Origin of the sequence: Streptomyces parvulus (assembly GCF_014648855.1) — a bacterium.
GTDB lineage: Bacteria > Actinomycetota > Actinomycetes > Streptomycetales > Streptomycetaceae > Streptomyces > Streptomyces parvulus.
In genome coordinates this window covers 399,666-455,871 of record NZ_BMRX01000002.1, presented here as the reverse complement: position 1 = coordinate 455,871, position 56,206 = coordinate 399,666, and the positions used below count along the sequence as shown (strand labels likewise).

Annotated in this window: 54 protein-coding genes and 2 pseudogenes (1 of these 56 running past the window's edge); 38 read left to right on the top strand and 18 right to left on the bottom strand. The window is 71.3% G+C overall.

Features of this window, described 5'->3' with window-relative positions; all coding sequences use genetic code 11:
* Positions 1-369: the final stretch of a mycothiol conjugate amidase Mca gene (gene mca, locus IE108_RS05020; protein ID WP_064729556.1), read on the top strand. It extends 513 nt beyond the left edge of the window; only the last 369 of its 882 coding nucleotides appear in the window; its start codon lies beyond the left edge, outside the window; it ends in the stop codon at positions 367-369.
* On the top strand, positions 362-604 hold the full coding sequence (locus IE108_RS05015; protein ID WP_079163648.1) for a hypothetical protein: 243 nt from the start codon (positions 362-364) through the stop codon (positions 602-604). Before mca ends, IE108_RS05015 begins: the two co-directional genes overlap by 8 nt.
* 25 nt (positions 605-629) lie before the next feature.
* On the opposite strand, the gene IE108_RS05010 is transcribed toward IE108_RS05015, so the two are convergent.
* Both IE108_RS05010 and IE108_RS05005 read right to left on the bottom strand, forming a co-directional pair.
* Entirely contained in the window at positions 630-3,839 is a 3,210-nt protein-coding gene (locus IE108_RS05010) for a tetratricopeptide repeat protein (RefSeq protein ID WP_064729558.1), read from the bottom strand.
* 203 nt (positions 3,840-4,042) lie between these two features.
* A complete protein-coding gene (locus IE108_RS05005) occupies positions 4,043-4,528 on the bottom strand; it encodes a hypothetical protein (RefSeq protein WP_064729559.1) in 486 nt (161 codons plus the stop codon).
* 375 nt (positions 4,529-4,903) lie between these two features.
* On the opposite strand from IE108_RS05005, the gene IE108_RS05000 reads away from it, so the two are divergent.
* Together IE108_RS05000 and IE108_RS04995 are read left to right on the top strand one after the other, a co-directional pair.
* Positions 4,904-5,467, top strand: coding sequence for a hypothetical protein (locus IE108_RS05000; protein WP_064729560.1), 564 nt, complete (start codon positions 4,904-4,906; stop codon positions 5,465-5,467).
* Positions 5,468-5,551: 84 nt separating this feature from the next.
* Positions 5,552-5,701 (top strand): annotated as a pseudogene (locus IE108_RS04995) (DUF255 domain-containing protein); the annotation flags it as partial.
* A gap of 52 nt (positions 5,702-5,753) precedes the next feature.
* Here IE108_RS04995 and IE108_RS04990 read toward each other — a convergent pair.
* Positions 5,754-6,065: pseudogene (locus IE108_RS04990) on the bottom strand (DNA-binding protein); the annotation flags it as partial.
* A 344-nt stretch (positions 6,066-6,409) separates the two neighbouring features.
* On the opposite strand from IE108_RS04990, the gene IE108_RS04985 reads away from it, so the two are divergent.
* The 3 genes from IE108_RS04985 to IE108_RS04975 all read left to right on the top strand — a co-directional run bounded on the left by IE108_RS04985 (position 6,410) and on the right by IE108_RS04975 (position 9,376).
* Positions 6,410-8,458 (top strand): N-6 DNA methylase, encoded by a 2,049-nt coding sequence (locus IE108_RS04985; protein WP_064729561.1) that lies wholly within the window; start codon positions 6,410-6,412, stop codon positions 8,456-8,458.
* Positions 8,459-8,600: 142 nt separating this feature from the next.
* On the top strand, positions 8,601-9,002 hold the full coding sequence (locus IE108_RS04980) for a DUF4357 domain-containing protein (protein ID WP_064729562.1): 402 nt from the start codon (positions 8,601-8,603) through the stop codon (positions 9,000-9,002).
* Positions 9,003-9,124: 122 nt separating this feature from the next.
* Positions 9,125-9,376: a hypothetical protein gene (locus IE108_RS04975; protein ID WP_159394624.1), complete on the top strand. Its 252-nt coding sequence runs from the start codon at positions 9,125-9,127 to the stop codon at positions 9,374-9,376.
* A gap of 103 nt (positions 9,377-9,479) precedes the next feature.
* Here the strand turns inward: IE108_RS04975 and IE108_RS04970 are convergent, their stop codons facing one another.
* Positions 9,480-10,046 (bottom strand): Uma2 family endonuclease, encoded by a 567-nt coding sequence (locus tag IE108_RS04970; RefSeq protein ID WP_064729564.1) that lies wholly within the window; start codon positions 10,044-10,046, stop codon positions 9,480-9,482.
* A gap of 196 nt (positions 10,047-10,242) precedes the next feature.
* Here IE108_RS04970 and IE108_RS04965 point away from each other — a divergent pair, with 196 nt between their 5' ends.
* The gene (locus IE108_RS04965) at positions 10,243-12,270 is read left to right on the top strand and encodes a thioredoxin domain-containing protein (RefSeq protein ID WP_064729565.1); all 2,028 of its coding nucleotides are present in this window, start codon (positions 10,243-10,245) and stop codon (positions 12,268-12,270) included.
* Positions 12,271-12,295: 25 nt separating this feature from the next.
* Here IE108_RS04965 and IE108_RS04960 read toward each other — a convergent pair whose 3' ends face one another.
* Both IE108_RS04960 and trhA read right to left on the bottom strand, forming a co-directional pair.
* Complete coding sequence (locus IE108_RS04960; RefSeq protein WP_064729566.1) at positions 12,296-13,030, bottom strand: Mut7-C RNAse domain-containing protein; 735 nt, start codon at positions 13,028-13,030, stop codon at positions 12,296-12,298.
* A gap of 217 nt (positions 13,031-13,247) precedes the next feature.
* Positions 13,248-13,952: a PAQR family membrane homeostasis protein TrhA gene (gene trhA, locus IE108_RS04955; protein ID WP_064729567.1), complete on the bottom strand. Its 705-nt coding sequence runs from the start codon at positions 13,950-13,952 to the stop codon at positions 13,248-13,250.
* Between the two features lie 288 nt (positions 13,953-14,240).
* On the opposite strand from trhA, the gene IE108_RS04950 reads away from it, so the two are divergent.
* Entirely contained in the window at positions 14,241-16,061 is a 1,821-nt protein-coding gene (locus tag IE108_RS04950; RefSeq protein WP_064729568.1) for a phosphoenolpyruvate carboxykinase (GTP), read from the top strand.
* Between the two features lie 243 nt (positions 16,062-16,304).
* On the opposite strand, the gene IE108_RS04945 is transcribed toward IE108_RS04950, so the two are convergent.
* The 8 genes from IE108_RS04945 to IE108_RS04910 form a co-directional block, all read right to left on the bottom strand.
* Positions 16,305-16,922, bottom strand: coding sequence for a hypothetical protein (locus IE108_RS04945; protein ID WP_064729569.1), 618 nt, complete (start codon positions 16,920-16,922; stop codon positions 16,305-16,307).
* Positions 16,909-18,468: a vWA domain-containing protein gene (locus tag IE108_RS04940; protein WP_064729570.1), complete on the bottom strand. Its 1,560-nt coding sequence runs from the start codon at positions 18,466-18,468 to the stop codon at positions 16,909-16,911. Before IE108_RS04940 ends, IE108_RS04945 begins: the two co-directional genes overlap by 14 nt.
* The gene (locus IE108_RS04935) at positions 18,465-19,685 is read right to left on the bottom strand and encodes a toxic anion resistance protein (RefSeq protein WP_064729571.1); all 1,221 of its coding nucleotides are present in this window, start codon (positions 19,683-19,685) and stop codon (positions 18,465-18,467) included. The genes IE108_RS04940 and IE108_RS04935 overlap by 4 nt, the downstream gene beginning before the upstream one ends.
* Positions 19,682-20,761, bottom strand: coding sequence for a substrate-binding domain-containing protein (locus IE108_RS04930; RefSeq protein ID WP_064729572.1), 1,080 nt, complete (start codon positions 20,759-20,761; stop codon positions 19,682-19,684). Before IE108_RS04930 ends, IE108_RS04935 begins: the two co-directional genes overlap by 4 nt.
* A gap of 181 nt (positions 20,762-20,942) precedes the next feature.
* Complete coding sequence (locus IE108_RS04925; RefSeq protein ID WP_064729573.1) at positions 20,943-21,365, bottom strand: SCO4983 family protein; 423 nt, start codon at positions 21,363-21,365, stop codon at positions 20,943-20,945.
* A gap of 82 nt (positions 21,366-21,447) precedes the next feature.
* Complete coding sequence (locus IE108_RS04920) at positions 21,448-22,659, bottom strand: pyridoxal phosphate-dependent aminotransferase (RefSeq protein WP_064729574.1); 1,212 nt, start codon at positions 22,657-22,659, stop codon at positions 21,448-21,450.
* An 83-nt stretch (positions 22,660-22,742) separates the two neighbouring features.
* A complete protein-coding gene (locus tag IE108_RS04915; RefSeq protein WP_064729575.1) occupies positions 22,743-24,353 on the bottom strand; it encodes an N-acyl-D-amino-acid deacylase family protein in 1,611 nt (536 codons plus the stop codon).
* A 44-nt stretch (positions 24,354-24,397) separates the two neighbouring features.
* Entirely contained in the window at positions 24,398-25,693 is a 1,296-nt protein-coding gene (locus tag IE108_RS04910) for an amino acid deaminase (protein WP_064729576.1), read from the bottom strand.
* 152 nt (positions 25,694-25,845) lie between these two features.
* Here IE108_RS04910 and IE108_RS04905 point away from each other — a divergent pair, with 152 nt between their 5' ends.
* From IE108_RS04905 to IE108_RS04880, 6 genes are all read left to right on the top strand, one after another.
* A complete protein-coding gene (locus IE108_RS04905) occupies positions 25,846-26,895 on the top strand; it encodes a sugar kinase (RefSeq protein WP_064729577.1) in 1,050 nt (349 codons plus the stop codon).
* Positions 26,892-27,656 (top strand): IclR family transcriptional regulator, encoded by a 765-nt coding sequence (locus IE108_RS04900; protein ID WP_064729578.1) that lies wholly within the window; start codon positions 26,892-26,894, stop codon positions 27,654-27,656. The genes IE108_RS04905 and IE108_RS04900 overlap by 4 nt, the downstream gene beginning before the upstream one ends.
* A complete protein-coding gene (locus IE108_RS04895; protein ID WP_064729579.1) occupies positions 27,653-28,063 on the top strand; it encodes a RidA family protein in 411 nt (136 codons plus the stop codon). The genes IE108_RS04900 and IE108_RS04895 overlap by 4 nt, the downstream gene beginning before the upstream one ends.
* A gap of 131 nt (positions 28,064-28,194) precedes the next feature.
* The gene (locus IE108_RS04890; protein ID WP_064729580.1) at positions 28,195-29,673 is read left to right on the top strand and encodes a GntP family permease; all 1,479 of its coding nucleotides are present in this window, start codon (positions 28,195-28,197) and stop codon (positions 29,671-29,673) included.
* 76 nt (positions 29,674-29,749) lie between these two features.
* On the top strand, positions 29,750-30,418 hold the full coding sequence (locus IE108_RS04885) for a hypothetical protein (RefSeq protein WP_064729581.1): 669 nt from the start codon (positions 29,750-29,752) through the stop codon (positions 30,416-30,418).
* A gap of 67 nt (positions 30,419-30,485) precedes the next feature.
* The gene (locus tag IE108_RS04880; protein WP_064729582.1) at positions 30,486-31,808 is read left to right on the top strand and encodes an Nramp family divalent metal transporter; all 1,323 of its coding nucleotides are present in this window, start codon (positions 30,486-30,488) and stop codon (positions 31,806-31,808) included.
* A 13-nt stretch (positions 31,809-31,821) separates the two neighbouring features.
* Here the strand turns inward: IE108_RS04880 and IE108_RS34735 are convergent, their stop codons facing one another.
* Complete coding sequence (locus IE108_RS34735; RefSeq protein ID WP_372462839.1) at positions 31,822-33,060, bottom strand: hypothetical protein; 1,239 nt, start codon at positions 33,058-33,060, stop codon at positions 31,822-31,824.
* 206 nt (positions 33,061-33,266) lie between these two features.
* Entirely contained in the window at positions 33,267-34,970 is a 1,704-nt protein-coding gene (locus IE108_RS04870; protein WP_064729584.1) for a chitinase, read from the bottom strand.
* A 263-nt stretch (positions 34,971-35,233) separates the two neighbouring features.
* Between IE108_RS04870 and IE108_RS04865 the strand changes: the two genes are divergently transcribed.
* From IE108_RS04865 to IE108_RS04810, 12 genes are all read left to right on the top strand, one after another.
* A complete protein-coding gene (locus IE108_RS04865; protein ID WP_064731944.1) occupies positions 35,234-36,181 on the top strand; it encodes a hypothetical protein in 948 nt (315 codons plus the stop codon).
* A gap of 68 nt (positions 36,182-36,249) precedes the next feature.
* The gene (gene cpaB, locus IE108_RS04860) at positions 36,250-36,957 is read left to right on the top strand and encodes a Flp pilus assembly protein CpaB (RefSeq protein WP_064729585.1); all 708 of its coding nucleotides are present in this window, start codon (positions 36,250-36,252) and stop codon (positions 36,955-36,957) included.
* Between the two features lie 8 nt (positions 36,958-36,965).
* A complete protein-coding gene (locus tag IE108_RS04855; protein ID WP_064729586.1) occupies positions 36,966-38,222 on the top strand; it encodes a CpaE/TadZ family protein in 1,257 nt (418 codons plus the stop codon).
* A gap of 8 nt (positions 38,223-38,230) precedes the next feature.
* Positions 38,231-38,653: a TadE/TadG family type IV pilus assembly protein gene (locus IE108_RS04850; RefSeq protein WP_064729587.1), complete on the top strand. Its 423-nt coding sequence runs from the start codon at positions 38,231-38,233 to the stop codon at positions 38,651-38,653.
* A gap of 1 nt (position 38,654) precedes the next feature.
* Entirely contained in the window at positions 38,655-39,041 is a 387-nt protein-coding gene (locus tag IE108_RS04845; RefSeq protein ID WP_064729588.1) for a TadE/TadG family type IV pilus assembly protein, read from the top strand.
* Positions 39,042-39,059: 18 nt separating this feature from the next.
* The gene (locus IE108_RS04840; RefSeq protein ID WP_064729589.1) at positions 39,060-40,397 is read left to right on the top strand and encodes a TadA family conjugal transfer-associated ATPase; all 1,338 of its coding nucleotides are present in this window, start codon (positions 39,060-39,062) and stop codon (positions 40,395-40,397) included.
* A gap of 9 nt (positions 40,398-40,406) precedes the next feature.
* Positions 40,407-41,351: a type II secretion system F family protein gene (locus IE108_RS04835; protein ID WP_064729590.1), complete on the top strand. Its 945-nt coding sequence runs from the start codon at positions 40,407-40,409 to the stop codon at positions 41,349-41,351.
* An 11-nt stretch (positions 41,352-41,362) separates the two neighbouring features.
* Entirely contained in the window at positions 41,363-42,262 is a 900-nt protein-coding gene (locus IE108_RS04830) for a DUF5936 domain-containing protein (RefSeq protein ID WP_064729591.1), read from the top strand.
* 327 nt (positions 42,263-42,589) lie between these two features.
* Complete coding sequence (locus tag IE108_RS04825) at positions 42,590-42,793, top strand: Flp family type IVb pilin (protein ID WP_064729592.1); 204 nt, start codon at positions 42,590-42,592, stop codon at positions 42,791-42,793.
* Positions 42,793-43,389: a pilus assembly protein TadG-related protein gene (locus IE108_RS04820; RefSeq protein WP_064729593.1), complete on the top strand. Its 597-nt coding sequence runs from the start codon at positions 42,793-42,795 to the stop codon at positions 43,387-43,389. Before IE108_RS04825 ends, IE108_RS04820 begins: the two co-directional genes overlap by 1 nt.
* A gap of 32 nt (positions 43,390-43,421) precedes the next feature.
* On the top strand, positions 43,422-44,000 hold the full coding sequence (locus IE108_RS04815) for a hypothetical protein (RefSeq protein WP_064729594.1): 579 nt from the start codon (positions 43,422-43,424) through the stop codon (positions 43,998-44,000).
* 7 nt (positions 44,001-44,007) lie between these two features.
* Positions 44,008-44,637 (top strand): OmpA family protein, encoded by a 630-nt coding sequence (locus IE108_RS04810; RefSeq protein ID WP_064729595.1) that lies wholly within the window; start codon positions 44,008-44,010, stop codon positions 44,635-44,637.
* 79 nt (positions 44,638-44,716) lie between these two features.
* Here the strand turns inward: IE108_RS04810 and IE108_RS04805 are convergent, their stop codons facing one another.
* Entirely contained in the window at positions 44,717-45,106 is a 390-nt protein-coding gene (locus tag IE108_RS04805; protein WP_064731945.1) for a DUF192 domain-containing protein, read from the bottom strand.
* Positions 45,107-45,363: 257 nt separating this feature from the next.
* Here IE108_RS04805 and IE108_RS04800 point away from each other — a divergent pair, with 257 nt between their 5' ends.
* From IE108_RS04800 to IE108_RS04750, 11 genes are all read left to right on the top strand, one after another.
* Entirely contained in the window at positions 45,364-46,029 is a 666-nt protein-coding gene (locus IE108_RS04800; RefSeq protein ID WP_064729596.1) for a hypothetical protein, read from the top strand.
* A complete protein-coding gene (locus IE108_RS04795; protein ID WP_064729597.1) occupies positions 46,017-47,054 on the top strand; it encodes a hypothetical protein in 1,038 nt (345 codons plus the stop codon). The genes IE108_RS04800 and IE108_RS04795 overlap by 13 nt, the downstream gene beginning before the upstream one ends.
* Positions 47,055-47,090: 36 nt before the next feature.
* Positions 47,091-47,747, top strand: coding sequence for a hypothetical protein (locus IE108_RS04790; RefSeq protein ID WP_308433743.1), 657 nt, complete (start codon positions 47,091-47,093; stop codon positions 47,745-47,747).
* Between the two features lie 66 nt (positions 47,748-47,813).
* The gene (locus IE108_RS04785) at positions 47,814-48,482 is read left to right on the top strand and encodes a hypothetical protein (RefSeq protein ID WP_107420261.1); all 669 of its coding nucleotides are present in this window, start codon (positions 47,814-47,816) and stop codon (positions 48,480-48,482) included.
* Between the two features lie 85 nt (positions 48,483-48,567).
* Entirely contained in the window at positions 48,568-49,224 is a 657-nt protein-coding gene (locus IE108_RS04780; RefSeq protein WP_189397577.1) for a hypothetical protein, read from the top strand.
* Between the two features lie 158 nt (positions 49,225-49,382).
* Positions 49,383-49,709: a hypothetical protein gene (locus IE108_RS04775; protein WP_229851604.1), complete on the top strand. Its 327-nt coding sequence runs from the start codon at positions 49,383-49,385 to the stop codon at positions 49,707-49,709.
* Positions 49,706-51,070: a hypothetical protein gene (locus IE108_RS04770; RefSeq protein WP_064729600.1), complete on the top strand. Its 1,365-nt coding sequence runs from the start codon at positions 49,706-49,708 to the stop codon at positions 51,068-51,070. Before IE108_RS04775 ends, IE108_RS04770 begins: the two co-directional genes overlap by 4 nt.
* Before the next feature lie 85 nt (positions 51,071-51,155).
* Positions 51,156-51,749, top strand: coding sequence for a hypothetical protein (locus IE108_RS04765; protein WP_064729601.1), 594 nt, complete (start codon positions 51,156-51,158; stop codon positions 51,747-51,749).
* Positions 51,750-51,766: 17 nt separating this feature from the next.
* On the top strand, positions 51,767-52,429 hold the full coding sequence (locus IE108_RS04760; RefSeq protein ID WP_064729602.1) for a hypothetical protein: 663 nt from the start codon (positions 51,767-51,769) through the stop codon (positions 52,427-52,429).
* Positions 52,430-52,470: 41 nt separating this feature from the next.
* A complete protein-coding gene (locus IE108_RS04755; protein WP_064729603.1) occupies positions 52,471-53,343 on the top strand; it encodes an LLM class flavin-dependent oxidoreductase in 873 nt (290 codons plus the stop codon).
* 96 nt (positions 53,344-53,439) lie between these two features.
* On the top strand, positions 53,440-54,237 hold the full coding sequence (locus tag IE108_RS04750) for a class I SAM-dependent methyltransferase (RefSeq protein WP_064729604.1): 798 nt from the start codon (positions 53,440-53,442) through the stop codon (positions 54,235-54,237).
* Between the two features lie 79 nt (positions 54,238-54,316).
* On the opposite strand, the gene IE108_RS04745 is transcribed toward IE108_RS04750, so the two are convergent.
* On the bottom strand, positions 54,317-55,642 hold the full coding sequence (locus IE108_RS04745) for a winged helix DNA-binding domain-containing protein (RefSeq protein WP_064729605.1): 1,326 nt from the start codon (positions 55,640-55,642) through the stop codon (positions 54,317-54,319).
* Between the last annotated feature and the right edge of the window lie 564 nt (positions 55,643-56,206).

Sequence of the window (56,206 nt, the reverse complement as noted above, 5' to 3'; positions counted from 1 at the left end):
GCGTACCAGCCGGTGAAGGTGTACTACAACCAGGGCTTCAACCGCCCCCGCACCGAGGCGCTGCACCACGCCCTGCTGGACCGCGGACTGGAGTCGCCCTACGCGGACTGGCTCAAGCGCTGGTCGGAGTTCGAGCGCAAGGAGCGCACGCTCACCACGCACGTGCCCTGCGCCGACTTCTTCGAGATCCGCGACAAGGCGCTGATCGCCCACGCCACGCAGATCGACCCCGACGGGGGCTGGTTCCGGGTCCCGATGGAGATCCAGAAGGAGGTCTGGCCCACCGAGGAGTACGAGCTGGCGAAGTCCCTCGTGGACACCTCCATCCCCGAGGACGACCTCTTCACCGGCGTCCGGGACAATGCCTGACATGAGTGCAAGCGCAAGCCTGGCAATGACGCACCTCGTCACCCTCGCCGAACTCGACGAGGACAAGGTCACCCCCGGTGTCCTCGGCTTCATCGTTTTCGCGGTGATGGCCCTGGCGGTGTGGGCCCTGATGAAGTCCATGACCCGCCACATGGGCAAGGTCGACTTCAAGGAGGCCCCCGACCCCGAGACCCGGGCCGCCGGCGGCGAGCAGGCGAAGCCCGGCCAGGGCTAGCGGCGGCCGGGGGCGGCGCCCCCGGTCACGAGCGCGCCGTCACCGCCACCCCCATGACCTCGCGGGCGTGGCGGTTCGGGACCATGCCCAGACGCCAGGCCTGCCAGCCGGACTCCAGCTGGACGCCGCGTTCCAGCAGTAGCTGGTAGGCGTCGACGTACTCGTCGAGCTTCCCGTCCCGCGCCGGGTGACCGGCCCGGGCCAGCTGGGCCAGCTCCTCCTGCGCCACCGCCGTACCGACCTCCACGCCGCCCGGAGCCGCGTACGGCAGCAGCGTGCAGCGCAGGAAGCGGGCCCAGTCCTCGCCCCGCCGGTCGCCGTACGCGGCGAACAGGGCCGCGGCCTCGTCGCACAGGCCCAGCGCCTGGGGCGTACGGGCGTTGCCCGCGTCCACCACCGCCAGCTCCAGGCAGGTCCACGCCTCGCCGTGCCCGACGCCGATGCGCTGGAAGTCGGCGCGCGCGTCCACCAGGAGCTGCCGGGCGAAGCCGGAGTTGCGCAGCGAGCCGGTCTGGGCGGCCCGCTGGTCACGGGTCACCCGCGCCGAATGGTGCCGCGCGCAGGCCAGGCCGTACACGTCCCGCATCCGGGAGAACATCGTGCGGGAGCGCTCCAGCTCGCGCACCGACTGGTCCAGGTCGCCGGTCTCCTCCAGCGCCTGGCCCACGTAGTAGACGGTCCACGCCTCGCCGCGGGCGTCCTCGTTCTCCCGGTGCCGGGCCGCCGCGCGCCGCAGCTCGTCCACCGCCTCGGCGGCCTCGCCGTCCACCAGCCGGGCCCGCGCCAGCTGGGTCAGCGCCCAGGCCTCGCCGCGGGCGTCCCGGGTCCTGCCGTACAGCTCCAGGGCCGCCCGCAGGTCCGACTCCGCGTGCGGCACGTCGCCCATGCGCAGGTGAAGCTGGCCGAGCTGGAAGTGGGCCCACGCCTGGCCGTGCAGCGACTCGCCGGCGCGGTGCAGCACCAGGGACTCGGTGAGCAGGTCCAGGGCCTCGGCCAGCCGGGCCCGGTCGCGCTGCACCGCCGCCAGCGCGTGCAGCGTCCACGCCCGGTCCGTGTCCAGCTCGGGCGGGGCCTGGAGGTCGAGAGCCTCCCGCAGCTTCGCGGCCGCGTCGGTCAGGTTGCCCTGGTGGTGCAGCGTGATGCCCAGCGAGCACAGGGCACGCGCGGCGCCCGCGTCGTGGTGGGCCTCCCGGTACAGGTCGACCACGGAGGTCAGGGTGGTGCGGGCCTTGTCCAGTTCGCCGAGCTGCCGGGCCGCGATGCCGGTGCGCCACTGCACCGAACGCACCAGCAGCCCCTGGTCCACGGACTGCGCCAGCTCGCTGATCTCACCCAGCCGGTAGAGGTCGCCGCGCAGCAGGCAGTAGTCGCACAGCGCGCCCAGCAGGTTCAGGACCGCGCCCTGGTCGACGCCCTCCGCGTGCCTGAGCGCCGCCGTGATGAAGCTGGACTCGTCGTCGAGCCAGCGCAGCGCCTCGTCCAGGGACGTGAAGCCGTACTGCCCGAACTGGTTGGAGCGGGTGGACATGTTGCCGTCGACCAGGCGTAGCACCGAGTCGGCCAGCTCGCCGTAGTTGGCGATCAGCCGCTCCTGCGCCGCCGTGCGCTCGCCGGGCTCCTCCTCGTCGGCGAGCCGGGCGCGGGCGAAGGCGCGGACGACGTCGTGCAGCCGGTAGCGGCTGCCCCGGACGTGGTCGAGCAGACCGGCCCGGGACAGCGCCGTCAGCTGCTTGGTCGCCTCGGTCTCGTCGGTGGCCAGCAGCGCGGCGGCGGCCGCCGCGCCCAGCGAGGTGCGCCCCGCCAGCGCCAGCCGGCGCAGCAGCCGCCGGGCGGGCTCCGGCTGGTCGGTGTAGCGCAGCCACAGGGCGCGCTCGGCCGGGTCCACGGGACCGTACGCGCCCAGGTCGGCCGCCAGGGCGCGCGGTGAGCGCGGGCCGAGCGACGAACCGGCCACGCGCAGCGCCAGCGGCAGGCCGCCGCACAGCTGCCGGATGCGGTCGCCGGACTCGGCGTCGTACGGGTTCGAGGCGTCCTGGGCGACGGCGCCGAGCAACTCCTCGGCGCCCGCCGCGTCCAGCGCCTTCACGGGGAGCGTGTACACGTGGGCGGGCAGGTCGGCCGGCAGCTCCAGCGCCTCCCGCGCGGTGACCAGCACCAGGCTGTCGGAGCGCTCCGGCACCAGGGTGCGCACCTGCTCGGGGTCGGCGGCGTCGTCCAGGACCACGGTGACCGGTACGCCCGTCAGGTGCTGGTGGTACAGCTCGCTCAGCCGCTTGACCTGCTGGTCCGCCGACGACCTTTCCCGGAAGAGCAGTTGCTCGCGCGGCGCTCCGAGCCGGTTGAGCAGGTGCAGCAGGGCGTCCCGGGTGCTCAGCGGCGCCTCGCCGCCCGCCGCGGTGCCGTCGCCGCGCAGGTCGACCAGGCAGGCTCCGCGGAAGTAGTCCCGCAGGTCGTGGACGGCGCGCACCGCGAGGGTCGTGCGGCCGCTGCCGGGCGCGCCGTGCAGCACCACCACCGTCGGCTTGGTCTCCGTGCTCGCCCGCGCCGCCTGCACCCACTGCCGCAGCTGCGCCATCTCCCGGCGGCGGCCGGCGAACGCCCGGTCCGCTTCGGGAAGTTGATTGAAGGACTGCTCCAGCGCGCTGCGTCCGCGGGCCGCCGCGCTCTTGTCGGCGCCGCGGAGCTTCGGCCCCTTCTTGGCCGGACCGGTGGACGCGGCGAGCATCCGCTGCTGGTCCAGGAAGGGCCGGATACCGCGTACCTCCAGCGCGGTGAGCCACTGGAGCCGCAGCTGCTCGGGCCCGCCGGGCTGGCTGACGGCGCCGGCGCGGTGGTGGGCGGCCGGCAGATGGGAGCCGACCACCTTCACCACGGTCGCCGCGGCGCCGACGACCCCTACGGCCACCCCCGCGCCCACCGCGGTACCCGTGCCGGTGCCGAGCGCGACGTCGGCCACCACCGCGGCGACCGCCGCGACGGCGGCGACCAGCAGGGGAGTGCCGGCGCCCTCACGGGCGTACCGCTGCCGGAACGTGAGCTGCCCGGCCGCCGCCTCGTCGAGGGCGCGGGTGTAGGCGTCGTACTCCTCGGCGGCGGTGCCCGCCATCGTGTCCAGTGCCGCGCGGGCCCGGGAGAGCAGCACGTTCCCGTCCGTGCGTCCGCCGGAGCGCCGCACCTCCTCCTCCACGGCCCGCCGCAGCAGTGCCTCGGCCTCTGCACGATGACTGTCCCGCATGTCGCGCCCCCTCCGGCGGCATCAGCGTCCTCCCGTGTGCCCCGGCGGCCCCGGGAACCCCAGGGGCCTCCCGGACCCATCCCCGGGTCCTTCCCCGGTTGGGCGTGGGTCAAGTGTCCTGCGGGGGGCGGATCGTGGGGAGGGGGCGGTACGGCCGGGAGGGTGCCGCCGCCCGGTACGGGCGGCGGCAGGCCGGGCAGGGGTCAGTTCCCGGTCACGTTGTAGAGGAACAGCCGCTCGCCGTACTCGTGGTGGAGCCAGATCCGGCGGTTCTCCTCGGAGGTGCGCAGGCGGAGGTTGTCGAACTCGAACTCCTGGCCCGTGCCCGACCGGACGCTGATCTTGGCGCGCTCCAGGCACCAGTACTGGACGCCGCCCGAGCCGGCGAAGCGGATGTACGCGGGTGCCAGGTCGAGGTCCTCGGTGTCCAGCTGCGGCTTGCGCGGGTCGTTGTACTCCGCGTTGCGGACGGTGACGTCGGTGAAGCCCGCCTCGCCGCCGTCGTTCGCGGAGCCGCCCTCCTCGCCGAGGATGAAGCAGGTCTTGGCGCCGACGGCGTAGTCGTCGCCGCTGCCGGAGTCGAGGCAGAACTCGCGCCCGGCGATGCCGAGATAGATCCAGCTGCTGGTCTCCGCGCCGCCGACGTCGGCGGTCTCGATGCGGGCGCGGATCTGGGTGATGTCGCTCATGTGGACTGCTCTTCCTGTTCGGGGACGGGGTGCCGCCCCGGTGGGTGAGGACGGGGTGTGTCCTCGCGGACGCCCGGTTGTGGAGGGCGCTCCTTACGGTCGGTATCGCCGCAATCGCGATGAGCAATCGGACGGGTGCGGGGGGTGATGGTGTGCGGTGCCGGTGAGGTCGTACGACCGTCGTGCGCGTGCCGAGCCGTACGCGGGCGCGCGAGCGGTGTTCTCGCGGCGGGTCCCTGAACGCGCGGTCGGCGCGCTTCCCCGTTCGGGTGAGCGGGCCCGGGGGGCCGCTTCACGGCCGCCCGGGAGGGCAACGGGACCGGATGAGGACGCGGTCACGCCGTGGCCGTGGGCACAACCGCGCGAGGGGCAGTGATGGCGAACGGTCGAACGGTCAACGCGTTTCTCAGCCTCCGTCTCCCCCCGCCCCTGGTGGAGGCGCTCGTCGCCCTCCAGCGGGAGCAGCGGGAACGCGTCGATCCGCAGGATCCGGACCGGATGCACGTCACCCTGGGCTTCCTGCACGACGCCGACGCCGCCCGGCTGGCCGACGCGGCGGCACTCCTGAGCGCGGGGGACTGGACCGCCCCGCGCGTCCGGCTGACCGGCGAGGTGCGGCACGGAAGCTGGCGCCTGCAGAAGGACCCCGCCTACCGCCACGACGCCCGCACCGTCCAGCGTCAGGAGCAGGTGCGGCTGGGGATCGAGCACACGCCGGAGCTGGCCGCGCTCTACGACGGCCTCGTGCGGCGCCTCGGTGTCGCGGAGGGCGACTTCTGGCCGCATCTGACCCTCGGCCTGGCGAAGTACGACTTCCCGGCGGCGGAGGCCGAGGCCGTGGACCTGCCCTCGATGGCGGAACCGGCCCCCGTCGTCGAGCTGCAACAGGAGCTGTCCGTCACGGATTTCAGGGTCCTCGTCCACAAGCCGCTGACCTGAGCAGAGGCGCGGGCCTGATGGCGTTCGGGCGCCGTCCTTGTGGCGTACGGACGGGTCGGCGCCGGGTGCGCGAGTATGGGGGGGATGCCCAACCGACTTGCGCAGGCCACGTCCCCGTACCTACTCCAGCACGCGGACAACCCCGTCGACTGGCGGCCGTGGGAGACCGACGCGTTCGAGGAAGCCCGGCGGCGCGATGTCCCCGTGCTGCTGAGCGTCGCCTACTCCGCGTGCCAACTGGTGCCAGTGAACTCGCGAACCCAGTAGCTGGGGTGTGCTCACACTTCTTGATGATCACCCGCTTCCCGCAGAGCTTCGTGGTCGGAAGTCAGAACGATCACGAGGGCCGGGACACGGAGCGCGAGCGCGGCGACGCGGGCGTCGATTGCGTACTCGTGCCCGTGCTGCCCACCTGTGTCCTGAAGCAGCTCCACCGCGGTCAGGGAGTCCTGCTGGCTGACCGGTTCCGCCCGCAGCCGGGACAACACCCACTTCGAGCGCGCCAGATCAGTCTTCCCGTGTACTGCTTCGATCATGGTCAGCGCGGACATGGGGACGGAACTCCGGCCTGCCGACATGCCTCGATGCGCGCCGCCATCCTGTGGTCGTTGAGCAGGGGCAGGGGCAGGGGCACAGCTTCGAGCCCCCACCCTCTGGAGTGACCTGCGTCACGTGTGACCCTTTCATCGCCGCCTTGTCGCCGCAGTCCCGCCGAGCCGGTCGGCGTCCGGAGCTGCAACTTGTTTTGAGGGCGGTTGCGCAGCGCGGCTGCGCACCAGCTGACGCCAGGCCCACTGGACGAGTTCCTGGCGCTACGTTCACGACAGTCCGCGGCTACTCTAAGGATCAAGCCGAACCCCGGGGCGTCGGGGCTTGCTGGCGAGCGGCGGGGCAAGTGCGCAGTATTACTGCGCATTTGCTCGAGTGAGGAGAGAGGTATTCGTGAGCGAAGAAGGTGCAGACCCGGCGGCGGAGGTTGCCGACCGGTTGTGGCGGGCGTACACGCCGTACCGACGCGGCCGGGGTACGGCCGGCGACCTCGACGCGATGCTGGCGATCCTGATGCTCGCCGCCTTCGCGGAGGAGAAGGGCCAAGCCGAGGACGATTTCGTGAAGCGGTGGAAACGAGCCTCGGCGGAGGCCGTCGTCGGCTTCTCCCCGGCGACCGACCTGCGGGGAGCCCTGCGGGAGGCGGCCCGGCGTCCGGGTTTTCCGCTGCTCTGGTCGGCCGACCTCGACATCGACTTCGAGGGCGGGCCGGACGATGCCGCCTGGATGACGGCTTTCGTCGCGGCACTGGGCCGGACCCCAGGCCTCGGAGAGGTTGCGGTGGCCGACGTCTGTGAGCTGTTGCTTCAACGGCACGCAGAAGAAGGGGCTTTGCCGGGAGGGGAGTTCTACACCCCGCGCGGCGTCGCTGATCTGCTCGTGGATCTGGCCGCCCCCCGTCCGGGAGACCGGATCATGGACCCGGCCTGTGGTGCCGGAAGCGTGCTCGCGGCTGCCGCTCGGCATCTGGCCGAGCGTGGGCCGGTCGGTGACAACTCGTTCGAGGCGTACGCGGTGGATCGGGGCAATGTGCGCCCGGCGATGCTGAACCTGGCCCTGCACGGGGTGAGCGTGCCGCAAGTGGAACCGGCCGATCCCGCGAAGCTGTTGCGGGACCGGAACCTAGGGCGTGTCGACCGGGTGCTGAGCAATCCGCCGTTCAGCCAGCGCATCGACGGGTGGGAGCAGCGGCAGTTCATCGCGCCACAGGAGTCGAATGCCGCCTTCGCATGGCTGCAGCTTGCCTGGTCCCAACTGAAGGAAGGCGGGATCGCTGCGGTCGTGATGCCCGCGCGGGCGGCATGGGCGGGAGGCGCGGAGGCGATGATCCGCCGGGAGATGGTGGCCCGGGGTGCGGTTCTCGCGGTGATCGCCCTGCCGGCGTACCTCTTCGCGGGAACCAACATCGCCGTGCACATCTGGGTACTCGGTCGAGGACACCGGTCCCGTCCGGTGCACCGAAGCGACTCCGTGATCCTCGTCGATGCGCGCGGTGTGGTACGCGGGTTCTCGGAGCGGCCCCGCGTGCTGTCGAGCGAGGATGTCGGTCACATCGCGGAACGCTTCCGGCTCTGGTCCGAAACCTCGGAGGAGGTGGACGAGCCGGGTTTCTCCCGATCGATCACCTACGCCGAACTCATCGAGAACGCAGGCAACCTGGATCCGCGGTTCTACCTCAGAACGGAGAGTGGGCCAGGTGGAGCCATGGACCTGAGCGCCGCGCTGGCCGATTTCGAGAGGCGCAACCGCGAGACATCGGAGCTCGGGGCGGAACTGGCGCAGATCGCCGGCGCGCAGGACCAGCTGGCGCAGGACGGCGTCCGTTGCCAGCACCTGCCGCTGAAGGACGTGGTGAGCGGAGAGGCGACGGTCGCCGGTCGTCCTGTACGCCTGCTCGCGGGGCCTTCGGGAAGCCTGATCCGTGCCCAGGACTATGTGGAGGCCGACGGCGTTCCTGTGGTGATGCCGAAGGACATCGCGGACATCGGCTTCACCGTGGACGGCATCAAGCACATCTCCGAGCAGCATGCCGAACGGCTTGACCGCTTCCGGCTGCACCGGGGTGACGTCGTGGTCGCCCGACGGGGTGACCTAGGGCGATGTGCCGTGGTCGGAGAAGAACAGCAGGGCTGGGTCTGCGGAACCGGCTGCTTCGTGATCAGCCCTCCCCGCACCGTCGACTCCCGCTATTTGGCGGCGTTCCTGCGCAGCCCCGAAGCTCGGGAGTGGCTCGACACGCATGCGACGGGGAGCCTGGCGCTCCGGACCATCTCGCTCGATGTGCTCGGGGCGCTGCCCGTCGCCCTTCCCGATCTCGACACCCAGCGGTCCATCGGCGAAGCCATGGCGAGCTTCGACGCGCATGAGCGGCGGCTGCTGGACCAGTTGGCGACGATGCGGGACATCCGCAGCAGGGCGCTGAACAGCTTCCTGGTGAGATGAGGCGCCCGGCCTTCGTCCGACACCTCCAAGACTTCTCCTTAATCGCTCGCAATCGAAGTTGAATCGAGTCGCTCGTGCTGCTTAACATCGAAGCGAAGCCGAGGCGTCCCGCCGGGGGAGGCCGTCTACGTCAGGAGTGCACATGGCCACGCTGAGTATCCACTTCGACCCCGCCGTCATCGCCCGACTCGTGAGCGCGAGCGGTGACGACACCGTTCACGTCACCCTGTCCCTCGGTGAAGGAGCTGCCTCTGCGCAGGCCGCTCCGGTGATTCCCCAGGGACCCCTGGCCGGGCTGATGCGCGCCGGCCTGCTCGAACCGGGGACGGTGCTCACGTTCCGTCAGCGTCGAGCCAACAGGTTGGGCCGTGCCGTCGTCACTGCCGAAGGTCAGCTCGTCGTCGACGGGCACTCCTCCCCGTTTCCCTCGCCGTCGAAGGCTGCGGAGGCCGTGACCGGCAACGTCATCAACGGCTGGACTCTGTGGCGTACGCCCGAAGGTTCCACGCTGGATCAGCTGCGACAGGAGCTGGATGCCGAGTAACCGTCCACATGGCCCCGGCTGCGGGTCGTCGAACTCGTTCCTGAACCATGCCGTTTGCTTGCACCCGCCGCCGAGGCATATCGCTCCGGCAGCGGGCTTCGAACCCGGGGGGCTCCTTGTACGTGACCTTTGACCTGATCACCGCTCTCGTCGTTGCCGGGGCCTTCACGGCCGGGGTGCTCGTCTACCAGCGGACCGCGCCGCCGGAGGGCGCGGCGACCGCTCTGTCGAGAGGCGAACGGCTGGCGGTCGCGCTTGGTGCGGCGGCGACCGTCATCGTGATCGGCGGCTACCTCGGGAGCGGGTTCCGAGGCATCGAGCACGCCGCGGACGCACAGTCGGAGGGAGTCGTGAAGTCCGGGGCCGGCCGGTAGGCGACGCCGACGGCCGGAGGCGCCCCGGGTGGAAAGCTTGCCCGGGCCCCCTCTGGCCGTCGTTTCGTCGCTTTTCCCGCTGCATGCCGTGGGCAGAGTGACGTCACATGACCCCGAGATCGACCGTGACGGAGAAGGGCGCGGTGGCCTTCACCGTGCCGGTGAACATCTCGCCGTCCCGGTAAGCCTTGGTGGCGGGGTCGAGGACGTAGGTGTAGATGATCGGGACCCCGGTGGCGGCCTGCTCGACCCGCCAGTAGAAGGGGATGCCCGCCTTGGCGTACTGGTCCACCTTCACGATCCGGTCGGTGGTCTCCGAGCCGGGCGACACGACCTCGACGACCAGGAGTACGTGCTCGGGGCGGGTGGGCGTGAGGTCGATGGTTTCCGCCCGGTAGACGATGACGTCCGGGCGGCGGTTGGTGAGGGGGACGTCCTGCAGGCGGACGTCGAAGTCGGTGTCGGCGTTCCAGTCCGGGCCTGCGGCGGAGTCCAGGGCGTTGGCCAAGATGCGGGCCAGCCGGTTGTGGCGCTTGGAGGCGCTCGGGCTCACGACGACCATCCCGTCCACGACCTCGATGCCGGCGCACTGCTCCTCGGACCAGGAGTCGTACTGTTCCGCGCTGATCTGGGTATGCATCCACGCGGGCGCCACCATCTCGGCGGTCATGGCGTACCTCCTTCGAGAGGCCTCGGCAGGTCCGGCGGTGCTGCGCCCAGCCTACTGTTTCGAGGTGCTGGGCTGCCCGACTCGGAAGGGAAGAAGCCGCCCACCACGTAATGGCGCATAAGTGCAATTCGGCCAAGTGCGGCGGGCTCGTCAGGGTTTCACCGGTCGCAGTAGACGCTGTGAGAGGCTGGGCCGTATGAACCGGCTAGCTGGTGTGACCTCGCCTTATCTGCTTCAGCACGCTGACAATCCGGTCGACTGGTGGCCGTGGGGACCCGAGGCGTTCGAGGAAGCGAAACGGCGCGATGTCCCCGTGCTGCTGAGCGTCGGCTACTCCGCGTGCCACTGGTGCCACGTGATGGCCCACGAGTCCTTCGAGGACGAGGCCACCGCCGCGTACCTGAACTCGCACTTCGTCAGCGTCAAGGTCGACCGCGAGGAGCGGCCCGACGTGGACGCCGTCTACATGGAGGCCGTGCAGGCGGCGACCGGGCAGGGCGGCTGGCCCATGACGGTGTTCCTCACGCCGGACGCCGAGCCCTTCTACTTCGGCACCTACTTCCCGCCCGAGCCCCGGCACGGCATGCCGTCCTTCCGGCAGGTGCTCCAGGGCGTCCAGCAGGCCTGGGCGGAGCGGCGGGACGAGGTCACCGAGGTCGCCGGGAAGATCGTGCGGGACCTCGCGGGGCGGGAGATCTCCTACGGCGACGCGCAGGCGCCCGGCGAGGAGCAGCTCGGGCAGGCGCTGCTCGGGCTGACCCGGGAGTACGACGAGCAGCGCGGCGGGTTCGGCGGGGCACCGAAGTTCCCGCCCTCCATGGTCGTCGAGTTCCTGCTGCGCCACCACGCCCGCACCGGCGCCGAGGGCGCGCTCCAGATGGCGCGGGACACCTGCGAGCGGATGGCCCGCGGCGGCATCTACGACCAGCTGGGCGGCGGCTTCGCCCGCTACTCCGTGGACCGCGAGTGGGTCGTGCCGCACTTCGAGAAGATGCTCTACGACAACGCGCTGCTGTGCCGGGTGTACGCCCACCTCTGGCGCGCCACCGGCTCCGACCTCGCCCGCCGGGTCGCCCTGGAGACCGCGGACTTCATGGTGCGGGAACTGCGCACCGCGGAGGGCGGGTTCGCCTCGGCGCTGGACGCCGACAGCGACGACGGCACCGGCCGGCACGTCGAGGGCGCGTACTACGTGTGGACGCCCGCGCAGCTCACCGAGGTGCTCGGCGCCGAGGACGCCGAACTCGCCGCCCAGTACTTCGGCGTGACCGCGGAGGGCACCTTCGAGCACGGCGCCTCCGTGCTGCGACTGCCGCAGCAGGAGGGCGTCTTCGACGCGGCGCGGATCGCCTCGGTGCGGGAGCGGATGCTGGCCGCGCGCGACGCACGGCCCGCCCCCGCCCGGGACGACAAGGTGGTCGCCGCCTGGAACGGCCTCGCGATCGCCGCGCTCGCCGAGACGGGCGCCTACTTCGAGCGTCCCGACCTGGTGGAGGCCGCCGTGGCCGCCGCCGACCTGCTGGTCCGGCTGCACCTGGACGAGCAGGTCCGGCTCACCCGCACCAGCAGGGACGGCCGCGCCGGTGCGAACGCCGGGGTGCTGGAGGACTACGCCGACGTCGCCGAGGGCTTCCTCGCGCTGGCGTCGGTCACCGGCGAGGGCGTCTGGCTGGACTTCGCCGGGTTCCTGCTCGACCACGTCCTCACCCGCTTCACGGACGCCACCGGCTCCCTGTACGACACCGCCTCCGACGCGGAGCACCTGATCCGCCGCCCGCAGGACCCCACCGACAACGCGACGCCGTCCGGCTGGAGCGCCGCCGCGAACGCCCTGCTCTCCTACGCCGCCCACACCGGCTCCGAACCGCACCGCACCTCCGCCGAGCACGCCCTCGGCGTGGTCAAGGCGCTCGGCCCGCGGGTCCCGCGCTTCGTCGGCTGGGGGCTGGCCGCCGCCGAGGCGCTGCTCGACGGGCCGCGCGAGGTCGCCGTGGTGGCACCGGACGCCGCCGACGCGGCCGCCCGCGGACTGCACCGCACGGCGCTGCTCGGCGCGGCGCCCGGGGCGGTGACCGCGTTCGGCGTGGCGGGGAGCGACGAGTTCCCGCTGCTGGCCGACCGGCCACTGGTGGGCGGGGCGGCCGCGGCGTACGTCTGCCGGAACTTCACCTGCGACGCGCCGACCACCGACCCGGAGCGGCTGCGGGCCGCGCTGGGCGGCTGACCGGCGGGGCGCGGCGGGGCGGTGCCTAGGCGCCGTCCCGTACGGACTGGGCGAGGGCGCGTTCCACGATGGCCTCCAGCTGCTCGTGGTGGGCGCCCTTCCAGTACGCGCGCCCGCAGTCCCGGCAGCGCGCGAAGACGTCGTAGGACCGCTCGGTGCCGCCCTTGAGCTGGTCCGCCACCTCGTCCTTGGTGGCGGGCGCCAGCGTGCCGTTGCACGCGGTGCACCGGGTCCAGGGGCGCAGCTCGGGCCGGAAACGGGACAGGACCTCCCCGAGCTGTTCCTCGGGGCGGGTGCTGTAGACGTAGGCGCCGGCCCACAGCTCGCGGCGGCGCAGCAGACCCCGGTCGCGACTGAGCATGACCCGCCGCTCGGCGGCCGAGAGCGCGGCGAGCGCCGGGTCGCCGGGGTCCGGCGACCGGTACGCGGTGTCCACGCCGAGCAGGCGCAGCCGGCGGGCGAGGGTGCCGAGGTGGACGTCGAGCAGGAAGCGCAGGGGAGCGCCGGGCACCCGCTGCGGGTGCGTGACGGCTCCGACGCGCACCGACTCGCCGCCCGCGGGCACGTGGCCGCGGGGGACCTCGCGGCCGTCGACGAGGAGGGTGCCGACCTCGGTGAGCGGGACGCCGAGGGACTCGACGAGGTGGCCGAGGGTGGAGACCCCGTCGGCGGTGGCGCCGGTGGTGCCGGTGGGGCGGGCGCGCGGCACGAACAGCCGCAGTTCGGGCGCGAACTCGACGCGTATCTCGGGACCGTTCACCCCGGTGGCCTTCCTCGTGCCGCCGGCCGCCTTAGGGCCTGTCGTTTGGATCATGCCGGCGTCGCGGGGCGTGGCACGCGCATCTGCGGCGTTGTCGTCGGTTGCCAACGCTCCGCGTTGTCGCCCTCCTCCGCCTTGCAGCTGCACGCACCACGCCCCGCTCGGGTAGGCCGGCAAGGACCCTCCCTCTCAGCCGGCCTGATCCAAACGACAGGCCCTAGTAGGCGACCAGCGAGATCCCCACGTAGTGGGCGATGAACGCGGCCAGCGTGAACGAGTGGAAGACCTCGTGGAAGCCGAACCAGCGGGGCGAGGGGTTGGGGCGCTTGAGGCCGTAGATCACGCCGCCCGCGCTGTAGAGCAGACCGCCCACGATGACCAGGACGAGGACGGCGATGCCGCCGGCCCGCATGAACTCGGGCAGGTAGAAGACGGCCGCCCAGCCCATGGCGAGGTAGCAGGGGGTGTAGAGCCAGCGCGGGGCGCCGACCCAGAAGACCCGGAAGATGATGCCGGCGGCCGCGGCCGCCCAGATGCCCCAGAGCAGCCACTCGCCCTTCGCGCCGGGCAGCAGCAGCATCGTGAGCGGCGTGTAGGTGCCCGCGATGATCAGGAAGATGTTGGCGTGGTCCAGGCGGCGCAGGACGCCGTCCATGCGCGGGCTCCAGTTGCCCCGGTGGTAGAGCGCGCTGACGCCGAACAGGAGGCAGGCGGTCAGGACGTAGACCCCGCAGGCGACGCGGGCCTGGGTCGACTCGGCGAGCGCGGTGAGCACCAGCCCCGCGATCAGCACGGCCGGGAACATGCCGAGGTGCAGCCAGCCGCGCAGCTTGGGCTTGACCGGATGCGGCAGGGAGATCGCCACGGGGCCGCGGCCGTTGGCCGGCGTGTCCCTGGGCTCGTCGGGGACGGACGCAGTCATGGACGCATCGTACCTACGGTTCCGTAAGTTACGCATCAGTACGGACGTATGACGAACGACGAGTGGCCATCGTCTCACGCGCTCCCGGCCCCCGCATGTGCGCCGCGGGGACGTGGCGATCCTCACTCCGCTCAAGTGTGACGCCCTCTGGACAGATGGGCGCGCACGTCGGATGATCAAATGAGTGCGGTCGACACCGGATGAGCGCCCACAAGGTCAACGTCACGCGTCCGGGTCGCAGCCCCCAAGGGGCCTACCAACCCAAAAACCCCTCAACTAGGAGCAATCGTGGCGCGCGACATCGCTGCTCCCCCCGTCCCCACCAACCACCAGGAACTGATCTCGTGGGTCAACGAGATCGCCGAACTGACCCAGCCGGACGCAGTGGTCTGGTGCGACGGATCCGAGGCCGAGTACGAGCGCCTGTGCGGGGAGCTCGTCTCGAAGGGCACCTTCCGCAAGCTCGACCCGATCAAGCGGCCCAACTCGTACTACGCGGCCTCCGACCCCTCCGACGTCGCGCGCGTCGAGGACCGGACCTTCATCTGCTCCGCCAAGGAGGAGGACGCCGGCCCGACCAACCACTGGAAGGACCCCGCCGAGATGCGGGAGATCTTCAGCGGCGAAAAGGGCCTGTTCCGCGGCTCGATGCGCGGCCGGACCATGTACGTCGTGCCCTTCTGCATGGGCCCGCTCGGCTCCCCGCTCTCCGCGCTCGGCGTCGAGATCACCGACTCCGCGTACGTCGCCGTCTCGATGCGCACCATGACCCGCATGGGCCGGCCGGTCCTGGAGGAGCTGGGCGACGAGGGCTTCTTCGTCAAGGCCGTGCACACCCTCGGCGCCCCGCTGGCCGAGGGCCAGGAGGACGTGCCCTGGCCGTGCAACAGCACCAAGTACATCTCGCACTTCCCCGAGGACCGCGAGATCTGGTCCTACGGCTCCGGCTACGGCGGCAACGCCCTGCTCGGCAAGAAGTGCTACGCCCTGCGCATCGCCTCCGTCATGGCCCGCGACGAGGGCTGGCTGGCCGAGCACATGCTGGTGCTGAAGCTGACCCCGCCCACCGGCGAACCCAAGTACGTCGCCGCCGCCTTCCCTTCCGCCTGCGGCAAGACCAACCTCGCCATGCTGGAGCCCACGATCTCCGGCTGGACGGTCGAGACGATCGGCGACGACATCGCCTGGATGCGCTTCGGCGAGGACGGCCGCCTCTACGCCATCAACCCCGAGGCCGGCTTCTTCGGCGTCGCGCCCGGCACCGGTGAGCACACCAACGCCAACGCGATGAAGACCCTGTGGGGCAACTCCGTCTTCACCAACGTCGCCCTGACCGACGACGGCGACGTCTGGTGGGAGGGCATGACCGAGGAGGCGCCCGCCCACCTCACGGACTGGAAGGGCAACGACTGGACGCCGGAGTCCGGCACCCCGGCCGCCCACCCCAACGCCCGCTTCACCACGCCCGCCGCGCAGTGCCCGATCATCGCGCCGGAGTGGGAGGACCCGAAGGGCGTGCCGATCTCGGCGATCCTCTTCGGCGGGCGCCGCGCCACCGCCGTGCCGCTGGTGACCGAGTCCTTCGACTGGAACCACGGCGTCTTCCTCGGCGCCAACGTGGCCTCCGAGAAGACCGCCGCCGCCGAGGGCAAGGTCGGCGAGCTGCGCCGCGACCCCTTCGCCATGCTGCCGTTCTGCGGCTACAACATGGGCGACTACATGGGGCACTGGATCGACGTGGCCAAGGACAAGGACCAGGCCAAGCTGCCGAAGATCTACTACGTCAACTGGTTCCGCAAGGACGACGAGGGCCGCTTCGTGTGGCCCGGCTTCGGTGAGAACGGCCGCGTCCTGAAGTGGATCGTGGAGCGCCTGGAGGGCCGCGCGGAGGGCGTCGAGACGCCGATCGGCGTGCTGCCGGCCAAGGGCTCGCTCGACACCGACGGCCTCGACCTCCCCGAAGCCGACCTGGAGTTCCTGCTCAGCGTCGACAAGGAGGTGTGGCGCGAGGAGGCGGCGCTCGTCCCCGAGCACCTGAACACCTTCGGCGACCACACCCCCACCGAACTGTGGGACCAGTACCGGGCGCTGGTGCAGCGCCTGGGCTGACCTCCCGCCCCCTGCCTCGCGGCCGGTTCGACTAGCCCTGACCAGTGATGTCGTCACGAAAGCCGGCCGCGATGGGGTCCCGCCCGCTCCCGTAGCTCGATGTCCCGGAGCCGGGCGGACACCCCGCACGGGCCGGGTCCCCGCACAACGGCGTGCGACGGACCCGGCCCTTTGACGTCCCCCCCGGGACCTCGCCCTTTGGTGCCCCCCGGGGACCCCGCCCTTTGGTGTCCCCCGGGCCGGTCATCGCTCCGAGCGGTCCTCCAGATACCGGGTGTGCGCCTCCTGCCGCCTGGCCTCGGCCTCCCGCAGCCGGTCCGTCAGCCCCGCCGCCTCGTCCCGGAGCAGCGCCAGCTGCCGCTCCAGATGCGCCTCCGGCGGCTCCTGCCCCGGCCCGATCCGCGTCCACCACCGGGCGCGCACGTAGGCGTCGACGGCCTCCGGCACGTCCTGCCGCACCGTCCGGGACACCGCGTGCACCCCGTCCGGGTCGGCGGCCAGCACCTCGGCGACCCAGCCGGGCTCCAGCAGCGCGTCCAGCAGCCCGGTCAGCCCGGCCAGCCGCTCCCGCACGCGCGGCGGCAGTTCCACGTCCGACAGGTAGCGGCGCAGCCGCTCGAAGTCGCCGCGCACCTCGGCCAGTTGGTCCGACGGGCCCGGGAAGGCGGGCGGCGCGGGCCGCTCGGGCGGGGCGAGCAGCGCGCCGGCGCCGTACAGCCCCGCGACGACCACCGGCCAGTACGGTCCCGCCACGCCGGTGAAGGTCAGCACCACGCCGGCGAGTCCGCAGGCGCTGCCGGTCAGGTTCTTGCGGGACTCCAGGTAGCTCCAGAGCCCGCCGCCGCTCCTACTGGTAGCCACGGATCTCCTCGAAGGCGCCGTCCAGCGAGCCCTCGCCCGCGTCGAAGAGCCGGCCGCCGGTGAGTTCGGCGATGTGGGTCAGCTCCGCCCGGTCGGAGTCGCCGAAGAGGACCGGGAAGACCGGGATCTCGCGGCGGTGGCCGGTCAGCGAGGCGTAGAAGCGGTCGAAGTCGGCGGCGTCCGCGCCGGTGGTGTTCTCGCCGTCGGTCATCAGCACGATCGAGGTGAACGCGTCCCGCCGGTCGCCGAGGCGGTCGTACGCCTTCTCCAGCGAGGTGTACACGGCGGTGTCGCCCTCGGCGCCGAGCCGGCCGGCCTCCCGGCGGATGCCGTCCAGTCCGGGGCGCGGGTCGGCGGGGTCGACCACGTGGGTCGTCACCCGCTTGACCTCGGAGCCGAACGGCATCAGCGTCACCTCCTCGCGGTCGCGGAAGTCGCCGGTGAGGGCGGTGAGCGCGCTCTTCAGGCGGCGCAGCCGGTCGCCCTCCATCGAACCGGAGGTGTCGAGCACGTACACCGTCCGCGACGGGCGGCGCAGCTCGTTCTCGTAGGCGTCAAGCAGTCCGTCGGCGACCGACTTCGAGCCGGGGAAGGGCAGTTCGCGCCTCCGTCCGGTGTCCAGGCCGGGCGCCGGCGGCACCGAGGCGAGGACCGGGCGGCGGTGCGTGGTGGCGGTGATCTCCTTCTGGACCGCGGGTCCGCGCAGCGCCTCGGCGACGCGGCGGACGTCCTCGCGGGTGCCGGCGGCGGTCGAGGCGAGCGTGGAGAGGGGGTAGTCGGCGGTGACCACGCCGTCGGTGGGGCGGATCACGGTGAGGCCCGGGATGCCCATGAGGACGGACTCGTAGTTGAGCAGCGCGTCCACGTTCCCGCGCCGTTCGTACGCCGCCGCCAGCCAGCCCGACGAGCCGGAGGTGAGCTTCTGCCCGGTGAAGAACCGCTTCAGCCGCGGCGTCGCCCTCGCCACGTCGGCGTCCGTCAGCGCGGACTGCGCGCCGGAGAGCGCGGAGGCGACCGAGACGAGCGTGGCGAAGCCGGAGTTGGAGCGGGCGGGGTCGGTCATGCCGTACGTCAGCCGGCCCTCGGCGACGGCCCGCTCCACCTGGGACCAGGTGACCCGGCCGGGCCGGCCGCCCAGGGCCGCGAGGGCCTCGTCCCGGACGCCGATGGCGACGGGGCTGGTCATCACCGGCGTCTCGGAGACGACCCGCTTCGCCGCCTCGGGGCGCAGCCGCAGGGCGTCGTTGGACGACAGCCACACCGCGTCGTACTTCCCGTCCGTGCCGCCCTCGGCCAGCAGGTCGACGGCGTCGAGGGTGCCGATCGGGGTGAGCCGGACGGTGACGCCGGTCTCCTCGCGGACGCGGTCCAGGACCGGCCCCATGTCGCCGAGTTCACTGGAGGCGAGGACCCGCAGCGTGCCCGGTTCGGCGCTGCCCGGCACGCCGGGGGTGGGCACCGCGTCCGTGCCGTCCCGGCCGCCGCCGTCCGTGCAGGCGGTGAGGAGGGCGAGCGCGGCGAGGCAGCCGGCGAGGGCGCGTCTCATGCGAGGCCCCCCGTCCGGGTGTCCGGCGCGTTCCGGGAGCGGCTGCGTTCCAGGCGGGCGCCCGCGTCGCGCAGTTCCCCCGTCAGGGACTCCACCGTCGCCTCCATCGCCTCGGTCGCGCGGACCTTGTAGGTGTCGATGGCGTCGAGGGTGCGGTAGATCTGCTGGAAGGCGGTGCGCAGGGTCTCCGCCCCGACCGCCGGGTCGGCGGCGATGCGCTGGATCTCCCCGCTCTGCGTGGCGAGCATCTCCGCGTTGCCCCGGATCAGTTCCTCGGTGGTGCCGCGCAACGCGTCGACCTGCTCGACGACCTTCTTCTGGTGGTCGAGCGCGGAGGCCAGCATCACGGAGATCCGCAGCGCGGACACCGTCGTCGTGGCGGCCCGGTCCACGCCCTTGACCAGCTCCTCGTTGTTGCGGCGCACGACGTCCATGGCGAGGTAGCCCTGCGCGCACACCGCGAGCTGGGTGAGCAGGTCCTGGTGCTTCTGGCGGACCGGGAAGAGGACGTCGGCGCGCAGGGCGTCGGCGGCCCCGGGGTCGGCGCTCTCCACGGCGGCGACGTGGCGCTGGACGGCGGTGTCCAGGGCCTCGGTCAGCACGACGTACTCCTGGAGCCTGCCCATGGTCTCCCACAGGCGGACCCGCTCGGTCTGCAACGCCGCGTTGTCCCGCAGCAGTTCGTCCTGCCCACCGCGCAGCGCGCCCACTACGGCGTTCAGGGTGCCCTGCGCGGAGGCGTACTTGGCGACGTGGTCGCGCAGCCGGTTGCCGCCGGGCAGCCGGGACAGGAGCCGGCGCCCCCTTGAGGCGGGCAGGTCGCGCGGGTCCAGGTCCTCGACCACGCGCCGCAGCTCCACCAGCGACCCGGCCACCCGGGCCTGGGCGTCGCCGCCCTTGCCGGGCAGGCTGCGCACGGTGCGCTCCAGCATGCGGTTGGACTGCGCGCTCGCGGTGCGCATCTCGGCGGCGCCGAGCCCGGTGATCTCGCCGACCCGGCCGGCGAACTCCGGCGACCGGGCGTCGAGCGCGGCGAGTTCCTCGACGTAGGCGGCGGCCTTGCGGGTCATCTCCCGCCGGGCCGCCTCGTCGACGGGCACGAGGCCGCCGGCGCGTTCCCGGGGGACGGGCGCGACGGGCTCGGGCGGGGTGAGGGTGAGGGTGAAGTCGTCTGCGGTGCCGTTCACTTGGCCGATCCCCCTGTGGTCCGCTGTCATCCGCGCGCCCGGCGGGCCATGTCGCGCAGCACCACGTAGGTGGGCACGGGCGCCTGCCGGACGCCGGTCAGCTGCTGGTTGAGAAACGCGGTGTGGGCCTCGGTCGCCCGGGTGAACTCGCCGGTGGCGCCCTGCGGCCGGAAGCCGTGGCGCACGGCCAGGCGGCGCAGCTCCGGGTCACCGGTGAGCAGGTCGCCGAGCGCGCGGCCCGGTTCGGTCAGCGGCACCACGGTGTGGTCGCTGGTGGCGGTGGTGTCCGGGTAGAGGACGGTCATGTCGGCGACGCTGTCGCCGCCCTCCCTGAGCAGTGCGGAAACCTGCGACTCGTAGACCAGGACCAGCGGATCGCCGACGCCGCTGGTGAAGTCCCGGAACGCGGCGTCCGAGCTGGACTTCTGGGCGCCCTGCACCTGCACCAGGGTGCGCATCAGGGGCGCGGTCCGCTCCACGTCGGCGGTGCTCGCGACCACCCGGTTGCCGTTCGCCACGTAGGAGGCGGCGGCCAGGTACAGGGCGCCCGAGTTGGAGGTCTCCGGGTCGGTCGAGGCGATGTAGAGCGTGCCGGTCAGCTCGCCGTGCTCTCCGGCGCCCTTGAGCTGCTGCCAGGTGCGGTCGGCGCGGGCCGCGTCGAGGAAGGCGCCCATCCGCAGGGTGCCGCCGCGGCTGCGGTCCAGCGTGGCGATGCCGTTGGCGGCGAGCACCTCGGCGGCGGCCCCGTGGGCGACCACGACCAGCGGCGAGTAGAAGGGCCGGGGCAGCGGCTCGCGCACGCCGTACTTCTCGGCGAGTTCGTCGGCCGGGGCCTGGCTGGACGGGAAGGCGAGGTCGTAGCCCCCGAGGTCCAGCTCCTCCATGGCCCAGGACCCGGAGGTCTCGGCCCTTACGGTGTAGCCCTTGGCGGCGAGAGCCTTCACCACGTCGGGGTCGGCGAAGAACGCTGCCTTCTCCGATCCGATCACCGCACGCACGGTCTTCGTTGCCGTGCCTTCGTCCCCGGTCTGCCGGCCCGCGACGACGGCTGCCACCACTCCGCCGATCAGCAGGACCGCGAGGATCACTCCCGTGATTCGTCTCACGCCCGGAGCATCCCTGCGGAATCCGACGTTCCACGGCGTCCCGGGTGAACGGGAGGTGACCGGGCCATACCGGTATGCAACGGGAACCGGCCACTCCGCCCGGGGGCCGGCTGAGGGCGCCCGGTCCGCGCGTCGCTGCGGTGCACGCGGACCGGGGCCGTCCGTGGGGAGCCGGAAGGGCTCAGTGGGCGGCGAGCTCGCGCGGCTCCAGGGCCGCCGTGTGCGCGTCCATCCGCTCGGCGGTGAGGATCGCGGCCGCCGTGTCGGCGCGGGAGGCCGCCACCACCAGGGCGCGGCCCGCCAGGGTGTGGGCGCGGCGGTGCAGGGCCGCCAGGTGCGGCTCGGGGTGGGCGGCGGTCACCGGGACCCGGACCGGCGCCCGGCCCGCCCGCAGCCGCGTGACCTGCTCGGCGAGGCGCCCGGCCGCGGCGTCCAGGTCGGCGGCGGGGGCCAGCGCGCGCAGCTCGTCCGTGACGGCGAGCAGGGCGGCGAGATGGCCGGCGAGCTGGATGTCCAGCTCCTCCTCCCGGGACCGGTGGGGGAAGTCGGAGGTGGTGCCGGCCGCCGTGCTGTGGACGGACTTGCTGCGGATCGCTTCGTACATGGGACGGCCTCCTGATTGCTCCAGGAAGCCATCCTACATTAGATCGATTCTAAAGTTGAGGGTGTTCGGGTTCTGGCCGGGCTCAGGACTGGCCGTAGCCCTCCAGGAAGTTCCCGATCCGGCCGACCGCCTCGCGCAGGTCGTTGGCCGTGGGCAGGGTCACCACCCGGAAGTGGTCGGGCTCGGGCCAGTTGAAGCCGGTGCCCTGGACGACCATGATCTTCTCCTGCCGCAGCAGGTCCAGGACCATCCGCCGGTCGTCCTTGATCTTGAAGACCTTGGGGTCGAGCCGCGGGAAGAGGTACAGCGCGCCCTTCGGCTTCACGCAGGTCACGCCCGGGATGCTGGTCAGCGCCGCGTGCGCGGCGTCCCGCTGCTCGCGCAGCCGACCGCCCGGCAGCACCAGTTCGTTGATGGTCTGGCGCCCGCTGAGCGCCGCGACCACGCCGTGCTGCCCCGGCATGTTGGCGCACAGCCGCATGTTCGCCAGCACCGTCAGGCCCTCGATGTAGGACTCGGCGTGCGCGCGCGGACCGGAGATCGACATCCAGCCGACCCGGTAACCGGCCACCCGGTACGCCTTCGACATGCCGTTGAAGGTGAGGGTGAGCAGGTCGGGGGCGACCGCGGCGGTCGGCGTGTGCGTGGCCTCGTCGTAGAGGATCTTGTCGTAGATCTCGTCGGAGCAGACCAGCAGGTTGTGCCGGCGCGCGATGTCGGTCAGGCCGCGCAGCACCGCCTCGTCGTAGACCGCGCCCGTCGGGTTGTTCGGGTTGATGATCACGAGCGCCTTGGTGCGGTCGGTGATCTTCCGCTCCACGTCGGCGAGGTCCGGCATCCAGTCGGACTGCTCGTCGCACCGGTAGTGCACCGCCGTGCCGCCGGACAGCGACACGGCGGCCGTCCACAGGGGGTAGTCCGGCGCCGGGACGAGGACCTCGTCGCCGTCGTCGAGCAGCCCCTGCATCGCCATCACGATCAGCTCGGAGACGCCGTTGCCGATGAAGACGTGCTCGACGTCCGTCTCGATGCCGAGGGTCTGGTTGTGCATCACGACCGCGCGCCGGGCGGCCAGCAGGCCCTTCGCGTCGCCGTAGCCGTGCGCCGTCGAGACGTTGCGGAGGATGTCCTCCAGGATCTCGGGCGGGCACTCGAAACCAAAGGCCGCCGGGTTGCCCGTGTTCAGCTTGAGGATGCGGTGCCCGGCCGCTTCCAGCCGCATCGCCTCCTCGAGCACCGGGCCCCGGATCTCGTAACAGACGTTGGCGAGCTTGGTCGACTGGATCACCTGCATGTGCGTGAGCTTACGACCCGGTTACGTTCCATGGGTCGTGTTATCCGCCACTTGAGATGTTCGGTATGGGCGGTTTTGGTCGCTCACCGGGGGCTCCGCCGCACCGAGCGCCCCGCCAGCACGTCCGTGCGCCGGCCGTCCGCCATCACGAAGCGGCCGTCGACCAGCACGTACGGGATGCCCGTCGGCAGCACGCGCGGGTTGTCGTAGGTGCTGCCCGCCGCGACCGTCGCCGGGTCGAAGAGGACCAGGTCGGCCCGGTGGCCCTCGCGGACCAGGCCCCGGTCCGGCAGCCGCAGCCGGGCGGCCGGGCGGGAGGTGAGGTGGGCCACGCACTCCTCCAGGGACAGCACGCCCAGCTCGCGCACGTAGTGGCCGAGGTAGTGCGGGAAGGTGCCGTAGGCGCGCGGGTGCGGCTTGGTGCCCTGGAGGATGCCGTCCGAGCCGCCGGTGTGGACGCGGTGCCGCATGATCGCGCGCACGTTCTCCTCGTGGCCGACGTGCTGGAGGATGGTCGGGGCCAGCCGGTCGGCCAGGAGCAGGCGGCGCGCGGTCGTCCACGGGGTCTCGCCGCGCAGCCGCGCCGACTCCGCGACCGTGCGGCCGACGTACTCCCCGAGCGCCGGGTCGCCGGTGCCGGAGATCTCGATCGTGTCCCACTCCATGGGCACGCCGTGGCAGCCGTCGGAGCCGATCTCCTCGATGTGGTGCCGGATGCGCTCGGCGGTCTCGTCGTCCGCCAGCCGCCTCATGATCTGCTCCGGGCCGCCCTCGCTCGCCCAGCTCGGCAGCATCGCCACGAGGGTGGTGCAGCCGGGGGTGTAGGGGTACGTGTCGAGCGTGATGTCGGCCCCGGCGGCCAGCGCGCCGTCGAGCAGCGTCAGCAGCTCGGGGGCCTTGCCCTTGTTGACGCCGAAGTTCATGGTGGCGTGCGCCAGGTGCAGCGGGCAGTCCGCCTCCCGGGTCAGCTCCACCATCTCCTCGTACGCCCGGAGGGCACCGGCCCCGTACGAGCGGTGGTGCGGGCAGTAGTAGCCGCCGTACGACGCCACCACCCGGCACAGCTCGGTCAGCTCCGCGTCCTTCGCGTACATGCCCGGCGTGTAGGTCAGCCCGGACGACATGCCGACCGCGCCCTGCTCCATGCCCTCGGCCACCAGCCGCCGCATGCGCTCCAGCTCCGCGTCGGTCGCGTCCCGGTCGTCCCAGCCGACCGCGAGGGCGCGCACCGTGCCCTGCGGGATCAGGTACGCGGCGTTGACCGCGATGCCCCGGTCGAGCCGGTCCAGGTACTCGCCGACCGACCGCCAGTCGAATTCGATGTCGTCGCCCGAGCCGTTCCAGCCGGCGATCGCGCTGCGCACCTCGCCGAGGGTGCGGTCGTCGACCGGCGCGTAGGAGAGCCCGTCCTGGCCGATGACCTCCAGGGTGACGCCCTGCGCGGCCTTGGCGCTGTGGTCGGGGTCCCGCAGCAGCGCCAGATCGCTGTGGGCGTGCATGTCGATGAAGCCGGGGGCCAGAACCAGCCCCTCGGCGTCCAGCTCACGGCGGGCCCGGGGGCGCTGGCAGCCGGCGCCGGCCGCCTCCTTGACGATCGAGACGATCCGGCCGCCGTCGACCACGACGTCGGCGCGGTACGCGTCGGCGCCGGAGCCGTCGACGACGTCCGCGTCCCGGATGACCAGCTCTTCCATGTCCGGCTCCCTTTCAGAGGGACGGTGTCCAGCAGAAACGTGTTCTAGAAGAACGTGCGGATGTAGTCGACGACCGTCCCGTCCGCCTCGGCGACCGGGATGAGCTGCCACTTGTCGAAGGACGTGCAGGGGTGCGACAGGCCGAGGCCCAGCCAGTCGCCGACCGCCAGCTCCGCCTCGGGCGTCGTGCGCAGCCAGGCGTGCTGGTCGGACAGGCCGCTGACCGTGATGCCGGCCGCCGGGCGCTCGGGCCCGCCGTCCGCGGGGCGCACCACCTGGGCGAACGGCAGGTCGAGGTCGTACGCCGCGTCCCGCTTGCCCGCGTTGGCGAAGGCCTGCTCGGCGGAGGGGCGGGAGACCACCTGGGTCCACAGCCGGAACGCGGGCTCCAGGGCGCCCTCGGCGGGGACGCGGTTGAAGGGGGTGACCTCCCGGTAGTGCCCGTCGTCGTGCGAGACGTAGGCGCCCGAGCGCAGCAGCTTCAGCACGGGCAGCGACAGGCCGGGGACCTCGGCGAACACGTCGGCGACCGCGTCGAACCAGGCGCTGCCGCCCGCGCTCAGCACGATCTCGTCCAGGCCGCCCGCGCCGAACCGTCCGGCCGCGTCGAAGTCCGCCGCGAGCGCGACCAGCCGCCGCAGCCAGGCGTGGACGCGCTCCGGGTCGGCGTCGGGGACCTCGCCCTCGTACCCGGCGACCCCCGCGAGCCGCAGGGTCCGGGTAGCCGCCACCGCGTCGGCGACGGCCGCGCAGTCCGCCTCGGTGCGCGCCCCGGTCCTGGCCCCCTCGCCGGCGGCCAGTTCGACCACGACGTCCACCGGGCGGGCGGCACCCGCGCCGGTGAGCGCCGCGTCCATCAGCTCGACGCCGCGCACGGAGTCGACGTAGCAGACGAAGCGGAAGTCCGGGTCGGCGTCCAGCTCGGCGGCGATCCAGCGCAGCGCGGCGGCGTCGACCAGCTCGTTGGCGAGGAAGATCCGCCCGATGCCGAAGGCCCGCGCCACCCGCACCTGGTGCGGCACGGCGAGCGTGATGCCCCAGGCGCCGTGCTCGATCTGGCGCCGGAACAGCTGGGGCGCCATGGAGGTCTTGCCGTGCGGCGCGAAGGCGAGGCCGTGCCGGGCCGCGTACGTCTCCATCAGCGCGAGGTTGTGCTCCAGGCGCTCGGCGGACAGGGCCAGCACGGGGGTGGCGAAGCCGTCGGTGAAGAGGTTGCGGCGCTGTCCGGCCAGCTCGGCGACGGTCAGGCCGTCGGCGTCCGGCGGCAGGCCCTTGAAGCGGTGGTCGACGTGCTCCTCGGCCAGACGGGCGAGGGCATCGGTGCCGGTGTCGAGGGCCACGGAGCCTCCATGAGTCGCAGTGTTGCATTGTGTGCAACGGTCATTGCGTATGTCGCTTACTGGTGTCTAACATCTCGGCCAACGCGGGGTCAACGGACCCTCCACGACCCACCCGCCGCATCCCACCCAGCCGCAAGGGAGCCCCCACCATCGTGACCGCCACCGGACCCACCAGCACCGCCCCCGGCGTCGTGGACGTCGTCGCGCTCGGCGAGTCCATGGTCACCTTCCTGCCCTCGCGGCCCGGGCGCCTCGCCGACGTCCCCTCCTTCGACCGGGCCATCGGCGGCGCCGAGTCCAACGTGGCCTGCGTGCTCGCCGCCGCCGGGCACTCCACGCGCTGGGCCGGCCGGGTCGGCGCCGACGGCTTCGGCGACCACCTCGTCGAGGCCATCGGCGGCTACGGCGTCGACGTCTCCCTCGTCCGCCGCGACCCCGACCGCCCGACCGGCGTCTACTTCCGCACCGCCGGCGACCGCGCCACCGACGCCCACGAGGTCGCGTACTACCGGGCGGGCTCCGCGGCCTCCGCGATGTCCGTCAGCACCATGGACCTCGACGCCCTCCGCTCCGGCCGCGTCCTGCACGTGTCCGGGATCACGCCCGCGCTCTCCGCCGACTGCCTCGGCCTGATGCGCGAACTGACCGCCCGGCGCCCCGGCCGCGCCCGCGGCCCCCTCGTCTCGTTCGACGTCAACCACCGGCCGGGCCTGTGGCGGAACGCCGCGGACGCCCCCGAGGTGCTGCTCGAACTGGCCCGCGGCGCCGACATCGTCTTCGTCGGCGAGGACGAGGCCTGGGATCTCGGCGGCCCCGAGGCCGTGCGCGCCGCGCTGCCCGAACCCGGCGTCCTCGTCGTCAAGCAGGGCGCGACCGCCGCCACCGCCTTCCACGGCGACGACGCCACCACCGTCCCCGCCCTCACCGTCGACGTCGTCGCCGCCGTCGGCGCGGGCGACGCCTTCGCCGCCGGGTTCCTCTCCGCCACCCTGCGCGGACTGCCCGTGCGCGAACGCCTGCGCCACGGCCACCTCATGGCCGCCGCCGCCCTCACCGTCCCCGGCGACCTCGCCACGCCCCCCGCCCGCGGCCACGCCGACCGCCTCGCCGCCCTCGACGACGCCGCGTGGGGGAGACTGCGACTCGGCCCCGGCTGGACCCAGGCCGGCGAGAGGGCCGAGGAGGAGGCACCCACACCATGAGTCAGACCGTCGACCGCGCGCTCAGCATCCTGCCGCTGCTCGCCGAGGGCCCCGCGGACCTCGGCCGGGTCGCCGACCGCCTCGGCGTGCACAAGTCCACCGCGCTGCGCCTCCTGCGCACCCTGCACGACCACGGGTTCGTCTACCGCCAGGCCGACCAGCGCTACCGCCTCGGCGCCCGGCTCATCTCCCTCGCCCAGGAGGCGATGGAGAACCTCGACGTCCGCGAGATCGCCCACCCCCACCTCGTACGCCTCAACGAACAGGTCGGGCACACCGTCCACCTCGCCGTCCACGAGGAGGGCGAGGTCCTCTACATCGACAAGGTCGAGAGCCGCTACCCGGTCCGCATGTACTCCCGGATCGGCAAGCCCGTCGCCATCACCGTCGCCGCCGTGGCCAAACTGCTGCTCGCCGACCTCCCCGAGAACGAACGCCGAGCCGTGGTCGACCAGCTCGACTACCCCATGTACACGGCCCGTTCGACACCGAACGCCGACGGCTTCCTCAAGGAGCTGGCCAAGGTGCGCGAACAGGGCTGGGCCACCGACCTCGGTGGCCACGAGGAGTCCATCAACTGCGTCGCCGCCCCCATCCGGGGCGCCGACGGCAGGGTGGTCGCCGCGATGTCGGTCTCCGCGCCGAACGTCGTCGTCACCGCCGACGAACTCCTCACCCTGCTCCCGCTGGTGCGCCGTACGGCGGACGCCATCAGCGGCGAGTACTCCGGCAGGACCCCAGTCAAGGAAGTCACCACATGACCGACAAGATCGCCCTCACCCCGGCCACCCACACCACCCCGCCGGCGAAGTTCTCCCACGGCGTCCGCAAGGGCAACATCCTCCAGGTCGCCGGCCAGGTCGGCTTCCTCCCCCACGAGGAGGGCAAGGCCCCCACCCCGGCCGGCCCGACCCTGCGCGAGCAGACCCTCCAGACCCTCGCCAACGTCAAGGCGATCCTGGAGGAGGGCGGCTCCTCCTGGGACGACGTGATGATGATCCGCGTCTACCTCACGGACGTGGACCACTTCGCGGAGATGAACGAGATCTACAACGCGTACTTCGCGGAGCAGGGCCTCACCCAGCCGCCCGCCGCGCGCACCACGGTCTACGTCGGCCTGCCCGCCGGCCTGCTCATCGAGATCGACGCGCTCGCCGTCCTGGGCTGACCCCCCTCCGGCCCCGGCCGCCGCGTACCGAACCGCCTGTCGCACGGCACGGCGCTCCCCTTCCCCCGGGGGCGCCGTGCCGCGCCCCGCCCTGCCCGAAAGCACCATGTGTTTAGCCAGAGGACCCCCGAATGTCCCACGCGCCCCTCCAGCTCGCCGCCGCCGAGACCCCACCGCACACCGGCGGTCTGCTCACCCTGATCGACGGCACGGCGGGCCTGCTGACCGTCGCCGCGATCGGCATCGTGCTGCTGCTCTTCCTGATCATCAAGGTGCGGCTGCAGCCGTTCGTCGCGCTGCTCGCCGTCTCCATAGCCGTCGGCCTGCTGGCCGGCCTCTCGGTCACCGAACTCTTCGGCACCGTCCAGAAGTCCGACGCCGTCTCCACCATCGAGTCCGGCATGGGCGGCATCCTCGGACACGTCGCCATCATCATCGGCCTGGGCACCATGCTCGGCGCGATCCTCGAAGTCAGCGGTGGCGCGCAGGTGCTGGCCTCCCGCCTGCTGGGCCTCTTCGGCGAGAAGCGCGCCCCCCTCGCGATGGGCCTCACCGGCCTCATCTTCGGCATCCCGGTCTTCTTCGACGTCGGCATCTTCGTCCTCGCGCCGATCGTCTACGCCGCCGCCAAGCGCTCCGGCAAGTCGGTGCTGATCTACTGCCTGCCGCTGCTGGCCGGCCTGTCGATGACCCACGCCTTCCTGCCGCCCCACCCCGGTCCCGTCGCCGCCGCCGGGCTGCTGAAGGTGGACCTCGGCTGGGTGATCCTCATGGGCATCGTCTGCGGCATCCCCGCCGTGCTCGCCGCGTGGGTGTTCTCCGCCTGGGTCGGCCGCCGCATCTTCGTCCCCGTCCCGCAGGACATGGTCGAGGCCGCCGAGGAGGCCAAGCAGGCCGTCATCGAGGAGCAGCGGGCGTCCGGCGTCGAGCCGCACGAGAGCCCGGTCGCGCTCGGCACGGTCCTCGGCATCATCGGCACCCCGCTGGTGCTGATCCTCGCCGCGACCTTCTCCTCCATCGCCCTCGACCCGTCCACGCTCCGCTCGGTCATCGAGTTCTTCGGCAACCCGTTCGTCGCCCTGACCATCGCGCTCTTCCTCGCCTACTACCTGCTCGGCATCCGGCGCGGCTGGTCCCGCAAGTCCCTGGAGACCGTCTCGACGGCCTCGCTGAAGCCGGTCGGCAACATCCTGCTGGTCGTCGGCGCGGGCGGCGTCTTCGGCGCGGTCCTGAAGGCCAGCGGCGTCGCCCAGGCGCTCTCCGACACCTTCAACGACGTCGGCCTGCCGGTGATCGTCCTGTCGTACCTGATCTCCCTGGTGCTGCGGGTCGCGCAGGGCTCGGCGACCGTGGCCATCGTCACGACGGCGGGCATCGTGGCACCGCTGCTCGCGGAGGGCGACCACTCGCAGGCGTTCGTCGCGCTGGTCATCATGGCCATCTCGGCGGGCTCCATCTTCGCCTCGCACGTCAACGACGGCGGCTTCTGGATGGTCGCCAAGTACTTCGGCATCAGCGAGCGGGACACCCTCAAGACCTGGACCGTGCTGGAGAGCGTGCTGTCGCTGGCCGGCTTCGTGGTCGCGGCGGTGCTGAGCCTGTTCGTGTAGGCGCGTGTGTAGGCGTCTGATAACGAAGTCGGGGCCGACTGTGTCCGGCACAGGTTTGTCGACCATACTGCCCGCTGTGGAGCAGCGCAGAGGATCGAGCAGCCAGCCCCTGGAAGGCGCCGGATTCGACCCGGCCTTCATCCCCGGGCTCACCGCCCCCGCGGCCGGTGGGCCCGAGGACGTGAGAGGCGGGAAGACGGACGCGGACGGCGAGGCGGACGCGGGCCCGGAGACGGACGGCGTCGAGGACGCCGTACCGTCCGCCCGGGAGTCCGCCGACGACCTCGCGGAACCGGAGGAGGCGGCGGAGGAGGCGGCCGCCGTGGACGGCCCCGTCTTCGAGGCCGCCGACCGCCGCGCCCGGATCGTCGCCGACCACAAGGGCGTCCGCCTCTCCCTCGACGACCAGGCCTGCGAGTTCCGCTGGGACGAGGTCGGCGCCGTGGAGACCGAGACGGGACGCTTCGGCAAGCGGTTCACCGTCACGGTGCACACGCCGGACCGGCGCTGGTACCCGATCGAGATCGAGGCGGACTCCCGCGGCCGCTTCGCGGAGTGGGAGTCCGCCCTGGACGAGGTCCTGGACGCGTACTTCGAGGACGGCGAGGCGGCCGAGGCCACCGAGGCCGACGCGGAGCCCGACGGCGAGACGGACGCGGCGTCCGACGAGAAGCCCGGCACGACCTCGCTCTCCAAGTCCGACGCGAAGCCCGAAGGAAAGTCCCCGGCCGGCACCGAGGAGTAAGCGCATCGGGTGAAGATCCGCGTACGCCCTCTTGTCCGACCGGCGGTCTTGGGCTTTCTTGACCTCCATGGCGGACATCACCGGCAACACCAGGGACACGGGCGCGGCGGGCACGGCCGATTCGGCTCCCCGCAAGTCCAGTTGGCGCTACATCGGCCCCGGCATCGTCGTCGCGGCGACCGGGGTCGGGGCCGGCGACCTCGTGGCCACCCTGATCGCGGGCAGCAACTTCGGCTACACGCTGCTGTGGGCCGCGATCATCGGCTGCCTGGTCAAGATCTCCCTGGCCGAGGCCTGCGGCCGGTGGCACCTGTCCACCGGCACCACCCTCTTCGAGGGCTGGGCGAGCCTCGGCCGCTGGACCACCTGGTTCTTCGCGATATACGCCGTGATCTGGGGCTTCGTGTACGGCGCGGCAGCGATGTCGTCCAGCGCGCTGCCGCTCCAGGCCCTCTTCCCGGACGTGATGGGCCTCGAATGGTGGGGCATCGCCTGCGGTCTGGTGGGCCTGGTCTTCGTCTGGTTCAACAAGTACAACGTCTTCGAGAAGGTCATGACGGTCCTGGTGGGCGTCATGTTCGTCGTCACCGTCTACCTCGCGGTCCGCGTCACCCCCAACCTCGGGGACGCCTTCGCCGGCCTCCTGCCGGTCCTGCCGGACGAGAAGGACTCGGTCCTCAACACCCTCGGCCTGATCGGCGGCGTGGGCGGCACCATCACGCTGGCCGCGTACGGCTACTGGGTCAACGCCAAGGGCTGGACCAACACCGGCTGGATGAAGGTCATGCGGCTGGACAACCGGGTCGCGTACGCCACCACCGGCATCTTCGTCATCGCCATGCTCTTCGTCGGCGCGGAACTGCTCCACTCGGCCAACATCGCGATCGCGAGCGGCGACAAGGGCCTGATCCAGCTCGGTGACGTCCTGGAGGCCGAGTACGGCACGGCCACCGGCAAGCTCTTCCTGATCGGCTTCTTCGCCACCTCGTTCACCTCGCTGATCGGCGTCTGGCACGGCGTGAGCCTGATGTTCGCCGACTTCCTCGCCCGGCTGCGGGGCGAGCGCGAGGCCCGCGGCGACGAACTGGCCTCGGGCCGCCGCGAACGCTCCTGGGCGTTCCGCGCCTACCTGCTCTGGCTCACCTTCCCGCCCATCGTCCTGCTCTTCCAGGACGAGCCCTTCCGCCTGATCATCATCTACGGCGTCCTGGGCGCCGCCTTCATGCCCTTCCTCGCCCTCACCCTGATGTGGCTCCTCAACTCCTCCCGGACACCCCGCGAGTGGCGCAACGGCTGGCTGAGCAACGGCATGCTGACGGTGGCGGGGCTGCTGTTCCTGGTCCTGTGCGTGAAGCAGGTCTGGGACCAGCCGTGGGCGGAGTTCTTCTAGGACGGACGGGCCCTCAGGCGGCGGTCCGGCGGCTGCGGTGGCGCTTGCCGCTGCTGCTTCCGCCCGAGCGCTTTCCGCCGCTGCCACTGCCGCCGCTGCCGCCTCCGCCCGAACGCTTGCTTCCGCGTTTGCCGCTGCCTCCTGAGCCCGAGCGATTGTTGATCGCGGCCTGGAGGGCGGCGGCGGCCTGCTGGAGCTGGGCCGAGACGTTCGGGTCGCCGATGACGGAGGCGGCGTCGGTGAGCATCCCGACCGCCCTGGCGAGATAGTTCACCCAGTACGCGAACTGGTCGGCCGTCACCCGGGCCACGCCCTGGGTGAGCTGCTGCGCGTACTGGAGGAGATAGGTCACGGTGTCGGCGGCGTAACCGCCGTCGATGCCGGTCTCACCCGCGTGGGTCAGCTCCCACACGTGGGTCTCGATCTCCTGCAACGGCAGCTGCAGGCTGTTCCTGGTCGGGACGCCGGTCGCGGGCTCGTACAGATCCTCGAACATGACGTCGTCCGTGGCCGCCGCCTGGCCCTCGTCGGGCACCATGGACCGCTGGACGGCGTGGATCAGCTCGTGCCGCAGGGTGCTGTAGAGCTGGGCGGCGCCGCCGTCGAAGGCGGACCGGTAGACGGTGATCACGATCGGCGGTGAGTCGATCTGCGCCCCGGTCGCCCGGCCGAGCTGCTCCTGTGTGTGGGCCATCGCGCCGGGGCGCGTGTGGCTGTAGCCCACCTGCACCCGCTGGTACAGGTTCTCCAGGAGGCCGGCCTGGTCCCCGGTGAGCAGGCCGGAGACGTTGAGCTGGTCGAAGCGCCCCATGATGTACGTCAGCAGCTGCTGGAGGACCGCCCGCCGCTGGGCCGCGGTCTGCGCCTGGCCGATGGCGGCCACCAGTTCCTGGGGCAGGTCGGGGACCTGTGCGGACTGTTCCGAGGCGTCCGGCTGGTACACGCTCTCCTTGGCCACGCGCTGGACGGGCGGCGCGCCGGCGGAGCCCTTGGCCCCCGGCGCGGAGGTCCGCGCCCCGGCCCCGCCACCTGTTCCGGCGTCGTGCCCGCACCCGGCGCCGTGCGTGTGCTGCGCGAAGCCGTGCCCGGCCTTGCGCAGCATCTGCACGACCGCGGTGTTCCCGGCGGTGTTCTGCGCCGCGAGCAGCCCCTGCAGCGGAGTGGGGGGCCGGGTGGCGGCGGCCTTGTCCTGACGGGACGCGGACCGGCCGGACCGCTCGGAGGGCCCTTGACGGTGGTCGAACATGGGCACCGGAACGTCCTTTTTCGCATGGGAACGACGAACTTCGTGTCTACGCCGTCCGCGGGGAGTGCGCCAGGCCCGCGGAGGCACAGCCGACTGCCCCATGGGGCACGGGCGTCCGCCCCGGCCTCGAAGCGGCCGACCGGGGGACGCGGCAGCGCGAAGGCCCCTGCCCGCGTCGTCGCGGGCAGGGGCCGGAGCCGGGGTGGCCGGTGTTACGGGAGGGCGTCCACGTGCGGGCCCACCGCGTTCGACCACGCGTTGCCCGACGTCGCGTCCCAGTTCGTGGACCAGGTCATCGCGCCGCGCAGGGCCGGGTAGGTCTTCGACGGCTTGAAGGAGCCGCAGCTGGTGCCCTTGGTGAGGCAGTCCAGGGCGGCGTTGACCACCGACGGGGCGACGTAGCCGCCGCCGGCCGCGCGGGTGGAGGCCGGGACGCCCAGGCCGACCTGGGAGGCGTCGAGGCCGTTCTCCAGCTGGATGCAGGCCAGGGCGGTGAGGAAGTCCACCGTGCCCTGGGCGTAGACCTTGCCGTCGCAGCCCAGCATCGTGCCGCTGTTGTAGTACTGCATGTTGACGACCGTGAGGATGTCCTTCACGTTCAGCGCCGTGCGGAAGTAGCCGCCCGACGTGGACTGCATGTCGATCGTCTGCGGGGCCATCGTGAGGATCATGTCCGGGCCCGCCTTCGCCGACAGGGCGCGCAGGGCCTGCGTCATGTACGTCGGGTTGAGACCGTTCTCCAGGTCGATGTCGACGCCGTCGAAGCCGTACTCCTGCATCACGGAGTACACCGAGTTCGCGAAGTTGGCCGCGGAGGCCGAGTCGTTCACCGAGACGGTGCCCTTCTCGCCGCCCACCGAGATGATGACCTTCTTCCCGGCCGCCTGCTTCGCGCGGACGTCCGCCTTGAACTGGTCGACCGTGTAGCCGCCGAGGCCGGCCGAGTCCAGGTTGAAGGTGACCGCGCCCGGCGTCGTGGTCGCGTCGGCGAAGGACACCGCGATGATGTCGTACGCGCCCGGCACGTCGGAGATCTTCTGGACCGCGGCCCCGTTGTTGAAGTTCTGCCAGTAGCCCGTCACGGCGTGCTTGGGCAGGTCGCCGCCCCCGCCGCCGCCCTGCTCGGTCGTCCTGGCCGTCACCGCGGCCGACTTCGCGGACTCACCGGCCGCGTTCACCGCCGTGACCTGGAAGGAGTACGACGTCGAGGCCGCGAGGCCGGTCACGGTCGCCGACGTGCCGGTCACCGCCGTCACCTTGGTGCCGCCGCGGTAGATGTTGTACCCGGTGGCGCCCGACACCGCGTTCCAGGCCAGGGACGCCGTCGAGGACGTCGTACCGGAGACGCTCAGGCCGGCCGGGGCCGAGGGGACGGTGGGCTCGGGGTCCGTGCCGCCGCCCCCGTCGGGGCCGAAGACGGAGAGGTCGTCGACGTGGTACGCCGACTGCCCGTACCAGCCGTGCGTGTAGACCGACACCGACGTCGTCGAGGAGCCGGTGGTGAAGGTCGTCGTCAGCTGCTTCCAGGAGGGCGCGTCGGGGGTCCAGGTCGACACGTCCGTGGTGCCCGTGCCCGTGACGCCCAGGTAGGCGTAGCCGCCCTGCACCCACGCGCTCAGCTTGTAGGTCGAGTTGGGCTTGACCGCGACGCTCTGGGAGCAGCGGGCGTTGTCCTGCCCGGCCGGTGTGGCCCTCAGCGCCGCGGAGCCGGTGCGCACGGGGGAGGAGACGGTCGTACCGCTGTTCGCGGAGCACGTCCAGTTGCTGAGTCCGGCCTCGAAACCGGCGTTCTTCGCGTTGTTGACGTCGGCCGCCGACGCCTGGCCCGCGGCCGTGACCGAGAGGGCGAGCGCGGCGGTGACGGCTCCCGCCCAGAACTTCGTCCGTCTGCCGAACCGTCTGTGTACGGGCTCCACTGAGGCCTCCGGTGGGGGAGTGGGGACGTTGACGTACAAGTTGGTCCAGACCAATTGAGGTGTCAAGAGGTTGGTCCGGACCGGACCCTGCGCCCGGTGGAAATGCTCAACCTGCCCCGCTTTGCCGCGGGTTGTGCACCACGAGTTGGTTCAGAGCTGCAGAAACGCTGTTCTCCGGTCACATACGCGTGGTTAGAGTGCTCGGGTAGTCACGCAGTGAAGTCATCCGGGTGTGCCGGGGCAACGCCGGCGGACCGACGGGCATGGGAGACGGGGAGCCGCGCGTGCCAACTGCCATTGCCGTGACCAGTGCCGACATGGCACTGCCGCCACAGGACGAACGCACCCTGCCCGCGGTCGTCCTCCAGGACGTCGACCGGCGCCCCCTGGAGCACGTCCTCGCCGACTTCCAGACCCTCCTCGACCAGCACGGGCACGTGATCGTGGTCTGCTCCCAGGCCGCGCCCAGGGGCGTGGAGCGGCGGCTGCACACCGTCCGCGGCCTCCTGGAGAGCGACCGCATCGCCCTGTTCCGCCCGTCCCTGCCGCCCCTCGGAGTCGCCGTACTCGCCCGGCAGTTGCGGCAGCTGGCCTCCTGCGACCTCAGCCCCGGCGTCCTCGCCTCGGCCGGCCGGCTGCTCACCCACTACGTCCACGCCGGCGCCCTGCTCGGCTCCGTCGCCCGGCTCGACCACGTCCCGGTGGACCTCAAGGCGCACGCCAGGTCCTGGATGCCCGGCAGCCAGTTCGGCGTCGTCGCCCACCCCGCGCCGCAGCTCGTGAGGATCGGACCCGAAGCGGCCCTGGAGGGACCCGAGTTCGGCACCTGGCTGCTGGTCGCCAAGGGCCAGCACCCCACCGACTGGGTCACCGGCACCCTCGCCCCCTCCTGGCGCGTCCAGGGGCTGCGCGAGATGCCGCTGCCCGCCGAGTCACCCGGCTGGTGGGGGACGGGCCGGCTGACCGAGTTCTGCGCCTACCTGCCCGACCTCTCCGTCCTCTACCAACTGGTCACCTCGGTACGGCAGAGCGTCTGCCACTGGTGCGGCATCGACGTCATCGGCGACCGCTGCGTCTTCTGCTCCGCCAGCCCGCCCGACCACGACGCCCCCGGCGGCAGGAGCCCGCGGCACCGCACCGACCCCGCCCTCGGCCACCGCCGGGACACCGCCCTCGGCCGCCGCCGTGAGAGAAGGGCCCTCACCGGGTAGGACCCCAGCGCCCCGTCCGATCCCGTCCGGTCGATTCCCCCGATTCCCCCAATGAGGTTGCACGGCTCATGAACTCCCGTCAGCGCCGCGGCATCATCCTGCTGATCCTCTCCGTCCTGTGCGCCCTCGGCGCGTTCGCGGGCGTGCTGTCCGTCGTCAACGACGTGAAGTCCAAGGTCGGCCCCGAGGTCGCCGCCTACCGGCTCAAGTCGGACGTGGAGCCCTACACGCCGCTGGACGAGGGGCAGTTCGAGAAGATCGAGATGCCGGAGCGCTGGCTGTCGGAGAACGCCGTCACCGACCTCGGCCAGGTCCGCGGCAAGATCGCCGTCACGAAGCTCAAGGCGGGCTCGCTGCTCCAGAGCGACATGGTCGTCGACCAGCCCGCCCTGCGGCCGGGGCAGCAGGAGGTCGCCATCATGATCGACGCGGCCACCGGCGTGGCCGGCAAGATCACGCCGGGCTCGGCCGTCAACGTCTACGCCACCTTCGAGGGCGAGCGCGAGGGCGCCCCCGCCCAGTCGAAGATCATCGTCACCAACGCCCGGGTCATCGACGTCGGCGAACTCACCTCGCTGGAACCCGACGAGAACAGCCGCGACCGCGAACCCACCGACGCCGTCCCCATCACCTTCGCACTGTCCACCATCGACGCCCAGCGCATCACCTACGCCGAGTCGTTCGCCCAGCGCGTGCGCCTCGCGCTGGTCGCGCCCGGCGGCGGCACCACGGTCCCCGACAAGGACCGGACGTACGAACTCGCGAAGGACAAGTGAGAGCCCGTATGGCCACGAGGATCCTCCCCGCAGTCGGCGACGCGGACGCCGTACGGTCCGTCACGACCCTGCTCAGCCAGCTCCCGGACGCCGAACCCGTCGCGCCGGTGGCCGACTCCACGCAGCTCGTCGACACCCTCGCCCGCCTCGCCGCCGAGTCGGTCGACGAACTCCCCGAGGTCGTGATCGTCCACGAGCGCATCGGCCCGGTGCCCGCCCTGGAGCTGATCCGCGAGGTCGCCCTGCGCTTCCCGGCCGTCGGAGTCATCCTCGTCACCTCCGACCCCGGCCCCGGCCTCTTCCAGGCCGCCATGGACTACGGCGCCCGCGGCCTGGTCGCCCTGCCGCTCGGCTACGAGGAACTCGCCAGCCGCGTCCAGGCGGTGGCCCAGTGGTCGGCGGGCGTACGCCGGCACCTGGGCAGCGGCGGCGACGTGTTCACCGGCGCCGGCGGCACCGTCGTCACCGTCAGCGGCGCGAAGGGCGGCGTCGGCACCACCCTCACCGCCATCCAGCTGGCCCTGGCCGCCCAGGCCTCGGGCCGCGCGACCGCGCTGCTCGACATGGACCTCCAGGCGGGCGACGTCGCCTCGTTCCTGGACGTCCAGTTCCGCCGCTCCGTGGCCGACCTCGCCGCCATCACCGACCTCTCCCCGCGCGTCCTGGCCGACGCCGTCTTCCGGCACGACAGCGGGCTCGCCCTGCTCCTCGCGCCCGGCGAGGGCGAGCGCGGCGAGGAGGTCACCGACCGCGCCGCCCGCCAGATCATCGGCGCCCTGCGCCGGCGCTACGAGGTCGTCGTCGTCGACTGCGGCGCCCAGCTCGGCGGGGCCGGCGCCGCCGCCGTGGAGATGGCCGACACCGCGCTCCTGGTCACCACACCCGACGTCGTCGCCGTACGGGGCGCCAAGCGGGCCGTGCGGATGTGGGACCGGCTCCAGATCCGCAAGGCCGAGGAGACCACCGTGGTCGTCAACCGGCACACCCGGGGCACCGAGATCCAGCCCCCGCTGATCCAGCGCATCACCGGCACCGCCCTGGCGGCCACCGCCGTCCCCGCCAACTTCAAGGAACTCCAGAGCGCCGTGGACGCGGGCCGGGTCCACGAACTGGACGCGCGGAGCACGGTGAAGCAGGCCCTGTGGGCCCTCGCCGGCGAACTGGGCCTGGTCACGGCACCCGCGGAGCCCCGCAAGGGCCACGGCCGCCTCCGCGGCGACCGCGGCGCGGCGAGCCTGCGCCGCCGGAGGGACGGGGCGGGATGAGCGGGGCGATGGGCGCGTTACGGGGTGGCGGCCTTCGGGGCGACGTACGGGGTGCCGGGCGCCGGGGCGACGCCGGGCAGGTCGCCGTCGAGTTCGTCGGCATGATCCCCGCGATCGTCGCCACCCTGGTGGTGCTGTGGCAGCTCGTCCTCGTGGGATACACGTACACGCTCGCGGGGAATGCTGCCGACGAGGCGGTACGGGCGGCCACCGCGGCCGACCGGGGGGCCCGGCAGGGGGCCTGCCAGGAGGCCGGCCGGGACAAGCTGCCGGGCGCGTGGGAGGGGGGCGCCGGTGTGGACTGCGGCACCGGGGGCGGCTACGTCACCGCCGACGTGCGCATCGAGGTCCCCATCCTCTTCCCGGGCACCGTCAGCTTCCCCTTCACCGTGCACGGACACGCGGGGGCCGTCGAGGAGGAGGACGACTGAGATGGCGTACTCCAGCGGCTCGTACTCCAGGGGCCCGGGCGGCGGGCCGGCCAGGGACCGGGGCCAGGCGGCCCTCGAGTACCTCGGCTTCCTCCCGATCCTGATCATCGTCGGCATGGCCGTCGTACAGCTGGGCCTGATCGCCTACACCGCCCAGCAGGCGGGCACCGCCGCCCGCGCCGGGGCCCGCGGCGCCTCCCTCCAGGAGAGCGCCCAGGGCGCCTGCGCCGCGGCCGTCAGCAGCTGGCTGGCCGACGGCACCTCCTGCCCGCCCTCGTACGGCGGCGACGAGGTGACGGTCACCGCCACCGTCGACATCCCCTCGATCGTCCCCGGTTGGGACTTCGACCCCGCCACCCGGACGGCCACCATGCCGCTGGACCACTGACCGAGGAGCCGAGGACGCATGAGCCTGCGCGCACGCATCCACTCGCCCGAGGAGCACGGCAGCCGGGGCGAGGACGGACACCTGGTCGCCTCCTACCGGGCCAAGCTCCTGGAGGAGATCGACCTCGCCGAGATGAGTTCCCTCGCGGCGGCGGAACGCCGGGCGCGCCTGGAGCGGGTCCTCGGCCACATCATCAGCCGCGAGGGCCCGGTCCTGTCCACGGTCGAACGCTCCCAGCTGATCCGCCGCGTGGTCGACGAGGCTCTCGGCCTCGGCATCCTGGAACCCCTGCTGGAGGACGCGTCCATCACCGAGATCATGGTGAACGGACCCGACGCGATCTTCGTGGAGCGCGGCGGACGCGTCGAACAACTCCCGCTCCGCTTCGCCTCCCACGACCAGCTGATGCAGACCATCGAGCGGATCGTCTCCACGGTCAACCGCCGCGTCGACGAGTCGAACCCCATGGTCGACGCCCGCCTCCCCTCCGGCGAGCGCGTCAACGTGATCATCCCGCCGCTCTCGCTGACCGGCGCCACGCTCACCATCCGCCGCTTCCCGCGCTCCTTCACCCTGCACGAGCTGATCGGCCTCGGCTCCCTCGACGAGCACATGCTCTACCTGCTGGCCGGCCTCGTGCAGGCCCGCTTCAACATCATCGTCTCGGGCGCGACCGGCACCGGGAAGACGACCCTGCTCAACGCCCTCTCCGGCCTCATCCCCGAGACCGACCGCATCATCACCATCGAGGACTCGGCCGAACTCCAGCTCCAGCAGGCCCACGTCATCCGCCTGGAGTCCCGCCCGCCCAACGTCGAGGGCCAGGGCCGCGTCACCATCCGCGACCTGGTCCGCAACTCGCTGCGCATGCGCCCCGACCGCATCGTCGTCGGAGAGGTCCGCGGCGGTGAGTCCCTGGACATGCTCCAGGCCATGTCCACCGGCCACGACGGCTCCCTGGCCACCGTCCACGCCAACAGCGCGGAGGACGCCCTGATGCGCCTGCAGACCCTGGCCTCCATGTCCGACGTGGAAGTCCCCTTCGTCGCCCTGCACGACCAGATCAACAGCTCCGTCGACGTCGTCGTCCAGCTCACCCGCTTCGCCGACGGCGCCCGCCGCATCACCGAGATCGCCCTCCTGGCCAGCCACGGGGGCGAGCCCTACCGCCTCGCCACGGTCGCCCGCTTCAACGCCCGCCCGATGACCCCGGACGGGCGCGTGCACGGCCAGTACGAGTACTTCCCCCTCCCGCACCGCACCGCCGAGCGCCTCTACATGGCCAACCAGCCCGTCCCGCAGGCCTTCGGCGTCGCCCACTCCCTGGACCAGCTCACCACCCGAGAGGCCAGGTAGGACCGCCCGATGAACCTGGACACGCTCGTCACGCTCACCACCGGCATCACGCTGCTGACCTGCGTCCTGGCGGTCGTCGGCCTGCACGCCTACGCCGCCGGCCGCGCCCAGCGCGCCGCCCTGGTCGACCGCCTGTCCGCCACCGGGCAGATACCCCTCGCCGGACGCCGCCGCCGCTTCCCCACCCTCGACCGCCGGCTGCGCCGCACCAGGCTCGGCAGGAACCTGGAACTGCGCCTGTCCGCCACGGGCCTGGACGTCACACCCGGCGAGTTCTTCGCCTACCTGGTCGCGGCCGTCGTCGGCCTGTGGCTGGTCGGCCAGGCCGTCCTCGCCCCCTTCTTCGGCCCGCTCGCCGCGCTGCTGGGCATCGGCGCGGCCGTCCAGTTCCTCACCTGGCAACGCCAGAAACGCATCGAGAAGTTCATCAACCAGCTCCCCGAACTCGCCCGCATCCTCGCCAACGCCACCCAGGCCGGCCTCGCGCTGCGCACCGCGATCGGCATGGCGGCGGAGGAACTGGAGGCCCCGGCCGGCGAGGAACTCGGCAAGGTGGCCGACCAACTCGCCCTCGGCGCCTCGATGGACGACGCCCTCGGCGAACTCGCCGACCGCCTCCCCTCCCGCGAACTCGTCGTCCTGGTCACCACCCTCGTCCTCGCCAACCGCGCCGGCGGCCAGGTGGTCAGCGCCCTGCGCAACCTCACGGAGACACTGGAGGAGCGCAAGGAGACCCGGCGCGAGGTCCGCACCCAGCTCTCCCAGGTCAACATGACCTCGTACGCCGTCCCCGTCCTGGGCATCGGCTCGTTGTTCCTGATGAACGGCGTCAAGGACGGCGCCCTGGAACGCATGACGGGCTCCCCGGTCGGCCAGGCCGCGGTGATCATCGCCTTCGGCCTCTACGCCGTCGGCTTCGTCCTCATCCGCCGCCTGTCCCGCATCGACGTCTGAGGGGAGCTGGAATGGCATCCGGAATCGAATGGCTCCTCGCCCTCCTCATGGGCGCCGCCGTCTGGGGCGCCTTCGCGGGCGTCCGCATGTACCGCGCGGAGGCGAAGCTCCCCGACGACCTCGCCCTCGCGCTGGAGGTCGGCGCCACCCGCACCGGCGCGGTGGACTCCCTCGTCGACCGCATGGGCATGCGCTACGCGCCCACCGTCCTGCGCCTGATGGGCCCGGCCGCGGTGGCGAAGTACCGCCGCAGGATCGACCTGGCGGGCAACCCCGGCGGCCTGACCATCGACCGCTACGCCGCCCGCCGCGCGGTCTACGGCTTCCTGGGCGCCCTGGGCTTCCTGGTCTTCGTCCTCCGCGGCCAGTTCGTGGTCGCGCTCCTCCTGCTGGCCTTCGGCGCGTTCTGGACGGAGGTCGGCATCTGGTCGGCGATCCGCATCCGCAAGGACGTCATCGAGCGCACGCTCCCCGACTTCCTGGACGTCCTGGCGGTCGTGGTGAGCGCGGGCCTCGGCTTCCGCCAGGCCCTCGACCGCGTGGCGATGCGCTACGAGGGCCCCTGGGCCGACGAACTGCGCATCACCCTGCGCCAGATGGACCTCGGCATGAGCCGCCGCCAGGCCTTCGCGGAACTGCGCCGGCGCAACGACTCCGAACAGGTGGCGATGTTCGTGACGGCACTCCAGCAGGGCGAGGAACTGGGCGCCCCCATCGTGGAGACCCTGGTCTCCCTGGCCAAGGACATGCGCCGCACCGACGCCCAGAACGCCCGCCGCAAGGCCGCGCGGGCGGTCCCCAAGGCCACGATGATGATCACGACCTTCATGGTCCCGGCCACGATGATCCTCCTCGGCGCGGGCCTGATCCTGGGTTCGGGGACGGACTTCGGCACGATCACGGGCGAATAGGCAGGAGGGACGCCATGTCGGTCACGCAGCCGGGGAAAGGGGGCGGCGTACACCATCAAAGTGCGACTGCACATACACCGATGACATCAAAACCCGCAGACTTACGGCCCAGTCGGCCCAATCCCGCCCAATGCCTTTCACAGTTGCAACCAACTGTGGGAGAGTCGTTGTCCGGTACTCCCGACAGGTCGAGGTCTCAACCGAGCGCAAGGGGGGCGGGGATCGTGGACGAGGTGACGTCCGGCATGACCAGCCAGCAGATCCCCACCGCCCGTCCGCACGTTCCGCACGAGGAACGCGGCTTCGTCCACCCTGAAGGGGAACACCATGACCAACTGGCTCCACACCACGGCAGCCCACCTCCACACCCGCACCACCGCGGCCCGCGACGACAAGGGGCAGACGGCGGTGGAGTACCTGGGGATCATCGCGGTGGTGGTGGCGATCGTGCTGGCTATTACGGGGACGGATATCGGGCAGTCGATCTACGACGCAATCGTGGACAAGATCGACGAAGTCACCGGCGGCTGATGCGCCACCCGAGGCGCGCTGACGAGGGGCAGACGTTCCCCATCTACATCACGGTGGTGGGGGGCCTGCTCTTTCTGGCGTTCGCATACTTCGCCGTCGGCCAGGCTTCGGCGAACCGGAACGGCGCGCAGACAGCCGCTGACGCGGCGGCTCTGGCGGCCGCGCAGGACACTCGGGATCAGCTCGCTGGAGCGTGGATCGACGAGATCCGGGACCCGACGAGGTGGCGGGCTATTTTCGAGGGCGATGTGCCGGGCCTCCAGCCGTCGTGCTGGCGCGGCGAGCAGCTCGCCGCCCAAAACGATGCGCGTGTCCTGAGTTGTCATCCGGAAGGGCTGCTCGGCTACACGGTGGAGGTCGAGACGAATAGAACCGTCGGCGACTCCATCGTGCCCGGCACTGAGAACAAGAAGTCTCTGGCGTCTGCGTCTGCCGTCATTGAAGCCGCATGCACGTTTGAGCCTCCCGTGGAAGGCGCAGAGGGCGACGAGCTGCCTGGACTGGCCTGCCACGACGAGCAATGGGAGTTGGATCCCGAGAAGCAGGAAGACCTGCCGAAGCCAGAGGACCTGTTCGACGTCCATCTGGCCGACTGACAATTGACGACGAGGACGAGAAAGCAGGGGGTATGAACAGTCGGTTCATCATGAAGGCCCGCAGAGGGGTGATCGCACTGGTCATCGGGGCCGGACTTGCCCTGAGCGTTGCCGGATGCAGCGGCGGCGACGGCGATGACGGTAAGTCGGAAAGCTCCGCGTCCGCCTCCAGGGACAGCGGGTCTGATCCAAGCGCTCAGGAGGGGTCGGACGAACCTCTCGCCGAGCTCAAGGGGGAGGAAGGACTCATCCTGAAGCTCACTTCGGCCCAGCGGGACGGAGGCGGTTTCGTCACCGTCAGCGGCGAGTTGAAGAACGACGGCGACGAGCCTGCTCGTGTCTCCGTACGCACCGCGGGTGACGAGACGGAGATCATCAGGCACGGGTCGTCGCTAGGAGGCGCGACGCTCGTGGATTCGAAGGGGAAGAAGCGCTACTACGTGCTGCGTGACACAGACGGCCGTCCCCTCACCACGACGAACATGCCGAGGATCAAGGCCGGTGACGTAGTCCCGGTCTTCATGCAGTTTCCCTCTCCGCCGACGAGCGTCACCGAAGTCACGTTCCAACTGCCCACCTTCGCCAGCGCGACCATCGCCATCTCCGGGTGAGGGCAGGATGACCTCAACCCCGCGTCTTGCTCGCACCCTGACCACGGTGTCCCTCATGGTCGCCACGACCCTGTCCGGCACCACCACGGCTCAAGCCGAAGACGATCCGAATGATCCTCCCGGCACTGAGGCGTCAGCCTCGGCCCCTGTAGAAGTGGACCCCGCCGATCCCGACCTCAAGATCCCCGACGGGGCAACGCTCGCCCAGGCCAAAGTGCTGGACATCAAGTCCGTCGTAGAGGAGCAGAGCGGCGACGAACGCCGCGAGGACACCAACACCAGCGTGACCCTCGCCCTCCAGGCGGAGGTGCTGTTCGGCAAGGACAGCGCGAAACTCGGCGCGGAGTCGAAGTCCCGCATCACGGGGATCGCCGAGGAGATCAAGACCCAGAACGCCACCCGCGTCAGGGTCTTCGGCTTCACCGACAACCTGGGCTCCTCCGCCCACGGAGACACCCTGTCCAAGAAGCGCGCCAACGCCGTGCACGACGTCCTGTCCGCGACCCTGAACGACGCCGCCATCACCTACGAGGTCCGCGGCTACGGCGAGCAGTACCCGATCGCCGACAACGCGACGGAGGCCGGCCGCAAGAAGAACCGCAGGGTCGAGGTCTCCTTCCCCCGCACGGAACCGTGATCCCCAAAGCCGATACCGATGCCGCCCGGCGCGACAGCCCGACAACGCTGTCGCCCGCCCAGGCCCGCCCCCGCCGCCCCTACTCCTCCGCCCGCACCGTCACCCGCGCCCCGACCCGCACTCCCCACCCGGCCATCACCCCGGCCTCGGCCTCCAGCACGTGCCGGGACCGTACCCGGGGCAACCCCAGCCGCCCCGGCCGCATGGTCCGTACGGAGATGACACGGAACCGCCGATCGAGGTAGGCGACGTCGATGGCCATCCGCATCCGAAAGGTATGCACGCTACTGGCGGGCGTGAGCAGCATCGCCCCGTCGAGCCGATCCCGCCCGAGCAGCCCACGGGCACGCGCATGGTAGGACCGAGCAATCTCCACCGGCACGACCACATCGCGCCCCCCGCTCTCCGAACCGCCCCCCTCCACCACCAGAACCCCCACCCCGTCCCGCCACCGCCTCCGCCGCCCCATCCCGACCTGCCTCCCCGCCACACCGTGAGCCTTTGCTGCTTCCTCTACGAAATGTTCCCGGAACCACACGGGGACCCTGCAACCGGAGTGCGCACCTTCTCGTGTTACGCAACCGTTATGGCCCAAGACGCCACAAGTAGCCCCGATTTGGCCGCATAGGGCGGGACGGGCAACGGGCTTTGACCCTGGTGCCACGGTGCCTCGGTGGATAGCGTTGCTTCGCTGAAGAGAACCCTCGTCCCACCCAGGAGCCCACAGTGACTCGCCGCCGCCCCGCCCGCCTCGCAGCGCTCACACTGACCGCCGCTGCGGCTCTGACGCTGTCCGCCTGCGGAGGCGACGACAACTCCTCCGACGACAAGGACAAGATCGCCGGCGCGGACACGGGCAGCGACACCTCGACGTCTCCCAGCCCCTCTGCATCCTCGACGGAAGCAGGGGGAAGGCCGAAGATCGAACTTCCGTCGGACATGAAGCTGACCTTCGAGGACGCGGAGACGGGAGATGCGGTCAAGGACGCAGTGCTCGCCGACAATGCGCAGCGGATGCGTGCTCTGAACGCGGCGATCGCCGGTACGGATCCCAAGGGAACGGCGCTCGGCTTCTACAACACGGGTAAGGCGTTGGAAGCCTCGGTGTCGTGGGTGGCGCAGTTCGAGAAGGTCGACGCCACCGTGACCGGTGAGGTTCGGTACTTCAATCGGAAGGTCACGCTGAAAGACGGGGCATCGGCCGGCCTTACGTTCTGCGCGGACGAGAGCAAGGGCTTCAGCAAGGACAGGAAGACTGGCAAAGTCGCGAAGACACCCGTGACCAAGAACAGCTACGTCCTGTACAACACCCGTCTTGAGAAGAACGCCGATGGTGTCTGGCAGACATCGCAGATCATCTCCACGAGGGGGGCGGCCCAGTGCCAGCCGTAGCGAGGACATCGGTGTGTGCGGCCATACTGGCGGGCGGCATCGTGCTTGCCTCGTGTCCGGCGGCATGGGCCGACATCGTGCCCGGCGGTGACGGCGGGGGGTCGGAAACTCAAGTGGATGGCGGGAAGGCGGGCGGGGGCATCTCGGCGACGGCCGGTGCTGTGGTCTTCGACCGTTCCAACAATGGTGCGGGCCAGACCGCGGGCCCCGTCGCCGCCGCCTCCAACTGGACGCCTCCGGCGTGCTACTACGCCCCGAAGTACACCCCCGAGCAGCTTCAGAAGACTCTCGAACCCATCTGGCAGGCCGAGTCGACGGGCTACCAGTGGGACGCCGAGCAGCGCGACAGGTACGAGAACGGGAAGCCGTACAAGGACTTCAACAAGGACAAGGCCGGCGAGGGCTATTGGTGGGACTCCTACGTCACCCAGGGGCGTGAGGGCGATCCAGGAGCGCTCGACTGCGAGGCAGACATCTTCTGGGTCGACACCAACGACGACCCGCCTGCGGACATCCCGCAGGCGATCACGCCCGAGATCCTCGCCCAGCTCGCCTATGCCGAGATTCGCGTACCCACGACCGAAGTGGATCTCGCGCCCGCCAATGCCACCAAGGTCAACCTCCCGACTTGGGCCTGGCTGGACGCCGCGAAGTTCAAGCGCGTCTCGGTGACGGCCTCCGTTCCTCTGCTGGGCGTCCAGGCGACCACCACTGCGGAACCCGTGTCGGTGAAGATCGACCCGGGCACCGCGGACGCCCAGACCTACCCTGCATCCGGCGTGTGCGAGCTGGCAGGCGACCGCATCGGCGAGCCCTATGCCAAGGGAAAGGCCGAGCAGACCCCGCCGTGCGGAGTGAAGTATCTGCGTTCCTCCGGCAACGGGTCGTACCAGCTGAGGGCGACGGTCACCTGGAAGATCCACTGGACCGGCACGGGCGTGGACAACGAACAGACCCTTCCGGACGGCGAGTTCGGTGGAGACCAAGACGTGATCGTCCAAGAGATCCAGGCCGTCAACCGCTGAGGCCAACCCGCCGTCCTACGCAGGAGCCGAACCACCGTGATCCACCGCCGCGGGCCTCTGCCCGCATCGCTCGTGCTGATCGCCATCTCGGCCTTGACCCTGTCGTCATGTGGAACAGGGGACGGCTCCGACGGCAATGGCAATCCCGCGGTGGCGGAGACGGCCGGCACGCCTTCTGCCTCGCCTACCGCACCCGAGCCCTCCCGGACCGATCGTCCGCGGATCTCGCTTCCCGCCGACCTTTCCTATGTCTTCGACTGGCCGAGGACGGGAGACAAGGAGAAGGACGCCGTCCTCGCCGACAGCGAGCAGTCCATCAAGGCGGTGGACCTCGCCATCGTCAGCCAGAACGCCCTCGACCCGGCATACCTCCACTACTACGAGGGTAAGGCGGCAGCCGGTACGGAGAAGTTCATCCAGGAATACGTCGATCAAAAGGCCACGATCACGGGAAACTACCGGTTCTACGAACCGCGCTTGGCCGTCCGTGAGGACGGTACGGCTGCCCTCTCGTATTGCGAGGATCAAGGCAGGGCCTACGTGAAATACCTCAGGGACAACAAGATCCGGAAAACTGAAGTAACGGCGAAGAGTTATGTCGAATACCACACTTCTCTGAAGAAAGACGCCGACGGAGTGTGGAAGGTGCAAGGTGTCTCCTCGAAGAGTGGAAGCGCGGCTTGTCAGCCATGACCTGTGCCGTGGGACCGACAGATCTGCTTCGCTGAAGAGAACCCTCGTCATATCCAGGAGCCCCCAGTGACTCGCCGTCGTCGCCGCCCAGCCCGCCTCGCGGCGGTCACTCTGTCCTTCGCTGCGGCCCTGACGCTGTCCGCATGCGGAGATGGCAGTGACAGCGCTTCGAACGACAATGACAAGGTCGCAGGTGCTGACGCCGCAAACGAGCCGTCGGCGACACCGAGTGAGTCCGAGCCGACCGAGGTGGGTCGACCTAAGGTCGAGCCGCCGGTCGATGTGACGTACAGGTTCGAGTGGGGCAAGCGCGGTGATCCGGCCGAGGACGCGGTGTTGCGGGACGCCGAGCAGCGCATCAAGGCCGTGGACATGGCCATTGCAGAGCAGGATCCGCTTCACGAAGCGTATCGCTTCTATTCCGAGGGCGAAGCTGCCGCCGACAGTCAGAAGTACATCCAGGAATTCGTCGATCACAAGGCGCGTACGACCGGTATGACGCGTTTCTACCGTGAAAGCGTGCATGTAAAGAATGACGGCACCGCTTCACTGGCGTACTGCGAGGATCAGAGCAAGGCGTTCAACAAGTTCCTAGATACGGGGAAGACCGACGTCACGTCGGTGACGAAGGACAGTTACGTCGCGTACGCAGCGACTTTGCGAAAGAACAGAAAGGGCGTCTGGGTGACGGAGCGTCTGGTCTCCGAGCGGGGGAGCGCTAAGTGTCAGCCGTGAACCCAACAGGATGCCTGCGCGGTGCGGAGTGCGCGTGCGACGCATGAGCAGCTGAAAGTACCTTCTCCCATCAGGAGCCCCTACCGTGACTCGTCGTTCCATCCTCCCCGCAGCGTTCGTGCTGACTGCCGTTGCGGCCTTGACGCTGTCCGGATGTGGAGGTGAAGACAGTTCCTCCGATCGGGAGGGCAGGGCCGCCAGCGCGAGTGCGGGTGACGGGCCGTCTGCCTCGCCCAGTTCCAGCGACTCGATGGCAGGTGGCCGGCCGGGGATCGAACTTCCCGCCGACGCCAAGAACGTCTTCGAAAGCGAGAGGACGGGTGACTCCGTGAAGGACGCCGTGCTCGCCGACAGTGCGCTCAGTATCAACGCGGTGGACGAAGCCATCTTCAAGGGAAGTGCCGACACGAATGCTCTCGGCTTCTACAACGTCGGCAAGGCACTGAGTTCGTCGATCACCTACGTGCAGGGCTACATCGACGCCGACGACACCTGGATCGGTGTGACGAGATACTTCGACCGGAAGGTCACGCTCAGGGGCACGGACAAGGCTTACGTGACCTATTGCTCTGACGAGAGCGAGTCCTACATCAAGAACAGGAAGAGCGGCAAAGTCGACAAGTCGGCCGCCTCGGCGGACAGCTACGTGCTCTACAACACCGCCCTGACCAAGAGCGCCGCCGGCGTATGGCAGACCACCGAGATCTCGTCAAAGCGAGGGGACACCGCGTGTCAGCCGTAGGGACCGCGGCGGCACCGCCGACTCCGCGGGGGTGTTGACCTCCTCCGCGTCATCCAGGAGGCCCGCGCCACCCCGCCGAGGGACCGTGTGGAGATGAGCGCCACGAAAGGCGGACGACGTCGTTCCTCACATCGGTGCAGGTGGGCCGGTGAGAGGGGATGGGGCAGATGGCGGAGCGGCTGGTCGTCGACGGGGACGAGCTCGGGCGGTTCATGAAGTCGCTGAGGCGGTCGTCGGCTTCGCTCAACGGGGTGCGCAAGGCGTTGTCGGACGCGACGATCGTCGGGCTTGGTACGGATGATCTCGACTCCGCGTGCGAGTCCTTCCAGGAGGACTGGAAGTACGGCTCCGAGGAGATCGGCAAGCAGACGGAGGATCTCGCCGAGATCATCGGCAAGAGCAGGGACAGCTACCTCGAGGTCGACAAGGCGCTCGAGGAGGCGGTGCGGGCGTCGCGCGCGGGCAAGGGCGGCGGCGCGAAGTGACCGTAACGGCCGGGAACGACCAGTACGGCGCCGCGCTCGATCCGCAGTCCCGGGCGGACCTGGACAAGCCCCAGGGGCTGAAGTCCGCACCGCGCATGCCGAACCCGGCCTATCCGCATCTCGGCTTCAATCCCGTCCCGGGTGACACGGAGGCCGTGCGGGGGCTGGAGAAGAAGCTCAGCGGGTGCGCCAAGGTCCTTCAAGAGGCCCACGACCTCGTCACCAAGCTCCTCGACGGCAGCTACTGGAAGGGTGACGCCGCCGTCGCCTTCCGCGAGCAGCTCGACGGCGGGCCGCTGCCCCTCAACCTCAAGAACGCCGCGCACTCCGTCCGCAAGGCTGCCCGGCAACTCGACCGCTGGGAAGGCGAACTCACCGACTTTCAGCGTCGGGCCGGGAAGCTGGAGGAGGACGCGCGGGAGGCACGGGCCGCGGTCGCTCGCGCGCAGGGCCGCGTGGAGAAACTGGGCGACGCTGCCGACCTCAAGACGGGCGGGGGCGACGGCGATGCCGCGCGGAAGGACCTCACCCGCGCGAAGGGCGACCTCGACGACGCCCAGGCCGAGCTGGCCGCAGTCATCGGCAAGGCGAAGAGGCTGGCCGAGGAGCACGAACGGCAGGCCGGCCTCCGCGCCCGCAAGATCCGCGACGCGACGAGGAAACTCGTCCCCCACGAGCCGGGCATGTTCGACGAGGCCCTCGACTGGCTGGGCGACAACCTGCCGGACATCCTCAGCTTCACGGCGGGGCTGGTGGGCGTGGCGGCGCTGCTGCTGGCGGGGCCGATGGGGTGGGGGGTGGCGACGGTCGCGGCGCTGATGCTGACCTCCTCAGGGATCAGCACAGTCGCGCTGGGTCTCAGGCTTTCCGATGCAGAAGTCCAGGCGTCCTTGTGGGACGGCCTCACAAAGGGTGAGCTCGATGCCGACTTCTGGAGCAACACGGTGTCGGTGGGGGCTGACGCGGTGGGTGCCCTGCCAGGGATCGCGGCGGTGGCCAAGGGTTCATTCGAGGCTACGCGAGCGGTCCGCAGAAGCGGACAAGTGGTGGATTTCTGGCAGAAAGCAGGAACCTACGGTGCGAAGATCAAGAGTGAGGCGGGTGCTATCACGGGTCTGGAGAATTCCATGGTTGCCCGAGCTGTACGGGGTCTGAGTAACCCCGGCAGGGCGGCCAGCGTGATCTCAGGGACGTCAGGCCTGGTGGGAGTCGGGACCGGCGGGTTCGGCCTCTACAACAAGGCTGTCGACGCAGATGACAGCGGTATCAAGGACGGCGCTGTGGCCAGTATCGACGGCTCACGTCTTGTTCTTGACGGCGGCGGTTTGGCCGACATCGCCCGATACATCTTCTGTCATTGACGGAGAGGGGTAAATATCTGTGAACCCGGACTTGTGCACGGTTGCCTGGGATCATTCGCCAACGCGTCGCGCCTGGCTCAGCCACATGGCGATGAACCTTCTCGGACTGGCCGGGTGGCTAGGCGGCTGGGTGGCGTTGCTCGGCGTCTCGGTCTACTCCGCCGATTGGGTCGCGTGGGTGTTCCTCCCCTTCTTCGTGTACGCGCCGTACCGGGCCCTCGTTCAGTGTCGCTACTTCCCGGCCGCGCTTCGGATGCTGCGGATCATGCGTGTCTACCCGTGGCAGGTTCTCCACGGGGCTCCGCATGGGCTGAGTGATCGACCTGAAGTAACCAGCAGGCACTACGGCTGGTTCGAGCTCCCGAATCCGGGCCGTCCGGAGCAGTGTTTGCCGGTGGTTTTCACGCGTCATCTTCGTCTGGAGTGGTGGAGTCGCCGAATGGCGCCTCGGGCCAAGCCGCACCTGAAGTCCGAGATCAAGGAGATCTGGTTCGCGGGCGATGTGCGCTTCGCCGGAGTCATTGCTGCGCCCACTCCCAGGGGCACCGCCCCTCGACGCTTGCAGATCATCGAGCAGCGCATGGAATCACCGGACGGCCAGCACTTGAACGAGTGGGGAGCGGGGCCGCACGACCTGGAGCGGGGCCGACGGGCGGGAGGGCAGCCCGCTCAGTTCTGAAGATTCGGAGAGAGGCCATGAGTAATCCAACGATCGCTATCGACAGCTCTGTCCACGATGAGGAGTCAGCGCTGTGGTTCGCCGAACCCCCGGGCTTCGTCTCCCTGCCGCTCGACGCCCTGCTCGCCGAACCCGGCTCGGCGGACGCCGGAGCGTTGCGGGCGGCCGTCGCGCCGCTGCTCGATGCGGCTCCCGGGGGGCCGGCTCGGCAGAGGTTCGTCGCGCAAGTGGCCCAGGGACAGCAGCTGCTGTCGGCGCTGTGCGGGTTCGGCACGGTCTACTGCTCCATCGGCCTGCATCGGGACGACGTCGACGGGCGGGGGGCAGCCACCCCCCTGTTCTCACTCCTCACGATTACCTGGCACGACACCAACGTCGCCCCGCGGGCCGTCACCGCCGCACGCGCCGTCACGTCGGTGAGCGGGCATACGAATGTCGCCCGTGTCGACCTGCCCTGCGGGCCGGGGGTTCTCAGCGAGACCACCTTGGCGCCGCCCCCCGCCCTCCCAGGGCACCCCCTCCTCCAGATCCACGCCCACCTCCCGCACCCCGACTGCAAGCGCATCGCCGTGTTCACCATGAGTACCGGTGCTGTGGCGCGGCGCGGGGAGTACCGGGGGGTTATGCGGCAGGTGGTCGTGAGCGTGAGGTTCGAGGATCCGATGGGCGTGGGGACGTAATCGTGTTGTCCGGTGGGTCCGGGCGGAGGTAGGAAGAGGGCATGACTGGACTCGGCGCCGTATTCCGTCCCCAGCTCGCCCCCGAGCGGCTGCGTTCCGTGGCCCGTGCCGCCGACGAGGCCGGGCTGGAGGAGCTGTGGCTCTGGGAGGACTGCTTCCGCGAAGGCGGGATCTCCACCGTCGCCGCCGCGCTCGCGTGGACCGAGCGGATCCGCGTCGGGGTCGGACTGCTTCCCGTCCCCCTGCGCAACGTGGCCATCACCGCGATGGAGGCCGCCGGACTGCACCGGATGTTCCCCGGACGGCCCGTGCTCGGCGTCGGGCACGGTGTGCAGGACTGGATGGGGCAGGTCGGGGCGCGGGCCGAGTCGCCCGTCACGCTGCTGCGGGAGTACGTGCTCGCCCTCCGCGCCCTGCTGGACGGGCAGCGGGTGACGACCGACGGGCGCTACGTCCGGCTCCACGACGTCGCGCTGGACTGGCCGCCCGCCGGGCCCGTCGAGGTGTTCGCCGGCGCCACCGGGCCCCGTTCCCTGCGGCTGACCGGTGAGGTGGCCGACGGCACCGTGCTCACGGCGTCCACTCCGCCCGACGGGGTCCGCCGGGCCCGGCACCTCATCGACGAGGGGCGGGCGGCGGCCGGGCGCACGGGCACCCACACCGTCGTCGCCTATCTCCTCACCGCCACGGGACCCGGCGCGGACGAACGGCTGCGGGCCGACCTGGTCGCCGAGGGCGACGCGGACGTGCCCGGTCTCGGGGTCGCCGGAGACGCGGAGGCCGTCGCCGAGGCCGTGCGCCGGTTGGCCGAGGCCGGTGCCGACACCGTGATCCTCCAGCCGACCGCGGACGAGCCCGACCCGGAGGCGTTCGTCCGGTTCGCCGCCGAAGAGGTACGCCCCTTGGTGAAGTAGGCCGCCTTACTCATCACTCCTCCGGCCACGCACCCCCACCAGAAAACGTCCAGCGCCTCACCGCCGCATCGCTCCATCGAACGGATCCCCCTCGCCATGTCCCATCCCCACCCCCCGACCTTCGACGAACTCCTCGCCGAAGGCGCCGCCGTGCCCACCGAGGGGTGGGACTTCTCCTGGTTCGAGGGGCGGGCCACCGAGGCGCGGCCGTCGTGGGGGTACGCGCTGTCCATGGCGGGGCGGCTCGCCGAGGCGCACGCCGTGCTGGACGTGCAGACCGGGGGAGGAGAGGTACTGGACTTCGCGCTGCGGCAGGGCGGGTCGGGCCGCCGGCCCCCGCTCGTCGTCGCCACGGAGGGCTGGGCGCCCAACGTCGACACCGCCACCCGGCTGCTCCGGCCGCTCGGCGTCCCGGTGGTCGCCGCGCTCGACGACGCGCCGCTGCCCTTCGCCGACGGTGCCTTCGACCTCGTCGTCAGCCGGCACCCGGTCCAGCCGCACTGGGACGAGATCGCCCGCGTACTCGCGCCCGGCGGCACCTACTTCGCCCAGCACGTCGGGCCCGCCAGCGTCTTCGAGCTGGTCGAGTACTTCCTGGGGCCGCTGCCCGAGGAGACGCGCCGGCAGCGCGACCCCGAACGGGAGCGTGCCGACGCCGAGGCCGCCGGGCTGGAGGTCGTCGGGCTGCGGGCGGAGCGGCTGCGGATGGAGTTCCACGACGTCGGGGCCGTCGTCCACTTCCTGCGCAAGGTGGTGTGGATGGTCCCCGGCTTCACCGTCGAGACGTACCGCGACCGGCTGCGCGAGCTGCACGAGCGCATCGAGGCCGACGGGCCCTTCGTCGCCCACAGCGCGCGGCACCTCTTCGACATCCGCAAGCCGCACGAGCACTGAGCCGCCGCGACGCGGCCCGGAACCTCATGCCCGCCGCGACGCGGCCCCGCCCTCACGCCCGCCGTGACGCGGCCCGGCCTCACGCGTGCGGCCCCACCGACACCTCCCCGATCACCAGTTCGGCGCGTGTTTCGAGCACCCTCCCCACCTGTTCCACGCGGGCCGCCAGTTCCCGTTCCTGCCGTGCGGTCAGGCGGCTCAGGGGCTCCACGGTGACCGTCGTACGGCGGCCCCGGCGCAGCTGGTGCCAGACGCCCGCCACGGTCCCGTCGACCATCAGCACGGGGAAGTTGCCGGCCTGCCCGCCCGCCAGCGCCCGTTCCCGGGCGGCGCCGGGGAAGAGCCGTTCCCGCGGCTGGGCGGCGATGACGTAGGCGTCGAAGTAGGGCAGCAGACGCACCCCGCGCAGGAGTTCGTCCCGTTCCGGAGCGTCCGGGAAGACCGTGTCACCGGCCGCCACCCACGCCGACGTGCCCGCGCCGCCCGTGCCACCCGAGCCACCCGACCCCTCGGCACCGGCACCGGCATCGGCACCGGCACCGGCCTCCCCGCCCCCCGGGTCACCGAAGGCGACCTCCTCGATCTCCCCCTCCCGGGCCAGCCCCGCGAACACGTCCCGTGCCCAGCCCGGCGGCGCGGCCAGCCAGCGGGCGAAGTGGCGGGGCGTGGCCGGGCCGTACGCCTGCTGGTAGCGGCGGACCAGGAGCCGGGTCGCCTCCTCGGGCGGGAGCGGGGTGAAGCGCGGGGGCCGGGTGTACGTCACTCTGCGCCCGCGGTGGGGGCCGAAGGACAGGGCGCCGCACTGGCCCGCCCGGTGCAGGACCTGGCGCCAGCGCGGCCACAGGGTCTGGAACGCCGGCATCACCAGGTCGCCGGCCCAGGGACCGGTGCGGGCGACGACCTCCTCGCCCAGCTCGTCGATGGTGAGGAACCGGCCGTCGAGCGCGTCGCCGATCGCGGTCACGACCTGGCCGGCCCGTTCGTCGTCGAGCCGCACGTCGGGCGCGAACGAGGCCGGGCCGTCGGGGACCGCGGTCAGCGCGGCGCACCACATCGGCAGGTCGCGAGCCGGCAGGAGGTGCACCGTGCCGCGCGGGCCGTGGGTCTTCACGAGTGACGGGGCGGGAGCGGGAACGCAGGCCGAAGCGGGTGCGGGCGGCGGGGCGACCGGCCACAGCGCCCTCCGTACGTCCGATCGGGTGATGTTCTCGGTCCGCAGCCCGATCGACAGCTCCGCCGCCGACAGGACCTGGGCGTGGGCGCCGAGCATCGCCGCCGCCACGTCGGCGGCCATGTCGGCCGTGTCGGCGCCCGGCGCGCCCGTCTGCGCGGACTTGGCCAGGAACTGCCGTTCGAGGCGCCGCGCGCTCGCGGCGGCCCAAGTGATCCCCGTCGATTTCCTCATGAAGCGACGTTAGGGGGGCAGTAGGACCGTTACCGGCCCCGAGTGCGCGGGCGTGACCGGGATCTTTACGTGGGCATGGGGCACGCCTTCGCAAAGTCCGGAGCGGTTGGGGCGAGGGGGGCTAAATCACCCACCGATCCTCACAGGGTTTCCACATCGTTATTCACCGTTGTCCTCGGCGGGTCGATTCCGTGACGCCCGGTCACGTACATTCGAGCCCAGGTAATTCGCGTGAGCAAAGCTGCGCGTGTGGCACCGCGCAGTGGAGGGGGCTGCGCGGTGCCGGGTCAAGCGGGCGTGGGCCTCGTCCGTCACCCGGTCGGGGGAACTCGTGAGGGGCCCCGTCGATGGCCCTCTCGCCGCTTGTCGCCACTCCCGTCACATGTGACCACCTGTGAATCCGCTGTGTATGCGGTGTGTGTTCGGTAAGCGGCCGTGTTTTGGCCACGATTCAGGGCGGAATGGGCGCTTCCGAGGGCATCCGGGCGTCGCCGGGCAACTCCGGAGAGTAATTTTTACCCGCCGATGCACGCAGCATCACTTACAAAGGGTTATGGTGGAAAC

Coding starts and splice junctions, on each gene's coding strand:
- IE108_RS04855 (WP_064729586.1), top strand. CDS start 36,966: ATGGCCACGAGGATCCTCCCCGCAGTCGGCGACGCGGACGCCGTACGG.
- trhA (WP_064729567.1), bottom strand. CDS start 13,952: ATGACTGCGTCCGTCCCCGACGAGCCCAGGGACACGCCGGCCAACGGC.
- IE108_RS04900 (WP_064729578.1), top strand. CDS start 26,892: ATGAGTCAGACCGTCGACCGCGCGCTCAGCATCCTGCCGCTGCTCGCC.
- IE108_RS04880 (WP_064729582.1), top strand. CDS start 30,486: ATGGCGGACATCACCGGCAACACCAGGGACACGGGCGCGGCGGGCACG.
- IE108_RS04935 (WP_064729571.1), bottom strand. CDS start 19,685: ATGACAGCGGACCACAGGGGGATCGGCCAAGTGAACGGCACCGCAGAC.
- IE108_RS04815 (WP_064729594.1), top strand. CDS start 43,422: ATGAACAGTCGGTTCATCATGAAGGCCCGCAGAGGGGTGATCGCACTG.
- IE108_RS04830 (WP_064729591.1), top strand. CDS start 41,363: ATGGCATCCGGAATCGAATGGCTCCTCGCCCTCCTCATGGGCGCCGCC.
- IE108_RS04920 (WP_064729574.1), bottom strand. CDS start 22,659: ATGCAGGTGATCCAGTCGACCAAGCTCGCCAACGTCTGTTACGAGATC.
- IE108_RS04980 (WP_064729562.1), top strand. CDS start 8,601: ATGGCCACGCTGAGTATCCACTTCGACCCCGCCGTCATCGCCCGACTC.
- IE108_RS04840 (WP_064729589.1), top strand. CDS start 39,060: ATGAGCCTGCGCGCACGCATCCACTCGCCCGAGGAGCACGGCAGCCGG.
- IE108_RS04965 (WP_064729565.1), top strand. CDS start 10,243: ATGAACCGGCTAGCTGGTGTGACCTCGCCTTATCTGCTTCAGCACGCT.
- IE108_RS05010 (WP_064729558.1), bottom strand. CDS start 3,839: ATGCGGGACAGTCATCGTGCAGAGGCCGAGGCACTGCTGCGGCGGGCC.
- IE108_RS04765 (WP_064729601.1), top strand. CDS start 51,156: ATGGCGATGAACCTTCTCGGACTGGCCGGGTGGCTAGGCGGCTGGGTG.
- IE108_RS04755 (WP_064729603.1), top strand. CDS start 52,471: ATGACTGGACTCGGCGCCGTATTCCGTCCCCAGCTCGCCCCCGAGCGG.
- IE108_RS04835 (WP_064729590.1), top strand. CDS start 40,407: ATGAACCTGGACACGCTCGTCACGCTCACCACCGGCATCACGCTGCTG.
- IE108_RS04820 (WP_064729593.1), top strand. CDS start 42,793: ATGCGCCACCCGAGGCGCGCTGACGAGGGGCAGACGTTCCCCATCTAC.
- IE108_RS04915 (WP_064729575.1), bottom strand. CDS start 24,353: ATGGAAGAGCTGGTCATCCGGGACGCGGACGTCGTCGACGGCTCCGGC.
- IE108_RS04895 (WP_064729579.1), top strand. CDS start 27,653: ATGACCGACAAGATCGCCCTCACCCCGGCCACCCACACCACCCCGCCG.
- IE108_RS05015 (WP_079163648.1), top strand. CDS start 362: ATGCCTGACATGAGTGCAAGCGCAAGCCTGGCAATGACGCACCTCGTC.
- IE108_RS04750 (WP_064729604.1), top strand. CDS start 53,440: ATGTCCCATCCCCACCCCCCGACCTTCGACGAACTCCTCGCCGAAGGC.
- IE108_RS04760 (WP_064729602.1), top strand. CDS start 51,767: ATGAGTAATCCAACGATCGCTATCGACAGCTCTGTCCACGATGAGGAG.
- IE108_RS04805 (WP_064731945.1), bottom strand. CDS start 45,106: ATGGGGCGGCGGAGGCGGTGGCGGGACGGGGTGGGGGTTCTGGTGGTG.
- IE108_RS04970 (WP_064729564.1), bottom strand. CDS start 10,046: ATGACCGCCGAGATGGTGGCGCCCGCGTGGATGCATACCCAGATCAGC.
- IE108_RS04850 (WP_064729587.1), top strand. CDS start 38,231: ATGGGCGCGTTACGGGGTGGCGGCCTTCGGGGCGACGTACGGGGTGCC.
- IE108_RS04825 (WP_064729592.1), top strand. CDS start 42,590: ATGACCAACTGGCTCCACACCACGGCAGCCCACCTCCACACCCGCACC.
- IE108_RS04845 (WP_064729588.1), top strand. CDS start 38,655: ATGGCGTACTCCAGCGGCTCGTACTCCAGGGGCCCGGGCGGCGGGCCG.
- IE108_RS04940 (WP_064729570.1), bottom strand. CDS start 18,468: ATGAGACGCGCCCTCGCCGGCTGCCTCGCCGCGCTCGCCCTCCTCACC.
- IE108_RS05000 (WP_064729560.1), top strand. CDS start 4,904: ATGGCGAACGGTCGAACGGTCAACGCGTTTCTCAGCCTCCGTCTCCCC.
- IE108_RS04890 (WP_064729580.1), top strand. CDS start 28,195: ATGTCCCACGCGCCCCTCCAGCTCGCCGCCGCCGAGACCCCACCGCAC.
- IE108_RS04745 (WP_064729605.1), bottom strand. CDS start 55,642: ATGAGGAAATCGACGGGGATCACTTGGGCCGCCGCGAGCGCGCGGCGC.
- IE108_RS05005 (WP_064729559.1), bottom strand. CDS start 4,528: ATGAGCGACATCACCCAGATCCGCGCCCGCATCGAGACCGCCGACGTC.
- IE108_RS04810 (WP_064729595.1), top strand. CDS start 44,008: ATGACCTCAACCCCGCGTCTTGCTCGCACCCTGACCACGGTGTCCCTC.
- IE108_RS04775 (WP_229851604.1), top strand. CDS start 49,383: ATGGGGCAGATGGCGGAGCGGCTGGTCGTCGACGGGGACGAGCTCGGG.
- IE108_RS04925 (WP_064729573.1), bottom strand. CDS start 21,365: ATGTACGAAGCGATCCGCAGCAAGTCCGTCCACAGCACGGCGGCCGGC.
- cpaB (WP_064729585.1), top strand. CDS start 36,250: ATGAACTCCCGTCAGCGCCGCGGCATCATCCTGCTGATCCTCTCCGTC.
- IE108_RS04865 (WP_064731944.1), top strand. CDS start 35,234: ATGGGAGACGGGGAGCCGCGCGTGCCAACTGCCATTGCCGTGACCAGT.